We start from the raw sequence: 57,671 nt of genomic DNA, 5'->3' as shown, positions 1-57,671 counted from the left end.
TCCGTTACGCTTTCTGGGCCACCAGATAGGATGATACCGTCTGGATTGAATTCACGAATATCCGCTTCTTCAACATCCCAACTCCACAGTTCACAGTAAACACCGATTTCACGTACACGGCGCGCTACTAGCTGAGTGTACTGAGAACCGAAGTCTAAGATCAGAATACGTTGGTCATGAATATTTTTAGTCATTTTGGGCAGTCTTATAAGCTAGGTTATTAAAACGGAGGCGAGTTTACTCGCCTCTTATTAATGCTTCAAGGAAAAAGCAAACGTTTACGTCAAATGTATAAGTTTTATTTTTACGACAGTATTTCGCTTAGGGGCCATTGCCAAATGAACGGATAAAGCGCGAGGTTTATCACCGTTAATAAGCACTTTCGATGCTGCTGTTAAGCGAAATACCCAGTAAAAGATTAACCTCGACGGTAGTTTGGCGCTTCCTTAGTGATTTGAACGTCATGTACGTGCGACTCCGCCATGCCCGCTCCAGAGATACGAACGAATTCGGCTTTAGTACGCATGTCTTCAATCGTTGCTGAGCCAGTCAGACCCATGCTTGAACGTAGCCCCCCCATCTGCTGATGTACAATTTCTTTTAGGCGACCTTTGTATGCGATACGACCTTCAATACCTTCAGGTACTAGCTTGTCTGCTGCATTGTCAGACTGGAAGTAGCGGTCAGATGAACCTTGAGACATCGCGCCAAGAGAACCCATACCACGGTAAGACTTGTAAGAACGACCGTTGTAAAGAATCACTTCACCCGGAGCTTCTTCTGTACCCGCGAACATTGAACCAACCATCACACAAGATGCGCCAGCAACGATAGCTTTACAGATGTCACCAGAGAAACGGATACCACCGTCAGCAATAACGGGAATACCATATTGATTTGCCACTTCAGCAGCGTCTGCGATTGCCGTTACTTGAGGAACACCAACACCCGTAACGATACGAGTTGTACAGATAGAACCAGGGCCGATACCCACTTTTACTGCGCTTACACCAGCTTCAATCAGTGCTAGAGCACCTGCACCTGTTGCTACGTTGCCGCCGATGATATCGAGTTCTGGGTATGCAGTGCGCGTTTCGCGAATACGATTTAGCACGCCTTCCGAGTGACCGTGTGAAGAATCAATAAGCAGAACATCAACGCCCGCTTCAACCAATGCAGCAACACGCTCTTCGTTACCAGCGCCTGCACCAACAGCTGCGCCAACACGTAGGCGGCCACGACCATCTTTACAAGCGTTTGGTTTACGCTCAGCTTTGTGGAAATCTTTTGCAGTGATCATACCGGTTAGTTGGAACTCATCGTTCACTACCAGTACTTTCTCAACACGTGCTTCATGCATTTTCTCTTGCACTTCTTCACGAGTTGCCCCTTCTTTAACTGCTGCTAGGCTTTCTTTTGGCGTCATTACTGAAGAAACTTTCTTTGAAAGGTCAGTAACAAAGCGAACATCACGACCCGTGATAATCCCTACGAGCTCGTTGCTCTCTGTAACAACAGGGAAGCCAGCAAAGCCATGCTTGTCAGTCAGTGCAACCACATCTGCAATCGTTGCATCTGGATTAACCGTTACTGGATCAGTAACCACACCAGCTTCAAACTTCTTAACTTTACGAACTTCAGCAGCTTGATGCTCAATAGACATGTTTTTGTGGATAAAGCCAATGCCACCCTCTTGCGCTAGCGCAATAGCTAGACGAGCTTCAGTAACAGTGTCCATAGACGCTGAAATCATTGGGATGTTTAGGGTGATGTTCTTAGTCAACTGAGTGCGAAGATCAGCTGTGTTTGGGAGAACGGTGGAGTGAGCTGGCACGAGTAGTACGTCATCGAATGTCAGCGCTTCTTTGGCAATTCTTAGCATTTGCAATATCTCACAAGTAGAGGAGTAAAAAGAACAATCCAATCTCATCGTTTCGCATAATGAGGGTAACCCATTTTAGGTAGTTGGCTACATTTGGATTAGATATTGCGAAGGGATTATACGTCCAACGCAATCGCTTGGCCACAAATTTTTTAATTTTTTTCTTGCATTTACCCCCTTGCTATGTATTATATTGCCGCTAATTTCCATATTCACGTCTACGGAATTAGCTGTGCACTCCCAGACCAATCAAAACATCTTCACGGTTTCTCGTCTCAATGCCGAAGTGCGTCTGCTGCTCGAAAACGAAATGGGGATCGTCTGGCTTGTCGGAGAGATATCTAACTTCTCAGCTCCCGTCTCTGGTCACTGGTACCTCACTCTTAAAGATTCTCGCGCTCAAGTTAAATGTGCCATGTTCCGTGGTAACAATCGTCGCGTCACTTTCAAACCTGCTAATGGCAATCAAGTTCTAGTCAAAGCGCGCCTGTCTCTGTATGAGCCGCGGGGTGACTATCAATTGATCATCGAAAGCATGCAGCCAGAAGGTGATGGTCGCCTGCAACAAGAGTTCGAAGCGCTTAAGATGAAATTGGCGGCGGAAGGTTTGTTTGCGCAAACCAATAAACAACCATTACCAGAGCACCCAAAACGTGTCGGTGTGATCACCTCGAAAACAGGTGCCGCACTATATGATATCTTGGACGTGTTGAAACGCCGTGACCCTTCCCTACCTGTTGTCATTTACCCAACCATGGTTCAAGGTGAAGAAGCCGCAATTCAAATTGCTCAAGCAATTGGTCGTGCCAATAGCCGTGAAGAATGTGATGTGCTGATTGTTGGTCGTGGTGGCGGTTCGTTAGAAGATCTATGGTGTTTTAACAACGAGATCCTTGCTCGAACCATTGCTGCAAGCCAGATCCCGATCATCAGTGCGGTGGGACACGAAGTGGATGTGACGATCGCAGATTTTGTTGCTGATATGCGCGCGCCAACCCCATCAGCTGCTGCGGAGTTGGTAAGCCGCGACAACAGCCACAAAGATCAAGCTTTGGTGACTCGCCAGCATAAGCTCACGAGTGCGATACGTTATTACTTAGCTCAGCAAAAACAGCAATCAACGCAATTAATGCATCGTTTAGAGCGCCAGCATCCAAGCTACCAATTGCAGCGTCAGACGCAACAACTTGATGAGTTGGATATGCGATTGCAGCGTGCAATGCAGCGATTTATTGCTTCTCATCAGCAAGCGGTAGAACGTAAACAGTATCGCCTACAACTGAACTCTCCTATTAAGCGCCTTGCTGAGCAAAAATCCAAACTTGACCGAGTGGAGCAAAAGCTCATGGACGCGATGGATCGTAAACTGCTGACCATGCGCCATAAACTGGCTATTGCGGCGGAAAAACTTGATACCGTCAGCCCATTAGCAACACTAAAACGTGGTTATTCGATCACTCAAACCGAACAAGGTCAGGTGATTACTCAAGCCTCAGATGCAAAAACGGGCGACATACTGGTCACCCGTTTGGCTAATGGTGAACTTCGCTCCACCGTAAACTAGCGCTTTGCCCTAAATTTTCTGAAACTCAAATCGAACACGAGATTTCGATTTGAGTTCATTACAACTATTGCAGAAGTAGTTCGCCGCACCGCAAGCCTGCAGTTTCTCTAACTCAGCATCGCAATCTGGGCAAAACCCAACCTTCTTATAATCTGACTCACACTTGTTGCAGTGGTATTGTCCTATCCATTCCAATTCTACGTCACAATTTGGGCAGATATTTGCCTGCATGCTTTTCTCCGTCCTTCTATTCAACGACTTTTAGTATTGATGACTTTAGCTTCAATGGCCTTGATCCCGATCACACTCAATACTCAGTAAATCATCAACAAACCTAAAGATCATACTCTGATCTTCTGATATTAACCTTTTGATCAGCGATCACCCCTAAAAAGAATATTTATATGAGCACACACCGAAAGCATAAGTTACATATTCTGCATTTCAATTTTAAGCAGGCATAAACACCAAGAAATGCATGATAACAACAATAATTTGGAATTTAATAAAAGGATCGATTAATAGCGCTAACGAGTAACATTGGTGTGCATTTCAACTATTTGAGCATCGATTTCCAGTAGCTGTACCTGGATAGATCCAAACTCACTCAAATGGCTGGCATGCGTGCCACCACAAGGGATCACGGCTATTTTCCCTTCCCCTAAATCACACATCCAGTAACGTGAATCAGTTAGGTGTTCTCCATGGCAGTCCATGGTGATCACAACGTCTCGTTTCAGCCAATCACCTAGCAGAACATTCACCTGTTGCTCGATGCTTTTGAGATCTGACAGCATATCTGCGCTATTTAAGCCTCTTTTACGGAGTGTTTTACCTAAACGATAGGTATCCAGGCACTTATCCGGTGTGACAAAACTGGTTTCTTGAGCATAGCTGTTAAAATCGTAGTTCCCATGTGCGTCTTTGCGATCGGCATCTTTACGCCAATACCCTTCTGAAAGCACTTTGTTGAGCGCAAGGAATGCAAGGTGACCAGCACTATGACCGCGGCTAAGTGACAGCTGATATTCTTTGTCTACTTCTAATAAGATTGACTCTCCAACCTTAATAGCTTCGGTGGGTGACAATACATGCACAACAACAAATACCCAACCCTCTGCATCGCGTTTTACAGGGATTGCCGTTCCAACATATAGTTCTCCAGTCGAAAGTTCTATCGCACCCACTTGGCAGTCGATAACTTCAAACGTTGCTCCACTGGCTTTCAAACGCCCTTTATCGGCTGGATGATCAGGCCAAATGTGACTGACAGGGTGAAACGGTGTCATATCTGTTACCAGATACGTGGCTTCAGTGTTATGTTGAACGAGCTGTATTTGTGCTTCCAACTGCCATGTTTGATGACAGAAACGTGTTTTCGTTGCTGTGATTCTCATGTTTGCCATTACTTCTAATAAAAAGCTTCATATAAAAAAATACCCAAGCCGAAACTTGGGTATTCAAAAAGATCATGTCGATTATTTATTACGGTTTTTAACCATAGACATCATACGCTTGCGCTTACGCTCTTGAGACAAGGTCAGCTTATTTCCCTGGTTCTCGAATGGGTTCTCACTGTTCTGGAAATTAATGCGAATTGGCGTACCCATAATCTCCAGAGACTTGCGGAAGTAGTTCATCAAGTAACGTTTGTACGAATCTGGCAACTCACGAACCATGTTACCGTGAATCACCACGATAGGTGGGTTGTAACCACCCGCGTGCGCGTATTTCAGCTTGATGCGGCGGCCACGAACCATTGGTGGTTGGTGATCATCTGTCGCCATCTTCATAATACGGGTCAACACAGAAGTACCGACACGCGTCGTTGCTGACTTGTATGCTTCTTGGATAGATTCAAACAAGTGGCCAACGCCAGTACCGTGTAGCGCTGAGATAAAGTGAATACGAGCGAAGTCGACAAAACCTAAACGACGATCGAGTTCTTTTTTCACTCTCTCTTTAACATCGTTATCCAGACCATCCCATTTATTGACTGCTAAGACGATCGAGCGACCGGCATTAAGTGCAAAGCCCAGTAGGCTCAAGTCTTGATCTGAGATATTTTCTCGTGCATCAATCACCAGCAGAACCACGTTAGCGTCTTCTACTGCTTTCAATGTTTTCACCACAGAGAACTTCTCAACCGTTTCATTGATACGACCACGACGGCGTACACCAGCCGTATCAATGAGAACGTATTCACGACCATCACGTTCCATAGGAATGTAGATCGAGTCACGAGTCGTTCCAGGCATGTCGTATACCACAACACGCTCTTCACCCAGAATACGGTTAGTCAGCGTTGATTTACCAACGTTCGGACGACCAATGATCGCCAACTTAATCGGCTGATCTTGCAGACGTTGTAGTTCCGCTTCCGCTTCTTCTTCGGTGATCTCTTCAGGTTCAAAGTCAGCGTCTTCAAACTCGGTCAGATCTTCAATCTCACCATCTTGCGCTTCACTTGCTAGCAGATCATCAAAGAATGGCGCAAGCGCACGTTCTAGAAGTGCGGTAACACCACGACCGTGTGCTGCGGCGATTTGGTACATGTCATCCACACCAAGTTGCCAGAAATCAGCGCATGCAGCATCTGCATCGATACCGTCAATTTTGTTAACAACCAGCATGGCTGGTTTTTCAATTTTACGCAGGTGCGAAGCGATAGCCTCATCTGCTGGTGTTAGACCTGCACGGCCATCAACAAGGAATAGCACAACGTCAGCTTCATCAATTGCAGCCAATGACTGCTGTGCCATTTTGGTCTCTACACCTTCTTCCGTGCCATCAATACCACCGGTATCAATCACGATGAACTCATGTTCTTCGTCAAGGCGCGCTTGGCCATACTTACGGTCTCGCGTTAGGCCTGGGAAGTCCGCAACCAACGCGTCACGAGTACGAGTCAGTCGGTTAAATAGCGTAGACTTACCTACGTTAGGACGCCCTACAAGAGCAACAACAGGTACCATAATAACCTCTACAATAATCTTTCTTCTGTAGTTATAGGTAACGACTAGTCTAATGCCAAATCAAACCAGCTTTTTACCTATAACCACGTCAGGGTTAACTGTTAATAAATAAAAATTCCAAACAACAAAACGGCTCCTAACTGTTACCAGCCAGGAGCCGAATGTGAATTATATCACGATATTATTCGTTAATGGTCAGTTTCTTTACATCGCCGTTGCGAGTTGTAATCACATAACCATCGGACAACAAGGTTGGACCAACAGCAAAACCACTGTCATCCACATACTGTTGAGCAACGAACTCGCCCGTTGAACGATCCATCCAGTGTAAGTAACCTAATGTGTCACCAACAACCAGATAGTTATCTACGAGTACCGGCGCAGTCAATTGGCGATGTTCCAACTTGCTGTTTTCCCATAGCTCAGTACCACTACGTGCGTCTACCGCCACCACATGATCTTTTTCAGTGATCACGAACACACGACTGCCATCCGTCGCCATATCATTTGCTGATGAGTAGTTGCGCTTCCAAATTGGATTCGCCGAACGCAAATCAATCGCGATGAGCTGACCGTTGTAGCCTATAGTGAAAAGAGTGCCACCAAGTACGATAGGTGAAGCGTCTACGTCAACTAGACGATCAATCTCGGTTGCACCTTTTGGTGTGCCAACGGGTTGTTGCCAAATTAATTGACCGCGCTCAACGATTGCTGCCGCTAATCGACCGTTTGCCGTTCCCCAGAATACCCCACCACCAATCGCCGTTGGTGTACTATCACCACGCAAAGTTAGGTTTGGTACCTCTGTACTTAGAGCCCAGCGCTGTTCACCCGTACTCTCATCCAAAGCAACCAATGTGCCTCGACTCGTATTTACGATGATCAAGCCTGAGTCTGCTACAGGCTTCGCTAGTACCTCACCACCAACTTCAATACGCCAAATCACCTCTCCGGTTTCTTGGTCAAGTGCAATCACTTCACCATTTTCAGAGCCGATGTACAGGTGTTCGTAAGCCGCAGTGATCCCACCAGAAAGACGGGCCATCACATCTTCTTCTAAGTCGATTTGCCACTTCTGTTTACCATTTTTTGGATCCAGAGCTTTCACTAGACCATCACGGCTGGCAACAAACAGAGTGCCATTATCGAACACAGGTGACAACTTTGAAAAGTAATGACCAACGCCATCACCAATCGAAGTGCTCCATTCACTGTTTGGCGTGAACTGGCTGTCAACCTGAGGTAATGGAGCCATAACAATGGTATCTTCTTCACTAGCACAACCAGCTAGGATTCCCACTGTTAACGCCCCTAACAAGGCTTTCTTAAAGACTCTCTTCATCCAATACGGTCCTTATTTGGCCAAGTCATCCAATTTCATTTGTAGCGTTGGGCTTGCATCAGCGGCTTGTTGAGCTTCTGTGTACGCGGTGTAAGCCGCCTCTTTGTCACCTTGACGAAGCGCGATGTCACCTCGAAGCTCTGCAATACGACCCGTCCATGCTGCGTCAGTCACTTTGCCCAATTCAGCGTTTGCGGCGTCAAAGTTACCCATCTCAGCTTCAATGCGCGCGATACGGTAGCTGATAAGTGGGGATAGCGCTGCATCTTTAGTATTGCTTTGTGCCCACTTCAATTGCTCTAGTGCTGCAGAAAGTTCGTTTGCATCCACTTGCACTTTAGCCAATTGAAGGGCTGCCAGCACTGAGTACTCTTTCACTTTATTTGAGTCGATGAAAGCTTGAATGTCAGTTTGAGCATCAGTGCCCTTTGCTTGTAGCGCATTCATCGCTGTCGTGTAGCTTTGAGAAGCGGCTTCACTCGCCTGAACTACAGAATCTTGGTAGTAACGCCAACCAAATAGACCACCTAAACCAACAACTGCACCGATGATGACGGCTTTGCCGTTTTCCTTCCACCAGTCTTTAATGGCTTCAACTTGTTGCTCTTCAGTATCGTAAAGTTCCACTTCCTGTCCTCTTAAAACATGTAAATGGCAGCAAGGGCTGCCATTGTTTCTATTTCGTCGAAAGGCTCCTATCTTGGGAGCCTTATCATTGCGAATTAGATTTTAATCTTTAGCTTATTAAAAGACTTAAATCAGTGCTGCGATCTTCTCAGCAACTTCTGCTTGGTTGTAAGTTTCTTGCTCACCGCCCGCTAAGTCTTTAAGTACAACGGTATTATCCGCCACTTCGTTTTCGCCCAGTACCAATGCTACAACAGCACCAACTTTATCTGCACGTTTAAACTGTTTCTTGAAGTTACCACCACCGAAATGATTCATCACGCGAACACCTGGGATAGCTTCACGAAGCTGCTCTGCTAGCTTCATACCCGCCATCATCGTGCCTTCACCCGCGGTAACGACGTAAACATCAACGCTGCGACGTACATCTGTCAATTCTAGGGTTTCTAACATGAGTACTAGACGCTCTAGACCCATAGCAAAACCAACTGATGGTGTCGGTTTGCCGCCAAGTTGCTCAACAAGACCGTCATAACGACCGCCGCCACATACTGTGCCCTGTGAACCTAGGCTTTCAGTAATCCACTCAAATACGGTACGGTTGTAGTAATCCAGACCGCGAACCAGACGCTCGTTTACTGAGTATTCGATACCAGCAGCATCAAGAAGTTCACACAGACCTGCAAAATGTTGTTTAGATTCATCATCTAAGTAGCCAGAAAGACGAGGTGCATCACCTAAAATCGCTTGAACGTCAGGATTCTTAGTATCTAGAACACGTAGCGGGTTGGTATGCAAACGACGCTTACAATCTTCATCTAGAACATCCATATGCTGCTCTAGGAATGCGATCAGTGCCGTGCGGTAATTAGCACGCGCTTCAAGAGAGCCGATTGAGTTCAACTCTAAACGCACGTGTTTGTCGATGCCTAGCTCACGCCATAGACGCGCCGTCATCATAATCAGTTCTGCGTCAACATCGGGACCATTTAGGCCAAATACTTCCACACCACACTGGTGGAACTGACGGTAGCGACCTTTTTGTGGGCGCTCGTGACGGAACATAGGACCCATGTACCATAGACGCTGTTCTTGGTTGTACAGCAGACCGTTTTCGATACCAGCACGAACACAGCCGGCGGTACCTTCAGGACGAAGTGTTAGGCTATCGCCGTTACGATCTTCGAACGTGTACATTTCTTTCTCAACCACGTCGGTGACCTCACCGATTGCGCGGCTGAATAGATGCGTCATCTCAACGATTGGCATGCGCACTTCGTTGTAACCGTATGCGCTAACTACATTTTTCACTGTGTTTTCAAGTTTCTGCCACAGCGGAGATTGAGTTGGGAGGCAGTCGTTCATGCCTCGGATTGCTTGGATTGGTTTTGCCACAATACTTACCGTAATACTCGTTGAGATTAATCTTGAACTTTAACTTCGATGCGATTTTCTTCGTCCATTACAGACGCTTTCGCACGGATTTTAGCTTCCAGCTGATTAACAAGGTCATCATTGTCGAAGCGTTCTTTCTGGCGCTTGCCATCTTCATAGAACGCACTCTTCTTGTTACTTCCTGCTAGACCTAAATGTGAAACCTCAGCTTCACCAGGGCCATTTACCACACAGCCGATAATCGATACATCCATTGGTGTGATGATATCTTCTAAACGCTCTTCTAGTGCGTTCACCGTTCCAATAACGTCGAACTCCTGACGTGAACAGCTCGGACAAGCAATAAAGTTAATGCCACGAGAGCGTATACGCAATGATTTAAGGATATCAAAACCAACTTTGATCTCTTCTACAGGGTCTGCAGCCAAAGAGATGCGCAGAGTATCACCAATGCCCTCTGCCAACAGCATGCCAAGACCAACTGAAGATTTGACCGCCCCTGCTCGCGCACCACCAGCTTCAGTAATGCCGAGATGAAGCGGTTGATCAATTTTCTTCGCCAATAAACGGTATGAGTCTACGGCAAGGAAAACATCAGATGCCTTCACACTAACTTTGAATTGATCAAAGTTAAGGCGATCGAGATGATCGACATGACGCATCGCTGATTCTACCAAGGCTTCAGGCGTTGGCTCACCGTACTTAAGTTGCAGGTCTTTTTCTAAAGAACCACCGTTAACACCAATACGGATTGGGATATTTTTGTCACGGGCACAATCCACAACGGAGCGAATACGCTCTTCGCTGCCGATGTTGCCAGGGTTGATACGCAAACAGTCAACACCGTATTCCGCCACTTTTAGTGCGATACGGTAGTCAAAGTGAATGTCGGCAACCAATGGAACAGAGACTTGCTGCTTTATTAATTTAAAGGCTTCCGCGGCATCCATGGTAGGGACAGAAACACGGACAATGTCTGCGCCCACTTTTTCTAATGCTCGGATTTGAGCGACTGTGGCTTGTACATCAGTCGTGCGAGTGTTGGTCATTGACTGTACGGCAATCGGTGCACCATCACCAATTGGCACATCACCCACATAAATACGCGTCGATTTACGACGAACAATTGGAGATTCGTATTGCATAATTCTTTATAACGGTAGAGTGAATCGAGCTACTTTGCCTGAAGTATACCCAGAAAGGTCGACAGGTTCACTTGCAAATGTCATGGTTACGCCTTCAGGTGCGCCTAATATCACTTTAAAAGGCGCTTTTCCGGCAAGTTCTACATCTTGACCAGGCTTACGAGTACCACTGACGAGCGTTTTGCCATTCACGTCTTTTACTTGAATCCAGCAATCCGCTTTAAATTTCATCGTCAGTCGCGTCATTCCTTCTGGCACAACGAGCTTAGGCTCTTGCTCTTCATCTGCCGCTTCAATAATCGCCACTGGAGCATCAGGTATAATTTCAGAAACCTCGTCTTCATTCACTGCAAGTTCGGGGGTCGTTGTCTCTAGTGCATCGCCATCAGAAGCCGCTAGCGTTACGCCTTCAATCGCTGGCTTAATGTCTGTTGACGCTATCTCATCACGAGAGCTAGCCATTAACTTATCAGCGCTAAGTTGGTCTATCTCGGCAATCTCAGCAGGAGTGCTAGCAATTAACTCATCAGCGCTAAGTTGGTCTATATCGGCAATCTCAGCAGCACTCGGTTCTACATCTAAATTGGCCTCTGTAACGACTTGAGCCAAGCTATCCTCTTGTTGGTTTTGCCACCACCAAGCACCCGAAATGCCGATAATAACAATAGCAATCACCCAAGTAAGCAGCATGATACGGCTATTGTGTTTTTCGTGTTTCGTTTTACGCGAAAAGCTCTGCATCTCGGTTTCTTGTGGCTGAACATGGGCCTCAGATGTTTGCTCTAAAGCTGCCAAAACGGTCTTTTCATCAAGGCCAACGAGTTTCGCATACGAACGAAGATAGCCACGTGTAAAGGTCGCGACCTGCTGCGGTTCAAATCGATTGTTTTCAATATTTTGAATAACAGAAACGCGAAGCCTCAGGCGATTAGCAACATGCTTTTGCGTCATCCCCAATGATTCGCGTTTATTTTTTAGTAGTGTGCCTGCTTCTAGAGAAAGTGGCACTTCAGTGGTGTTTTCGTGTTCTGTCATAATTATGGTATTTAATCTGTTGGGTGGCTAACACATTATCTATTTTCGTTTTTGTTCTTCAGACTCACTTAAAGATAGCTAGCCTAAACGCGTTAACCAAAATAATCTTTTAGAAACTTACAGCACTTGTTGTTTGAATGCTCGCGTTGCAAGAAGCTGCAAAGCGTTTTAAGAAAATACTGCAAATTGTCAGTGTCATAGTTATATTTTACTCACCATGATAAGCGAATGTATAACAAAGACAAAAACTCTTTACTCTCAAATTAACAGATAGCTCAAGTTTTTGTCCAAAAATTGACATGGCTACCCTCAATTGATCGCAATAACAAGCCATTACTCCGGTTGCCGTTTCGAGATGCCAAACAAAATAGCCAGAGCATAAGCTCTGGCTATTTCTTTATTCTGGCAATTTATACCGCTTTCACTTCGATGGTATCTGCACCACGGGTTGCTTTGAGCATTGCGGTACGCTTCGTGCGGTCGATAACATCACCAACAAGTTGGCCACAGGCCGCATCGATGTCATCACCACGGGTCTTACGGATCGTCACCGTGTGCTCATACTGCATCAACGTTTTCTGGAAGCGATCGATACGTGAATTACTTGGTTTCTTGTATGGTGAACCTGGGTACGGGTTAAATGGGATCAGGTTAATCTTACATGGCGTACCTTTCATCAGCTCAGCCAGCTCACGAGCGTGATCCATGTCATCGTTCACATGGTCTAGCAGTACGTACTCAACGGTTACTTTACCGCGGTTCGCGTTTGAAGATGCTAGGTAACGACGAACCGATGCCAAGAATTCTTGGATATCCCAACGGTCGTTGATTGGCATGATTTCGCTGCGCAACTTATCGTTTGGTGCGTGCAGTGAGATCGCCAGTGCCACGTCGATTTTACCTGTCATCTGATCAAGACCAGATACAACACCCGATGTTGATACAGTTACGCGACGCTTAGACAAGCCAAAACCAAGATCATCCAGCATGATTTCTAGTGCTGGGATCAAATTCTTCATGTTAAGCAGCGGCTCACCCATTCCCATCATTACCACGTTGGTAATTGGGCGACGACCAGTTTCTTTCTGTAGGCCCACTTCACGAGCAGCACGCCATACTTGACCGATGATTTCAGAAACTTTCAAGTTACGGTTAAAGCCTTGCTGAGCGGTTGAGCAGAACTTACATTCCAGTGCGCAGCCAACTTGAGAAGAAACACACAAAGTCGCACGATCATCCTCTGGGATGTACACCGTTTCGACATCTTGATCGCCAACACGCATTGCCCACTTGATCGTACCATCCGATGAGTGCTGCGCTTCAGAAACGACAGGAGCTTTAATCTCACACTTGTGCTGAAGCTTTTCACGCAGTTTCTTGTTGATGTTCGTCATATTGTCGAAGTCATCAACACCGAAATGGTAGATCCACTTCATAACCTGATCGGCGCGGAACGCTTTTTCGCCTAGTTCTTCCGCGAAAAATTGACGCATGCCTTTGCGATCAAAGTCGAGTAGATTGATTTTTTCAGTGGTCATGTTGCCTCTCAATGACTGAAACAAGAATAAGGGCGCGAATTGTACAGCCTTTATGCAGCTACAACAAGGGCTGTAAGACCTTGTGTTTGTTAAGGCATTAAAATCATAGTGATTAAATTTTAAACAGCGCTACTCACCCATTCTTCCTCATCTACAGATAATAAAAAGCCCCAGAAAAATCCGAGGCCTAAAATTCAAACGAGGACAAGATTAGCGAGGACAAATCTCTGATTCTGGGAAGAAGAACTCGATTTCACGCGCCGCCGACTCTGGGCTGTCTGAACCGTGAACGGAGTTATGGCGCATGCTCAGTGCGTAATCCGCACGGATCGTACCGCATGCCGCTTCTTCTGGGTTGGTTTTACCCATCAGTTCACGGTAACGCGCGATAGCGCCTTCGCCTTCAAGTACCTGAACCATGATAGGGCCAGATGTCATGAACTCTTTCAGTGCAGGGAAAAAAGGTTTGCCTTCATGTTCTGCGTAAAAACCGCTCGCCTGCTCTTCTGTCAGGTGAACCATTTTCGCAGCAACGATACGTAGTCCTGCGTTTTCGATACGGTGGTAAATTTCACCAATCAAATTGCGTTCTACAGCGTCGGGCTTAACAATTGAAAACGTTCTTTCTAGAGCCATAAAGTTTCCTTTTTGTACTTGTAATAATAGTTTTATATAAGTGACTTGCGTCTCTCTTAGTTATACCAGCACAGACGTGATGTCTGCACTGGTAAAAGTCTTATTTTGCGGCTTGTTCGTTCAGGAAACGAGCAAGTGTACGAACGCCCATACCTGTTGCCCCTGCAGACCACTTATCCGATGCCGACTTGCGATATGTGCCCGCACAGTCAAAATGCAACCAACCTTTCTTGTAATCTTCTACAAAGTAGGACAAGAAAGCCGCTGCAGTGCTCGCACCTGGAGAGTAATCACCAGAGCTGATATTGGACAGATCCGCAAAGTTTGAAGGCAACATCTCACGGTGGAAATCAGCAAGAGGGAGTGGCCATAAACCTTCTTTCTCTTGGTTCGCCGCCGTTAGAGCGTGGTGAGAAAGCTCATCATCAAAACTCATCAGTGCATGGTAATCATTACCGAGCGCATTCTTCGCCGCGCCTGTGAGTGTTGCACAATCAATAATTAGCTCTGGGTTTTGCTCACTTGCGTAGATAAGACCATCAGCAAGCACCAAGCGCCCTTCAGCATCGGTATTCATGATCTCAACGGTTTTGCCATTTTTGTAGGTGATGATGTCGCCAAGCTTAAGTGCACGACCTGACACCATATTCTCAGCACAGCAAAGGATCAGCTTCACGCGCTTGTTCAAACCACGCTGAATCGCTAAACCAAGGCCACCGGTGATGGTGCCAGAACCGCCCATGTCCGCTTTCATTGCTGTCATAAAGTTTGATGGCTTCAAGCTGTAACCGCCAGAGTCAAAGGTAATACCTTTACCCACTAGGCACGCAAATACTGGTGCGTTTTCATCACCGGTTGGGTTGTAATCTAGCTGTAACATTGCAGATGTGCGCTCTGATCCCCGGCCTACAGCGTAGATACCTTCCCAGCCTTCTGAAAGCAGGTCTTTGTCTTTTACGATGCGAGTCGTCACGGTACCTTGAGGCGCAACTGACTTGATAAATTCTGCCGCCATCGTCGCCAATTGACGCGGTGCGACTTCTTCTGCGGTTTTATTGATGATATCGCGGGTAAAGTCAGTCGCGGTAATACGAGCATGAAGCTCTGCTTGATCCGCTTCTGGCAGTGCAACCCACTCTAGTGCGCCGTGTTTCTTAGGGTTACGGTATCCTTGGTGGAAAGCCCAAATGCTCTCTAAGTCCCAGTTGTCACCCGCAAGTAGAACAAAACGAATTCCTTGGCCATCGAGTTGACGCGCTGCACGTTGAATCGCACCAAGATCGTGACCTTCATCTAGGTGAATGGTTGCGCTATTCTCAGCGAAAGAAAGCTGTGCTTTGTCGCCCCAATGTGGTGCCGCTGGTTCTTGGCTTAGAAATACAGACATCTGTGTAGACATGGTTTCTCCTTGTCTTATAACGGCGTTACCTACGCCTCTTCTTTTTTAAACTAACGGATGTTAGCACTATGTAGGGAAAAAATGTCAATTGGATAAAAAAACGGACCGAGAGGTCCGCTTTTTTTAGTAAGAATTGTTAACTCGGCTGCGTTTTGCCGCCGATTTGAGCGTTAGTCTGCTTCATCCATCCAGCATAAGATCACCGCTTCGAGGATCTTTTCGTTACAATGGTTTGGTTCATCATCGAACTCATCTAACTCCATGATCCATTGATGGAGATCGGTAAAACGTACCGTCTTAGGATCCACACCCGGAAACTTGTCACAAAGCTCTATCGCGATGTCGCGAGAATCTGTCCATTTCATTGCTCATCTTCCTTTTCGTTTTCCCTATCACAGGGAGATCGTATTAGTGATCTTCTGACGCGTGATTCAACGTGTATTTTGGGATCTCAACAACCAAGTCTTCATCTGCCACTTTTGCTTGGCAACCAAGACGAGATTCAGGCTCTAGCCCCCACGCTTTATCTAGCATGTCGTCTTCAAGCTCTTCACTTTCTTCTAGTGAATCAAAACCTTCACGAATGATCACGTGACATGTGGTGCATGCACATGATTTTTCACAGGCATGCTCAATACCGATACCGTTTTTCAGTGCCACGTCCAGAACGGTTTCACCAGTTTTTGCTTCCAACACTGCACCTTCTGGGCATAAATCTTCGTGCGGTAATACAATAATCTTAGGCATAACAACTTATCTCTTATATATCATCTACTGATTGACCTGACAGTGCAGCTCGAATCGATTTATCCATACGGCGCGATGCAAAATCTTGGCTTGCTTTGTCGGTGTCTTTAATGCCTTGCTCAATCGCATCCGCATCTTCACCATTGCGAAGCTCAATCAGTGCTTCAATCACATTTAACAACGCTTGTTTCTCTTGCTCTGATAGTAGCTCATCACCATCCGCTTGCATCGCTGCAATCAAACCTTCAATCACACGGTCTGCTTCAACACGTTGTTCCGCAAGTGCGCGAGCTTGCATGTCTTCTTTCGCATAAGTCATTGAGTCACGTAGCATATTCGTAACTTCATTATCACTCAGACCGTAAGACGGCTTCACTTGGATCTCTGACTGAATGCCAGTACTCTTCTCCATTGCCGTCACAGACAGTAGGCCATCGGCATCCACTTGGTAAGTCACACGAATGTGCGCTGCACCTGCCGCCATTGGCGGAATACCTTTCAGCGAGAAACGTGCCAGTGAACGACAGTCATCGACCATCTCACGCTCACCTTGTACCACGTGTACGCTCATCGCCGTTTGACCATCTTTGAACGTGGTAAATTCTTGCGCACGAGCAACAGGAATGGTGGTGTTACGAGGAATGATCTTCTCTACCAAGCCGCCCATGGTTTCAATGCCAAGTGATAATGGGATAACATCAAGCAGCAGCATTTCTGAATCAGGTTTGTTACCCGCTAGAATGTCCGCTTGGATGCCAGCACCAATCGCAACCACTTCATCTGGGTTAATGCTTGTTAGTGGTGTGCGACCAAAGAACTCACCCACCATTTCACGTACCAGTAGAGTACGAGTAGAGCCACCAACCATCACGGCTTCAAGCACGTCTTCGGTATCAACGTCAGCATCTTTAAGCGCGCGACGGCAAGACATCAAGGTTTTCTTCACCAATGGGCGAATCAACTCTTCGAACTGTTCGCGAGTGACTGAGCCTTTCCAGCCAAAAACATCAACATCCACGCTGTCATGCTCAGAGAAAGCAATCTTCGTTGCAGTGGCAATGTTTAACAGTACACGGTTTTTCTCTGCAGAAAGTGGCGCTTCTAGCCCCGCTTGCTCCATCAGATAGTCAGCAAGAAGATGGTCAAAGTCATCGCCACCTAACGCTGAATCACCACCCGTCGCCAAGACTTCAAATACGCCTTTTGACAGACGTAAGATAGAGATATCAAAAGTACCGCCACCTAAATCGTAAACCGCAATCACACCTTCTTGACCAGAATCCAAACCGTAAGCGATAGCTGCTGCAGTTGGCTCGTTAAGCAGACGTAGTACATGAAGACCTGCCAATTTTGCCGCATCTTTAGTACCGGCACGTTGAGCGTCATCGAAGTAAGCTGGAACGGTAATCACGACACCAGCAAGTTCACCGCCAAGCGTCTCTTCTGCACGTTTTCCGAGTGCTTTTAGAATGTCTGCAGAAACTTCAATCGGGTTCTTATCACCTTGAGCCGTTTTCAGAATAGGAAGACCATTATCGCTCTCTTTAAACTGGTAAGGCAAAGATGGGTAACGAGATTGAATGTCTTTCAATGAGCGGCCAATCAAACGCTTTACCGAAATAATGGTATTTTCAGGCTCTAGCTCTGCTTTTGCTTTCGCGTCATAACCAACCATCGCCGATTCTTGCGCATAGTTTACAACCGACGGCAGAATACTACGTCCCTGCTCATCCGTTAAAGTCGTGGCATTGCCACTGCGTACAGAAGCAACCAAAGAGTTCGTGGTACCTAAGTCGATACCCGCTGCTAACTTATGCTGATGAGGTGCCGAGCTTTGGCCCGGTTCTGCGATTTGAAGTAGTGCCATGATGAGTCCTTGTCACGCTAACTAGCCGAGGAGCTTGTCTTCGACCAGTTCAATTTCGTTCTTTAGTTTGGCTATGAATTTAAGTTTACGAACGCGGTCTGCAGCTTCTGCCCAAAGACCATTATCAAGTTCTTGTTCTACATTCGCCAAATGCTGTTTGTACATTTTGCTGACCTTAGCATCAAAGTCAAAAAGCGCTGATTCAGGATCAGAGCTGTCAGCAATTTCTTCTAATTCTTCACGCAGCTCCATCTGTTCCATTAGGAACATTGGGTCTTGCATGGTTTGCTGTTCACCGTGGATTTCAATGCCATTTTCTGCCAAGATGTATTCTGCACGTGAGATTGGCTGTTTCAAAACTTGGTAAGCATCATTAATTTGCGCTGCTTTTTGAACAGCCATTAAACGGTCGCGCTCAGACGCTGTGGCAAAATTATCTGGATGAAAGCGTTTTTGCAGTTCTAAGAACTGAGAAGAAAGAAGGCTACCATCCAGCGTAAACTGACTTGGTAGCCCAAATAATTCAAAGTGATTCATTAAGTTCGGGTCCTAGTAAAGCCCTCTGGACTCGGTTGCCCAAAAGGCCAATCAATTAGACGTTGAAGCTTTCACCACAACCACATTCACTTTTCGCATTCGGGTTGTTGAATTCAAAGCCTTCGTTCAAGCCTTCCTTCACGTAATCCAGTTCAGTGCCGTCTAAGTACACCAAGCTTTTTTTGTCGATGATGATCTTGACACCCGAGTGGTCGAATACTTCATCTTCGTCTTCATTAAGCTCATCAACAAACTCAAGCACATAAGCCATACCGGAACAGCCTGTCGTCTTCACTCCAAGACGCAAACCGATACCTTTGCCTCGGTTATCTAGGAATGCTTTTACGCGACTCGCCGCTGTTTCTGTCATTGTGATGGCCATACTGCACCTTACGTCTGTCTAAATTACGATTGAAATGGGAGCGTTACAGGCTCCCATTATATACGGAATACTTATTCTTGGTGTTTTTTCTTGTAGTCAGCAACCGCTGCTTTAATTGCATCTTCCGCTAGGATTGAGCAGTGCACTTTCACGGGAGGAAGCTCCAACTCTTCTGCAATCTCAGAGTTTTTGATAGCAGCCGCTTCATCGATCGACTTACCTTTCACCCACTCTGTCACTAGTGAACTTGATGCGATTGCGCTACCACAACCGTAAGTTTTAAATTTCGCGTCTTCAATGATGCCTTCTGGTGTCACTTTAATTTGAAGCTTCATTACGTCACCACAAGCTGGTGCGCCAACCATGCCGCTACCTACTGATGGATCTTCTTTATCGAATGAACCTACGTTACGTGGGTTCTCATAGTGATCAATTACTTTTTCGCTGTATGCCATGATAAATTACCTCGAATCCTCTATTCAGTCCGTGAGATTAATGATGAGCCCATTCAACCGTGCTCAGATCAACCCCTTCCTTGTACATATCCCATAGAGGAGACATGTCGCGTAGCTTAGTCACTGCAACGCGGATTTGTTCAATTGCGTAATCAATTTCTTCTTCAGTCGTGAAACGGCCAAATGAGAAACGTACAGAGCTGTGAGCCAGTTCGTCGTCAAGACCTAGCGCACGAAGCACATAAGATGGCTCTAGACTCGCTGAAGTACATGCACTACCTGATGATACTGCGAGATCTTTCAGTGACATCAGGAGTGATTCGCCTTCAACAAATGCAAAGCTCACGTTTAAGTTGTGTGGTACACGCTGTTCTAAATCACCATTCACCGTTACCGCTTCAAGATCTTTCACACCATCTAGAAGACGGTTACGAAGTGCTAATGCGTGATCGTAATCTTTCTGCATGTCTTCTTTGGCGATGCGGAACGCTTCACCCATACCTACGATCTGGTGAGTCGGTAGCGTACCAGAGCGGAAACCACGTTCGTGACCACCACCATGCATTTGCGCTTCTAGGCGAATACGAGGTTTACGACGTACGTAAAGTGCGCCAATACCTTTAGGGCCATAGATTTTGTGTGCTGACAGTGAAATTAGGTCTACTTTCAACTCTTGAACATCGATTGGCAGTTTGCCCGCAGATTGTGCAGCATCTACGTGGAACACTATCTTACGTTCACGACATAACTCGCCGATTGCTGCGATGTCTTGAATAACACCAATCTCATTGTTTACGTGCATGATTGATACGAGAACAGTATCTTCACGCATTGCTGCTTGAAGTTTGTTTAGGTCAATCAGGCCGTTTGATTCTGGCTCTAAGTAAGTCACTTCAAAGCCTTCGCGCTCTAGTTGACGACATGGGTCAAGAACCGCTTTATGCTCTGTTTTACAAGTGATGATATGTTTACCCTTTTTAGAGTAAAAATGAGCGGCACCTTTGATTGCAAGGTTGTCAGATTCAGTCGCACCAGAGGTGAAGACAATTTCGCGTGGATCTGCATTTAGAAGGTCAGCAATTTGCTCACGGGCAGTATCTACAGCTTCTTCTGCCTGCCAGCCATAACGGTGCGAACGTGAAGCTGGGTTGCCAAATGTCCCATCCATTGTCATGTACTGAACCATTTTTTCAGCAACACGTGGATCAACTGGACACGTAGCGGAATAATCTAGATAAATCGGCAGTTTCATTCTCTACTCCAATGTAAAAAGCTGACCGCTAAGAGCGGACGTTTACACCGATGGGCGCGGCGGTTGTATTTTTGTTTGATAGCCCATGAGTCACCGCCAGATCAATGTCCTGACGATCAGAAATTTCTATTACTTCGTTGTCTGTCATCAGCTCACCGAGCGTGATGTTATTCAGGAAGTCGCTGATACGAGAGCTTAAGTCACGCCATAGTGTGTGAGTTAGGCAACGAGTCCCACCTTGACAACCTCCCTTGCCTTGGCATTTGGTTGCATCGACTGACTCATCAACAGCAGCAATTACGGTACCGATAGCGATACTGTGTGCATCGGCACCCAGTCGGTAACCACCACCAGGACCACGAACGCTAGTGACTAAGCCTGCTTTACGCAATTTCGAAAACAGCTGCTCTAAATAAGAGAGCGAGATCCCCTGGCGCTCGGAGATGTCTGCAAGAGGTACCGGGGTTTGTTGCGAGTGCAGTGCCACATCCAGCATGGCTGTCACCGCATATCTTCCTTTAGATGTAAGTTTCATACCACACCGTATCCACATGGTTTGTAATGATTATGATTCTTCCATACCCGACTAAAATGGTCAAGTATTTATTTGACTATTTTAGTCAGGTATTCACCCTTACATCTAAAGTGGTTATTGTTTATTCAGAGTTTCTTTTCGATCGCTGTCAAAACACCACGCAGAATATTCAATTCTTGAGCCTCTGGTCGTGCACGTGAGTACAAGCGACGAAGTTTGTTCATCACCTGACCTGGCTGTTCTTTGTTGATAAATTGGGTATCAACCATCACCTTTTCAAGGTGCTCAAAGAACATTTCTAGCTCTTTATGGCGTGGGTACTCTTCAGGCTCACTTGGCACGTATTGGCTTTGCTCTAGGTTGAGGTGTGCAACGCGAACTTCATAGCTCAGCGTTTGTACCGCCATCGCTAAGTTAAGTGAACTGTATTCAGGATTAGCTGGAATGCAAACGTGGTAATGACACTTCTGCAATTCGTCATTAGTTAGGCCAGTTCTCTCACGGCCAAAGACCAATGCAACAGGGTGCTTTTGGCCTTCAACGGCAAATTTCTCACCACATTCGCGTGGCTCAAGCATTGGCCATTCAAGTGTGCGTGAACGAGCACTAGAGCCGACGACAAGACCACAATCTTCAATGGCTTCCTCTAGCGTACTTACGACTGTTGCGTTTTGAGCAATATCACCAGCACCAGCGGCAAGAGCAAGAGTTTGGTCATCCACTTCACATTGCGGATCAACCAATACAAGTTGGCTTAAACCCATGACTTTCATTGCGCGTGCAGCCGAGCCAATGTTGCCTGAATGAGAAGTTCCGACGAGTACGATTTTTACTTGATCCAACATCTGTGTTTGCTACCTAGTTTAAAACCGCAGAATGTTACCATATTTTTTTAACACGCCCTATAGAGAAGCCGCTTTCTACTGGCATTCTCATCAATTGGTGCACTTCATCACGATACATGGACCACTACGCACTAGAACGGAGGACAAAAAATAACCACTTCCTTTTTGTTTTAACTCTGGTATACTCGCGGCCGCTTTCATTTGTTCTTTAACATCCGTTGGGAAATTCGTATGCATCCAATGCTAAACATTGCTATTCGCGCTGCGCGAAAGGCAGGCAATCACATTGCTAAATCATTAGAAAACACAGATAAAATTGAATCTACGCTAAAAGGCACTAATGACTTTGTTACTAATGTAGACAAAGAAGCAGAAGCTATCATCATCGATACTATCAAGCACTCTTACCCAGAGCACTGTATCGTTGCTGAAGAAGCTGGTCTTATCGAAGGTAAAGATAAAGACGTACAATGGATCATCGACCCACTGGATGGCACTAATAACTTTGTAAAAGGTTACCCAACTTTCGCAGTATCTATCGCAGTTCGCTTCAAAGGTAAAACTGAAGTGGCTTGTGTATACGATCCAATGCAAAACGAGCTATTCACTGCACAACGCGGTGCTGGCGCTCAACTAAACAACGCTCGTATCCGTGTTACTCCGCTTAAAGACCTACACGGTACTGTTCTTGCGACTGGTTTCCCATTCAAACAGAAGCAACACTCTGAATCTTACATCAAGATCATTGGCTCTCTATTTACTGAATGTGCCGATTTCCGTCGTTCTGGCTCTTCAGCTCTTGATCTATGTTATGTCGCTGCTGGTCGCGTAGATGGTTACTTCGAGCTAGGTCTGAAGCCATGGGATATGGCGGCTGGTGAGCTGATTGCTCGTGAAGCTGGTGCTATCCTAACTGACTTTGCTGGCGGAACTGATTACATGAAGTCTGGCAACATCGTTGCTTCAAGTGCTCGTGGCGTAAAATCTATCCTTAAGCACATTCGTGAAAACGGTAACAGCGCGATCCTTAAGTAAGATGATGGCGGCATACTAAGCCCGCCACGCTGATGACTTTCAAAAAGCCTCGCTCTCTGAGCGGGGCTTTTTTACATCTGTCAGTCTCGTTCTAAAATGTGTCTACACATTGAGGACGAATGATGTGCGAGGCTCTTCAGCGACACAACTCAGATACAAAAAAACCGCCGATTACTCAGCGGTTTTTGCTTTCGGTTTCGGTTCTCAATCTGCCTTATGGCATCTCGTCGAACTCTGCACCTTCTTTTTCTACTTGAGGTGGCATCAAGTGCTCCTTCTGGATACCCAGTTTTAGCGCTAGTGCTGATGCTACGTAGATAGAAGAGTACGTACCTACTGTGATACCTAGTAGAAGTGCGGTCGCGAAACCGTGAATCATCGCACCACCTTGAGTGAACAGTGCAATTACTACGAACAACGTCGTACCAGACGTAATCAAAGTACGGCTCAATGTTTGAGTAATTGAAGCGTCCATGATGTCTGAAGGCTCACCCTTACGCATCTTACGGAAGTTTTCACGAATCCGGTCGAATACAACAATGGTATCGTTGAGCGAGTAACCAACTACCGTTAGTAGTGCCGCTACGATGGTTAGGTCAACTTCGATTTGTAGGAACGAGAAGACACCCAGCGTGATGATGATATCGTGTGCCAGTGCCATTACCGCACCTGCTGCTAGACGCCATTCGAATCGGATCGATACGTAGATCAGGATACAGATTAGCGACACAAGAATCGCTAGGCCGCCTGCTTCCGTTAGTTCATCACCAACGTTTGGACCTACGAATTCGATACGCCGCATTTCTACGCTTTCACCCGTGCCTTCTTTAATAGCACCAATGATTTGGTTACCTAGCGTTTCACCAGACATATCGTCACGTGGACGAAGACGAACCATTACATCACGAGCGCTACCGAAGTTTTGTACCGTCGCATCGCCGAAGCCTTGTGAATCTAGAGCTGCACGAATTTCTTCAAGGTTTGCTGGTTGTTCAAAACCTACCTCGATGAGCGTACCACCAGTAAAGTCTAGACCCCAGTTCAACCACTTGGTTGATAGCGTGAAGATAGAAGCAGCGATCATAAAGATAGAGAATACGAACGCGACTTTCGACCAACGCATAAAGCCGATCGTGTTTTCTGCTTTTAGAATTTGAAACATAATAATTCCCAGCCTTAGATCGACAATTTCTTAACGCGCTTGCCACCGTACACCAAGTTCACGATACAACGTGTACCTATGATTGCGGTGAACATAGAGGTCAAGATACCGATAGATAGCGTTACCGCGAAGCCTTTCACTGCACCTGTACCAACAGCAAACAGAATGATTGCTGTGATAAGGGTGGTGATGTTCGCATCGGCAATGGTGCTAAATGCATTAGCGTAACCTTGGTGAATCGCTTGTTGTGGACTGCGGCCATCGCGAAGCTCTTCACGGATACGTTCGAATATCAGTACGTTCGCATCGACTGCCATACCCACTGTCAAAACGATACCAGCGATACCCGGAAGCGTCATGGTTGCACCTGGAATCATCGACATAATACCGATGATAAGCACTAAGTTTGCCATCAGTGCAACGTTCGCGATCAGACCAAAACCACGGTAGTAAAGCAGAGTAAAGATCATTACTGCTACCATACCCCAGATACATGCTTGAATACCCATATCGATGTTTTGCTGACCCATTGATGGACCAATGGTACGCTCTTCAACGATAGAGATAGGGGCGATAAGTGCACCAGCACGTAGTAGAAGTGCTAGGTTGTGCGCTTCTGCCGCAGAGTCGATACCTGTGATACGGAAGTTACGGCCAAGAGCCGATTGAATCGTTGCTTGGTTAATGACTTCTTCGTGTTTATCAAGGATCACTTTGCCTTCTGGCGTACGACGACCACTGTCTTTGTATTCTGCAAACACGGTTGCCATTAGCTTGCCGATGTTCTTTTTAGAGAACGCTGACATCTTGTTACCACCCTCGCTGTCTAGCGAGATGTTCACTTGCGGACGACCGTATTCATCAACACTTGAGCTTGCATCCGTGATACTTTGACCACCAAGAATAACGCGCTTCTTCAATACAACAGGGCGACCATCACGATCCATCTTGATTTCGCTACCTGCTGGCGCACGACCACTTGCCGCGGCTGATAGGTCAGCTTTATCATCGACTTCGCGGAACTCTAGCGTTGCCGTTGCACCTAGGATTTCCTTCGCACGAGCGGTATCTTGAACACCGGGAAGCTCAACGACGATGCGACTAGCACCTTGACGTTGCACCAATGGTTCAGCAACACCCAGCTCGTTTACACGGTTACGTAGAATCGTGATGTTTTGTTCTACAGCGTAGTTACGGATCTCTTGTAAACGTTGCTCAGTAAAGGTGGCAATCAAAGCGTAACGGCCATTCGAATCAGAGTCGACAAAGTTCATGTCAGGGTGATTCTTCTCTAGCGTCGCCTTCGCTTCCGCCAGTTGTTCTTCATTACGTAGCAATACTTCGACTCCCTCTTTACCAGAAGGACGAATTGCACGGTAGCGAACTTTGGCTTCACGAAGCTCACTACGGAACGCTTCTTCTTGTTGACCAACTAGCTTTTCCATTGCCGCGTCCATATCCACTTCCATCAAGAAGTGAACACCACCACGCAGGTCAAGACCCAGTTTAAGTGGTGACGCACCAATGGCTTCTAGCCAGTCTGGCGTAGATGGCGCTAGGTTGAGAGCGACAATTTTATCTTTGCCAAGCGCTTCGCTGATAATATCGCGCGCACTGATCTGAGTATCAGTGTCATTGAAACGAACAAGGATTGAACCATTTTCGAGAGCAATGGTTTTATAAGAAAGGTGCTCTTTATCAAGAGCGTTAGTGACAGCATCCAGCGTTGACATATCAACAGAGGCGCCACGCGCCCCTGTAATTTGAACAGCCGGATCTTCACCGTAGATATTTGGAAGTGCGTACAACGCAGCGGTGATGATGGCGAAGAATACCATCAAATACTTCCATAACGGATAACGGTTTAGCACAGCGAGGATCCTTTAGCTGTTTTATAGAGACTTAAGCGTACCTTTTGGTAGCACTGCCGTTACGAAGTCTTTCTTGATCACAACTTCATTGTTTGCATTTAGCTCAATTGAAATGTAGTCGTTCTCTTCACTGATCTTAGTGATTTTACCTACTAAACCACCGCTTGTTAGTACTTCGTCACCTTTGCCCATCGAAGACATCAGGCTCTTGTGTTCTTTTACACGCTTTGCTTGTGGGCGATAGATCATGAAGTAGAAGATCACTGCGAACATGCCTAGCATGATTAGCATTTCAAAACCGCCACCTGCTGGTGCGCCTTCTGCTGCTGCGTGAGCTTGAGAAATAAACATTAAAACATCCTCATTATATTTTATTAATAATCCAAAAAGTTGGGCTTTCGCAATTTAGATTCAAGTCTGAATGTGACTAATAGAGATCACTCTCTCAAAAATAATATGCTTTTGCCTACTTTATTAGCAAAAGCCTCTGGCGACATGCCAAAGGCTTTAATTTTTTATGCTTTACCTAGTGGTGGCACTTCGCGGTCACGACGAGCGTAAAACTCTTGAACAAACTCATCGAAACGATCTTCATCAATCGCCTTACGAATGCTTTCCATCAAACGTTGGTAGTAACGTAGGTTATGGATAGTATTCAGGCGCGCACCTAGGATTTCGTTACAACGCTCTAGGTGGTGAAGGTACGACTTGCTGTAGTTCTGACAAGTGTAACAGTCACAGTGCGGATCTAACGGTGTTGTATCCGTTTTGTGTTTCGCATTACGGATCTTGATCACACCACCAGTCACAAATAGGTGGCCGTTACGCGCGTTACGGGTTGGCATTACACAGTCAAACATGTCGATACCACGGCGAACACCTTCGACCAAGTCTTCTGGCTTGCCAACACCCATCAAGTAACGTGGTTTATCTTCTGGAAGTTGTGGGCACGTGTGCTCAAGAATGCGATGCATGTCTTCTTTCGGTTCACCGACGGCAAGACCACCCACCGCATAACCGTCAAAGCCAATGTCAGTTAGACCTTTTACCGATACATCTCGTAGGTCTTCGTATACACCACCTTGAACGATACCAAATAGGTTGTTCGGGTTTTCTAGTTTATCGAAGTGATCACGCGAGCGCTGCGCCCAACGTAGTGACATTTCCATCGATTTTTTCGCTTCATCGTGTGTCGCTGGGTATGGCGTACACTCGTCGAAAATCATAACGATGTCAGAGCCTAAATCTTTTTGGATTTCCATCGACTTCTCTGCGTCCATGAAAATTTTGTCACCGTTTACTGGGTTGCGGAAATGTACACCTTGCTCTGTAATAGTACGCATTTTACCCAGGCTGAATACTTGGAAACCGCCTGAATCGGTAAGAATCGGACCATGCCAGTTCATGAAGTCGTGCAGGTCACCGTGCATTTTCATCACTTCTTGGCCTGGACGCAGCCATAGGTGGAAAGTGTTACCGAGCAGGATTTCTGCGCCCGTGCCTTTTACTTCTTCTGGTGTCATGCCTTTAACGGTACCGTAAGTACCTACCGGCATGAACGCTGGCGTTTGAACAGTGCCACGTTCGAAGGTCAATTGACCACGACGCGCATTGCCGTTTTTCTTCTTAAGATCGAATGATAATTTCACGATGCCTCCGAGTGTCAGAGAAACAGTCTGACAATGTTTTTTAGGGGTAACCCCCACTTTAAGGAGTGGTCGCTTTCCGTGCGAGAGACAAAGCAGTGGTTCTGCTCTGTTTCCTAGCTTACTGCTAGCACTCGTAAATCGTTGCCCCCTCCTAGCCTCTCCCTTAGAAAGGGGGGAGAAACCCACGCCTCAGCGCTTTTATTCCCTCACCTTTTTAAGAGGAGGGTTAGGGAGGGGTTTATGCCGTTTTCTTCTTGATGAACATTGAATCACCATAAGAGAAAAAACGGTAGTTGTTCTCAACCGCATGCTGGTATGCATTCATGGTGTTCTCATAACCTGCAAACGCACTCACCAACATAATCAGTGTTGATTCTGGCAAGTGGAAGTTGGTGATCAAGCAGTCCACCAACTGGTACTCGTAACCAGGGTAGATAAAGATTTCGGTATCGCCAAAGAATGGAACCAATTCTGTGCCTTTCTTCAACGCGTCTTGCGCTGCACTTTCCAGTGAACGAACCGATGTTGTACCAACGGCAATGATTCTACCGCCACGGGCCTTGGTGGCATGAATAGCGTCAACCACGTCTTGTGGCACTTCAACGTATTCCGCGTGCATGTGGTGATCGTTAATATCATCCACTTTTACCGGTTGAAATGTACCCGCACCGACGTGCAGCGTCACATAAGCAAATTCGGCGCCTTTCGCTTTGATTTTCTCTAGCAGAACATCATCAAAATGTAAGCCTGCGGTTGGCGCGGCTACCGCACCCGGTTTTTGGCTGTAAACCGTTTGGTAACGCTCTTTATCTGCGTCTTCATCTGGGCGGTCAATATAGGGTGGAAGTGGCATATGACCGATCTGTTCCAGAATTTCTAGCACCGTCTTATCAGAATTAAATTTCAGCTCAAACAATGCATCATGACGAGCCACCATCTCTGCTGAGTATTCATCATTTTCGCCAACAATAACGGTGGAGCCTGGTTTTGGCGATTTTGAGCAGCGTACGTGAGCCAAAATGCTCTTGTCGTCGAGCATGCGCTCCACTAGTACTTCTAACTTACCGCCTGATTCTTTACGACCAAACATACGGGCAGGGATAACGCGGGTATTATTGAAAACCACGAGGTCACCGGCTTGAACATGGTCCAACACATCGGTAAATGTGCCATCCACTAGCTCGCCAGTATTACCGTCCATTTGCAGTAGTCGGCTAGCGGTACGCTCTGGCTGAGGGTAACGAGCGATGAGTTCATCTGGAAGGTCGAAATGGAAATCTGATACTTGCATGTTACTTGTCTTATATATTGGTCAAATCACGTCAAAGACGACGATAAAATTGCGACGAGTTTTTCGCAGCAGACTAGTATATGTTTACATGCTGCAATAGCAAGCAAATCCCTTTCGATTGATGGCAAAAGCGTCCACTAAGAATGTAATAAGACATGAAGAGCGTATTGTTCCACGACGTATAGATATACATCGGCATGCTTCTTTATTATCAAATCACTCAATAAGTTCACTTTTAGACTATATTGACAATGAGCAACTTGCTCTATGTTCGAACTTTTGAGGTAAGTATGAAGATGTTAATTACGCTATTCAGCGCCGCCATTATTTCTTTTTCTGCTAATACGTTAGCAAGCTCTGAACAAGAGACGTTAAAAACGTTACAAGATGCATGTAAGCTGAAGCAAGTACCGCACTTGTGCGCAGTTAATCTGCCTAATAAAAGTTACATTGGTAGCTGTGTTGATGCCAAAGCATATGGTCTGATCTGTGTCCATTATAGACAAAGTTAAGAGTAACCAAAGCTAAGGCTATACTGCCTTAGCTTTGGTCATTCATGATAGCGCTTACATGTTTCACTCCCATCTTACAATGCAGGATCACCTTCTCTTTTAGTAGACGGCTTTATGTAAATGACCAACCTATTCCCTCCTCTGATTGATCTTCATCTAATTGCATTAATTTATTAGTGAAAAACGAGTTAGCTCCCAGATAAAGGGCAAAATATTCTCTATATTTAGGAAAAGGACAACGCCTTTGGAGGTCTCTATGATCAAAGTTGAAGACATGATGACTCGCAATCCTCATACCCTTTTTAGTAGCAACACATTGCGTGAGGCTCGAGACATGATGGAAGCGCTCGATATTAGACATATTCCGGTTGTAGATGCCAATGACCATCTACAAGGTTTAGTGACACATCGAGATATTCTTGCTGCTCAAGAATCCAGTTTGCACCCTGATGAGACTGAACAATCTTTCACTTTCGATACGCCACTTCATAAAATGATGCACACTAACATCATGACGGCGGAACCAAGGGCTGGATTAAAAGAAAGTGCTATCTATATGCAGAAGCATAAAGTAGGTTGCTTGCCAGTGGTGAACCACGGTCATTTAGTCGGCATTATCACTGATTCAGATTTTGTCACGATCGCAATTAACTTACTGGAACTGCAAGAAGAGGTTGAGCCCGAGGAAATAGAGTCAGAAGACTAAACCTTTCTGGATATGTGGTCATTTTGCTCAACCAATGGCACAAACAAAAAAAGAGCGGCCCAATCGCCGCTCAAAGATGTCATGACTCTCGTCGTAATTGTGGACTCTACGTTTGTTAGAATTGATCTTCTTCGGTAGAACCAGTCAGTGCTGTCACTGATGAGTTACCACCTTGAATGGTATTGGTCATTCTATCAAAGTAGCCCGTACCAACTTCTTGTTGATGCGCCACAAAAGTGTAACCTTTTTCTGCCGCTTCAAACTCAGGACGCTGTACTTTCTCAACGTAATGGCGCATACCTTCGCCTTGTGCGTAAGCATGTGCCAGTTCGAACATATTGAACCACATGTTGTGGATACCCGCTAGCGTGATGAACTGATATTTGTAGCCCATATCAGCCAGCTCTTGTTGAAACTTAGCAATGGTTTCAGCGTCTAGGTTCTTCTCCCAGTTGAATGAAGGCGAACAGTTATATGCCAACAGTTGGTCTGGGTACTCTGCGTGAATCGCTTCTGCAAACTTACGCGCTTCTTCTAGACATGGCGTTGCCGTCTCACACCAGATCAAATCCGCGTATGGTGCGTAAGCTAGACCACGAGAGATTGCTTGGTCGATACCTGCACGAACACGGTAGAAACCTTCTGGTGTGCGCTCTCCTTGAATAAAGTCCTTGTCATATGGGTCGCAATCAGACGTTAGCAGGTCTGCTGCGTTTGCATCGGTACGTGCGATTACGAGTGTTGTAGTGCCTGCAACGTCTGCTGCTAGACGAGCTGCGACCAGTTTCTGTACTGCTTCTTGAGTTGGAACCAATACTTTACCGCCCATGTGACCACACTTCTTCACTGATGCCAGCTGGTCTTCAAAGTGAACACCCGCCGCACCTGCGTCGATCATTGATTTCATTAGCTCGTACGCATTAAGAACGCCACCAAAACCTGCTTCTGCATCCGCTACGATTGGTAGGAAGTAATCAATACCACCTTCGTCTTCTGGCGACTTACCTGCTGACCACTGGATTTGGTCTGCGCGACGGAATGAGTTATTGATGCGTTTTACTACTGACGGTACAGAGTCTACTGGGTAAAGGGATTGGTCTGGGTACATAGTCGAAGCGGTGTTGTTGTCCGCCGCTACCTGCCAGCCCGAGAGGTAAATAGCTTCAATACCCGCTTTTGCTTGCTGTACGGCTTGACCTCCCGTCAGTGCACCAAGACAGTTTACGTAGCCTTTCTTTGAGCTACCGTTAACCAGTGACCAAAGTTTGTCAGCACCACGTTGTGCGATTGTGTTCGCAGGCACCATAGAACCGCGTAGTTCTACCACTTCTTCCGCTGTGTAAGTACGCTTTACGTTTTTCCAGCGTGGGTTGGTTGCCCAATCTTTTTCCAGTGCATCAATTTGTTGGCGGCGAGTTAAGTTAGTCATTGATCTATCCCTCTAATAATGTGCACTTGTGCATGTGCGTTGAGTTTTCCGTTCTCAGGCAGTACATCCTTATCTGCCTCGAATCCTTCACGTATTGGTTAAATAAAGTTGGTTATTGAAATTATTGGGTTAATCCAAGTAGTCGTAACCTGGAATGGTTAAAAAGTTGGTCAGTTCATCGCTCGTAGTGAGCCTTGCCATCAAGTCAGCCGCTTCCTCAAATCGACCTGCTTGGTAGCGCTGTTCACCAATTTCTTGCTTCACGACTTCAATCTCTTCTTTCAGATACAACTCGAGCAGCTCCTTAGTGACTATCAAACCGTTATCGAGCGACTTACCGTGTTGAATCCACTGCCAAATAGAAGCACGGGAAATTTCTGCGGTTGCTGCGTCTTCCATCAGTCCGTAAATCGGCACACATCCATTGCCAGAGATCCAAGCTTCAATGTATTGCAACGCGACGCGGATGTTGTGGCGCATGCCTTCTTCTGAGCGTTCACCTTCGCATGGTTCAAGCAACTCTTCGGCGGTGATTAGCGCATCTTCCGAGCGGCTCACATCCAGTTGGTTGGTGCGCTGACCGAGTGTTGCGCTAAACACTTCCATTGCAGTGTCCGCCAGACCAGGGTGTGCAACCCAAGTGCCGTCGTGTCCGTTGTTCGCTTCCAGTGATTTATCCTTGTGAATCTTATCCAGCACTTTTTGGTTTTCTTGTGGGTCTTTGGCTGGAATAAAGGCTGCCATGCCGCCCATCGCAAATGCACCGCGCTTATGACAAGTACGCACCAACAATCTTGAGTAAGCGTTGAGGAATGGCTTATCCATAGTCACCACTTGGCGATCAGGTAGAACGCGATCTGGATGATTTTTCAGTGTTTTGATGTAGCTAAAGATGTAATCCCAACGACCGCAGTTGAGACCGACAATGTGCTCTTTGAGTGAGAACAGAATCTCGTCCATTTCAAATACCGCAGGCAACGTTTCAATCAGTACGGTGGCTTTAATGGTTCCGGTATCCAAACCGAAATACTCTTCAGTGAAATGGAACACTTCACTCCACCACTTCGCTTCATGATGCGATTGCAGCTTTGGAATGTAGAAGTAAGGACCGCTTCCCTTTTTCAATAGCGCTTTGTAGTTATTGTAGAAGTACAGAGCAAAGTCGAATAGCGCACCTGGAATGATCTGACCGTGCCACGTGACGTGTTTTTCCTTTAGATGCAGCCCGCGAACGCGGCAGATCAACACCGCTGGGTCTTCTGTCAGCTGATAGTGTTTGCCATTGCTAGGATGGGTGTAACTGATGGTGCCATTGACGGCATCACGCAGGTTAATTTGTCCATCCAGAACTTTACTCCACGCCGGAGACATTGAGTCTTCGAAGTCTGCCATGAACACTTTAACATTCGCATTCAGTGCGTTAATCACCATCTTGCGATCGGTTGGTCCAGTAATCTCCACTCGGCGATCTTGCAGATCTTGCGGGATTCCAAGGATCTTCCAACTTCCCTCGCGAATGTCTTGTGTCTCCGGTAGAAAATCTGGCAGCTCACCAGCATCGATGCGTGCTTGCTTCTCTTCTCGCGCTTCTAGCAACTGTTCAACACGTCCGGCAAATTTTTCACACAGTAGAGATAAAAAGGTTTGGGCTTCAACAGGGAAAATTGCTTGATGTTCAGGAGCAACGATTCCAATCACCTCAAGCATGCCTTGGGTTTGCATTAGTTGTTGTGTTTTTTGTTCTGTCTGAGCAAGCATAATCATTCATCCTTAACGTGCTTTATCCATCTTGGCAGTCAAGCCTAAAGCTACATTTGTAAGTTATGAACAACAAATTACATCCATTGATTTGGTGTTCACTTCGCTTCATTGTGTCTATATCTTGCGCAACCTGAATTGCTTTTTCAATCTAGACATAAGTCTTACAAGCCTTTAATTAAGCTAACTCAACAAAGAGTTAAGCGAAACCCCTTAAGTAAACAAAACATTAAATTCAAAGTTTTATCCGGTATCAAACAAGCGTTTGATTTTTCAACTTAATTTGTAAGTTATTACGTAATTTAATTACATTAATTTTACAGGTTATTTTTGAATTCAAACAAGCGTATGAATAGTAAGGTGAGAGAAAAATCCTTGTATTCACAAGGGCTAGAAGGAGGAAGTGAAACGCAACTTAAACGCGCTATACAAGCAGTTGTGTAAAATGAACATTGTAAAATTTCACTATTTTATGAAAGCTTCATGAAAGTTCGTCTGTGAAATTTTACAAGTCAAAGTTTGCATGCAGAATAAAATGCTAAAAAACGCACTATTTATAGTGCGCTTTTAGATGTTGAATCGGATATTGTAGGCTAATACTAATAGCTAAAGCAGTTCAGAGACGACTTCTGCCAATTGCTTGAAAGTGTTTGTTCGTGACGAGCTTGGACGCCACACCAAACCAATATCGCGATACGCTTGCTGACCTGGGGGATCAATCACCACCAAATTTTGGTTATGAAGCAAACCGTGATCGATGGCCATTTGCGGGATAAACGTTGTACCCAGACCATTTGCCACCATTTGTACCAAAGTATGAAGGCTAGTTGCCGTAAACGGATTAATTTTGTCTTTTTCAGTCAACTTACACGCAGAAACCGCGTGTTCCGTTAAGCAGTGCTCTTTCTCTAAAAGAAACACCGATTCATTGGGCAAGTCCGCATAGCTAATCGGCACAGGAACCGAATCCACATGATTCGCACTGATCACCATACGAAATGGGTCTTGACCTACCACTCGACTTTCCATGCCCTCAATTTCGACAGGAAGCGCAAGAATCAACACATCCAATTCACCATGACGTAGAGCTTTTAATAAGTTTGTCGTCGTATCTTCTCTTAATAGAAGGTTCAGTTGTGGGAAACGGTAGTTCACCTCTTGAACGAGATCGCACAATAAGAAAGGTGCGATAGTCGGAATACAGCCCACCTTAAGTTGCCCCTCCATATCGCCACCTTGACATAAAAGCCCCAGTTCAACCAAATCTTGACCTTTTGCCAATAACTCTCGACCTTGCTGAACCACCATTTCTCCAGCTTGCGTAAAAACCAGTGGGCTTTTTTTGTCTTTTTTTTCATATAGCGGGCAACCAATCAACTCTTCAAGGTTTTGAATCCCTTTACTCAACGTAGATTGACTGACAAAACAACGCTCAGCGGCATCGCTAAAATGACGTGTTTCATGCAAAGTGACCAAGTAGTGTAACTGCTTCAAGCTAGGCCATTTATTCATAATTCTATTTGTATCTAATGCTGTTTCAGTGATCGAGGTAATAGTTTTGTTATTATCGCTTTTTTCGATTAACTTAATCTATTTATTTCGCTTTTTTCAATAGTACAATCTGTACTATAGTTTGTCCCGTACAAACACGGACTAAACCTAAATAACTGAATTAGGTTTGAAGCTAACCAAAAATTTTTAGGAGCAAAAAATGGTACTAGTAGGTCGTCAAGCCCCTGACTTTACTGCTGCAGCTGTTCTAGGTAACGGCGAAATCGTTGATAACTTCAACTTTGCAGAATTCACTAAAGGTAAGAAAGCAGTAGTATTCTTCTACCCACTAGATTTCACGTTCGTTTGCCCATCTGAGCTAATCGCATTCGACAACCGTCTAGCTGATTTCCAAGCTAAAGGTGTTGAAGTAATCGGTATTTCTATCGATTCTCAGTTCTCTCACAACGCATGGCGTAACACTGCTATCGAAGATGGCGGTATCGGTCAAGTTCAATACCCTCTAGTTGCTGACGTTAAGCACGAAATCTGTAAAGCATACGATGTTGAGCACCCAGAAGCAGGCGTTGCTTTCCGTGGTTCTTTCCTAATCGACGAAGATGGTCTTGTGCGTCATCAAGTCGTAAACGACCTACCACTAGGCCGTAACATCGATGAAATGCTACGCATGGTTGATGCACTAAACTTCCACCAGAAGCACGGCGAAGTATGCCCAGCACAATGGGAAGAAGGTAAAGCTGGTATGAACGCATCTCCAGAAGGTGTTGCAGCGTTCCTATCTGAGTACGCAAGCGACCTAAGTAAGTAATAGACTACACAGCCCAAGCTCAACGGGCGTGTTGGTTGGATGTATATAAAGCAAAAGCTATCGCGGAAAAATCGCAAACGCCAATCAGTCTAAGTAAAGTCATAAAAAAGCCCAGAGTCGCTCTGGGCTTTCTTTTTATCTGCGTTTTTTAACAGCAAAAGAGGCAAGCCTCACGCAAAAATTTTACCTCTATTTCCCTCTGTCTCAGTGCAGATTCCCCCTTTACGTCCTGCTAGTATTTGCTGTAATTACAACAATTCAGGACAGCCTCGTGAACACTCAACTTGAAGTCTGTATTGATAACATTGAATCTCTTCACAATGCGATTACTGGCGGTGCAACCCGCATCGAACTCTGCTCTTCTCTCGCTTTAGGTGGCTTAACCCCAAGCTACGGCTTTATGCAGCAAGCTGCTAGACGCTCTACCATTCCGGTTTACGCGATGATTCGCCCACGCCAAGGCGACTTCTTCTACAGTGAGGAAGAAGTCGAAATGATGCGTTGGGATATTGAAGCCGTCAAACAAGCAGGCTTGAACGGTGTCGTACTCGGTGTGTTGACTCAAGACGGTGATATCCATATGCCTTATGCCACAGCGCTGTGTGAATTTGCTCAAGCGCTTGGTTTAGGCGTGACCTTCCATCGTGCCTTTGACCAGTGTCGTGACGCTGAAAAAGCTTTAGAAAAAGTGATTAGCTTAGGCTGTGAACGCATTCTGACTTCTGGTTTAGCACCTTCTGCGCCGCAGGGTGTTAAGATTATCCAAGCGCTGGTTACACAAGCACAAGGGCGCATTGCGATCATGGCCGGTGCGGGTGTCAATGCCAATAATGTTACTTCATTAATTAAGCAAACTGGCGTGGGTGAAATCCATCTTTCCGGAAAAACAACACGACCAAGCCACATGATCTTTATCGCCGAACAAAGCAAGATGGGCGCTGCTGATATGGATGACTTTACGATTCCAATTACCAGCACTGAAGCTATCGCAAAAACGGTAACCGCTCTCAATTAAAGGCGTTCAAATCCCGTTTTTAGTTATCGAATGCTAACATATTGATAACTAAGGACGGGAGGGACTATGCCAAAGCTAAAGAAAAAGGAATACGAAGAAGAACTCGAAGCGCTGCAAATTGAACTGGTGAAACTGCAAGAGTGGGTCAAACACAAAGGACTCAAAGTCGTGGTTCTATTCGAAGGGCGAGATGCTGCAGGCAAAGGTGGTGTCATTAAACGCATTACTGAGAAACTTAACCCTCGTGTTTGCCGCATTGCTGCACTGCCCGCCCCCACAGAAAAAGAAAAAACACAGTGGTACTTTCAGCGCTATGTCGCCCATTTGCCTGCGGCAGGTGAAATCGTGCTATTTGACCGCAGTTGGTACAACCGTGCTGGAGTAGAGAAAGTCATGGGTTTTTGTACTCACGATCAATACGAAGAATTTCTCCGCTCTTGTCCTGAGTTTGAGCGCATGTTGTTACGCTCTGGCATCATCCTCATAAAATATTGGTTCTCAGTATCAGATGAAGAGCAGGAAAAACGCTTCTTAGAACGCATTCATACCCCGATCAAGCGCTGGAAGTTCAGCCCAATGGACTTAGAATCTCGTAACCGCTGGGCGGAATACTCCGAAGCCAAAGACAGAATGTTTGCTTACACAGACACCAAAAACAGCCCTTGGTGGGTCGTTCCCTCTGACGATAAAAAGAAAGCTCGATTAAACTGCATCAGTCATTTACTCAGTCAAATTGATTACCAAGAAATCAAATACTCTCAGATAGAGTTACCAGAATTAAATAAAGAAGGTTACATTAGAGCACCTATCGGGGATCAGATGCTTGTTCCGGATAAATATTAGAGATTAACCATGGCAAAAGACCTGTTTATTAACCTTGACCTAAATCTACTCAAAACCTTTTTGGTATTAATGCAAGAACGAAATATGCGTAAAGCTTCGCAGCGTCTGTTCGTCTCTCAACCCGCGATCAGTCAAGCATTACAAAAACTGCGTAATCACTTCGATGACGAGCTGTTTGTGAAAGTAAAAACAGGTCTTGAGCCAACCTCTTTTGCAGAATCTCTTGCGAATACTATTACCCCTCATATTGATGGTTTAGCGGCGGCGGTTAACCGTTCTCATCAGTTTGAACCAGCAGAAGTCGATAATAAAATCCGTATCGCACTAGCCCCTATTACGATGACTTGCCTGCCCGGCTTTCTCTTCGAACAGATGCGAACCCTCGCCCCAAATGCCCAACTTGAACTGGTCGGCTGGTCAAACAGCACTGTGGATGAAATCTTAAAGGGGGAAACCCTCATGGGAGTAAACTACGAGTTACTCCTTACTAACAAAGAAATTTATGCGCCTAAAATACTCGATTTGAAAGGACGAATTTTTGTTCGTGAAGGTCACCCAATCACCAAGTCACACGTCGAACCTAAAGACTTAACTGGCTATCCCATCGCGTCGTTAATTTCTCCAGGATGGAACGACAAGTTCAGCTATGCTTCTCACCTACTCACTCAAATGGATATAGAGCATACGGTTGGTTTTCGCTCAGAGTTCGTTATGGCAATCATTGATGTAATCAAACATACCGACATGTATTTGCCCCACTCCAACTTATTTCCAATCGATCAATTTCCTGGTTTAAGAGCGTTAGACGTAATTATCGATGATCAATTACAAACGAAGTCTGTGCATTGCCACATGCACGTTCGAAACCGCAACAATCCTCTTGTAAAGTGGTTAGCAGAGCTTATTCAGCAAGGTCTACAACTACAAACTGATAAGATTTAATTATCACCAAGATAACAATTGCCACTTAGCCATAAATCAAACTTTTCAATAAGATAGCCCTACTTCAAAAGGGAGATAGAAAAGCGATTGCTTACAGTATGGATGCTGTTCCTCGTTTACTTATTGAGAGATCAGACATGACAAACAAGATTGCTAAGTTAACCGCGGCTTGCACCCTACTTGCTTCATTTGGTTCGTTTTCTGCGGTTATTCCTGACCGCCCGAATCCAGGTATCCCAACAAATCCTATTCAAGGGGTACCTGAACAACCTGTTCTTCCTGAGGTTGACAACGGTGTTCCTGGAGTGCCTGATCGTCCACGTCCAGACATGCCACCAACGCCACCAGTCGAAGCGGCCCCAGAGCAACCAACACTGCCGGAAAAAGATAACGGTATTCCGAGTATTCCGGATCGCCCAACCCCTCAGTTGCCATCAAACCCAATTGAGAACAATCCTACGGACGATCGCTTACACAATCTTGAAAATCTAGCAGTGGAGTACGATTACCGTTTGAATCAACAAGCCGAGCAAATGGATGGGATTCGTGCAAGTTTGCATGCGGTTACCAATGCTCGCCCGTATGCGACAAATGGTGAACTCGCTATTGGCGCTGGCATTGGTTTCGCAGGCAGTAAAGAAGCGGTAGCTTTAGGTGGTGCGTATGGCTTAACCGATCAAGTGAGCTTATCTGGCACGTTCCATTACGAGTCTTCTGGTAAATATTCATCGTCTGAAATGGCTGGCGGTGTCGGTGTACAATTCACATTCAAATAAGAGTCTAATAAAGAAGTCCACTGCCAAGGATGGCGTAATCTAGGTAGATATATGAAACACACTCTCTCTTTACTCACGCTTATTCTCGCGCCCATTTCCGCTCACTCTGCTGGATTATTTATATCGCCAGAAGTCAAAATTGGCTCATTTCGTGGGGCAGGTATCCAACTCGGAACCAATGATATCGCGGGTTTTGATGCCTTGTACTTTGACTACTCACAAGTCACTTATAAAAGCGGTAACTTTGATGAAACCATTGATGCATACCGCGTCGGCTTTCAACATTGGTTTGATCATCGACCTCTGATGGGGTTTCAAGCCAGTATAGGCACTGCGGTTTATGATGGAAAATACAGGGAGGAACAAAGAGATACGACAGGATTGAGTATTGGTGGCGCGTATGTGTATCAAGTCAATTCGATTCTCTCGGTAAGAGCTGGTGCAGATCTCGATATCTTTAAAGACGATAAAACCCACACCTTTACCGACACTGCCGTACAGTTCTCTGTGGGTTTTGGTCTTCGTCTGTAATACTAAAATGTCAAACGCTGTGTTTAATACTATTTTAATGCATCATCAATGCTTTGATCGCCAAGATGGCGCACATCTTTACCTTTCACAAAGTAAATAATGTACTCACAAATATTCTGGCATCGATCGCCAACACGTTCGATAGCGCGTGCAGACCACATAACTTGCAGAATGTGTGGAATATTTTTCGGGTCTTCCATCATATAAGTCATCAATTGACGAACTACCGCTTCATATTCGGCATCCAGCTTGTCATCCAATTTATGCACTTCCGCAGCCGCTTCCACATCCATACGTGCAAACGCATCGAGCACTTGGTGTAGCATCTGAATCGCTTGACGGCATAATGGTTCTAGTGATACTTGAAATTGGCGTTCTTTTGAGGCGGGGCTCTCAATCGCCACTCTGGCAATACGAGTCGCCACATCACCAATGCGTTCTAAGTCAGTAATGGTCTTAATGATTGCCATAATCAAACGTAAATCTTTCGCCGTCGGTTGTCGCTTAGCAATGATACGCGTGCAGGCATCATCAATGGACACTTCCATAGCATTCACTTTGTGATCATCACGCACCACTTTACGCGCCAGTTCGACATCTTCCCTATTCAAAGCTTGAATGGCATACGATAGTTGCTGCTCAACCAAGCCCCCCATGGTTAATACATGGGTACGAATCGACTCTAGTTCTACGTTAAATTGCCCAGAAATATGGCGTCCAAAATGCATGTTTGTCCTTTATTTTGCGCAAGGTCGAGACTTAACCATAACGACCGGTAATGTAATCTTCGGTTTGTTTCTTCATTGGTGACGTAAAGATCGAATCCGCATCGGAATATTCAATCAATTTTCCCATATGAATAAAAGCGGTATGGTCACTAACTCTTGCTGCCTGTTGCATGTTATGGGTAACGATCACGACAGTATATTGGGTCTTGAGCTCATTGATAAGCTCCTCAATGGTCAAAGTTGATATCGGATCCAAAGCCGATGTCGGCTCATCTAACAATAACACTTCTGGCTCGATCGCAATTGCTCGTGCAATCACCAAACGTTGCTGTTGACCCCCTGATAAGCCAAAGGCATTTTCATGTAGACGATCTTTTACCTCATCCCAAAGTGCCGCTGCGCGTAACGAACGTTCTACTGCATCGTCTAAGGTTCGCCTATTTTTTACGCCTTGTAAGCGTAAACCATACACGACATTTTCATAGATAGACTTAGGAAAAGGATTGGGTCTCTGGAATACCATTCCAACGCGGCGCCTTAGGGTTGCCACATCGACACTTGGATCGTAAACGTTCTGGCCATGCAAACGCACCTTCCCCGTAACTTTACACCCCTCCACTAAGTCGTTCATACGATTTATGCAGCGTAGCAATGTCGATTTACCACAACCCGACGGACCGATAAATGCAGTCACCCTGCCTTTAGGAATACGCATGGAAATATCGAACAATGCCTGTGTCTGACCATAGAAAAGATTAAGATTCTCAATCGAGATCGCCGTTTGTTCATTCGTTAGGTTGTGCACATCTAATGGCGGCTCGTAACCCAATGTATTATCAAAGTTAAACATGCTTAATCTTGTCCTAATGTTCTGTATTTCTCGCGCAGATTATTTCGAATACTGATTGCTGTTAAGTTTAGTCCGACAATGACGGTCACGAGTAAGAAAGACGTTGCGTAAACCAAGGGTCTCGCGGCCTCGATATTCGATGTCTGAAAGCCGACATCATAAATATGAAAGCCTAAATGCATAAACTTTCTGTCTAAATGCACGTAAGGAAATTGTCCGTCAACCGGCAAACTTGACGCCAATTTTACCACGCCTACCAGCATCAATGGCGCAACCTCTCCTGCAGCACGCGCTATCGCCAAAATTAAACCGGTAATGATGGCTGGGGTTGCCATCGGCAATATCACCCGCCAGAGGGTTTCAAACTGTGTCGCTCCCAACGCCAAAGAGCCATGTCGCACGGAGCTTGGAATACGAGTTAAGCCTTCCTCTGTCGTCACAATCACAACAGGTAATGTTAATACCGCAAGCGTTAATGCTGACCACAATAAACCTGGCGTACCAAATGTCGGCGCAGGTAAGCGTTCCGCATAGAAAACATTGTCGATTGACGCACCGATCGTGTAAACAAAAAAGCCCAAACCAAATACGCCATAAACAATTGACGGCACCCCCGCAAGGTTTATCACTGCAATGCGGATGATTCGAGTCAATGCGTTATTTTTCGCGTATTCGTGTAGATAAATGGCCGCAATCACACCCAACGGCATCACAATAATCGACATGATAATGACTAAGAATACCGTGCCAAATATCGCAGGGAAAACCCCACCTTCGGAGTTAGACTCACGCGGGTCTTGCGACAAAAACTTCCATACTTGTTTGCCCCAATGTCCGACCTTCTCCGGCAACGACATTTGGTTTGGATACCAGTAATCCAAAATATCTTCTAGGGGAATGGCGACTTGTGTGCCTGTCATGTCCTCAACGATCAATGCATAGTCAGAAAACCCGAGGCGTAAGCCATCAATCTGAGCGTCAAGCTGAGTCAACTCTTTTTCAATATTGGCTTTTTGGATACTGTTCTTCACAAGGAATTCGTTGGTAATGGTGTCATTGAGCTCATGTTTGCGTTTATCTAAACGCAATTGCTCTAACTGCCAACCTAACCCTTTCACTTGGTCATCCACCAGCATATCGATTTCATGACGTAGGGTCTCTGCATCTTCCAGCTTTTTATTGAGCCGTGTCCGAATGTCATTCTCGTAACGGATGTCGCCATCTTTAAACGCAATGAACTTCCCGAAAAAGTATCCACCACTGCTGCGCTCAATCACCGCCCACTCATCCGGCGTGGTTGGCTCATCAAGCTGCATCTTCAATACCGAGATAAAATCCGCGGGATAAAGCTCACGGTTAGCAATTTTGATGTTAAGGCGAGTGGCAAACTCTTCATCATGAGCCAGTTTTTTCGCAGCATCTTCTGGTAGGTAACTCCTTGGTACGAAGTTGTGCTCGTAAACCTGACCAACCAGAATCGAGTTTTCCTGCAGCACTTCGTCCTGCACCGGTGTCAGTGCAGCAACATTCCATTGATAAAGAGGCGCTGGCCAGAAGTAGGTCAACCCCTTCCAACCAATCAATAGCAACAAGCCTAAAACGGAGAGTAAGCTGATACTCACCGCCCCTCCCGTTAACCATATCCAAGGTGCGCCAGAACGAATCCAATTTAACACACGACTACTCGCTCTTTTTTTAGTCCACTACAACGCACGATATTTGTCTCTCAATCTCTGACGGACCAACTCAGCTAGCGCGTTCACGGCAAAGGTAAAGACGAACAAAATTAATGCAGAAAGAAACAGCAAGCGATAGTGCGAACTGCCCACTTCTGACTCTGGGAGCTCCACAGCAATCGTTGCCGACAAGCTACGTAACCCTTCCAAAACATTCCAATCCATTAATGGCGTATTCCCCGTCGCCATAAGAACGATCATCGTTTCTCCAACCGCTCTGCCTAACCCCATCATGACCGCAGAAAATATACCTGGGCTGGCCGTTAGAAGAACCACATAAATCAACGTTTGCCATGGGGTCGCACCAAGCGCTAACGAACCATCAGATAAATGCTTTGGCACGGAGAAAATCGCGTCTTCTGCGATAGTAAAAATTGTTGGAATCACAGCAAAGCCCATCGCCAAACCGACGACCAGTGCATTGCGCTGATCAAACCCGATCCCGTGCTCAGTAAGGAATAAACGAATGTCCCCTGCAAAAAATATTTGTTCTATGCTTGGTGATAGCCACACGCCTAGACCAATCAGCAACAGAATAACAGGCATCAGCACTAGAGCGTGCCAACCGTTAGGAAGCCGATTACGCAGGCGCTGTGGAATCAATGCCCACACCCCACCCATCACCATGGTACTCAGCGGTAGGATAAACAACAAAACCATTACGGTGATCAAATGGTCTTCAACAATAGGAGCAAACCAAAGACCAGCCAGAAAGCCGATAATAACCGTGGGCAAGGCTTCCATAAGCTCAATTGAAGGCTTCACAACTCTGCGCATACGCGGCGACATAAAATAGGCGGTGTATATCGCCCCTAACACCGCTAAAGGCACGGAAAATAGCATCGCAAACATCGCCGCTTTGATGGTACCAAACGCAATGGGCACTAAACTGAACTTTGCCTCAAAATTGTCACTCGCGGAGGTCGACTGCCAAACAAACTTCGGCTCAGGATAACCTTCATACCAAACTTTTTGCCATAAAGAGGAAAGAGACACTTCTGGATATGGGTTATCGACAGCCGTCACACTAAGCTCATCGTCCTGCCAGGTGATCAAGTAGCGCTCATTATTCGACATCGCCGCGAAGGTAGGAGCCTGTTGATAGGCACGCTCGAACAACACCAATTTCTCACTCGTGGTGTAGTGGCTTTGTAATGTACCGTTCGTGTAAAAGCTGTAAAAACCTTTACGGTGTGAATCCGGCAACAAATACTTCAGCTCAGATGCCAGCTTAAAGTCACGGATATGAGTAAGTGTACGTCGTTCTCCCTGTAGAGTGTCAAACCACTGAGAAACTCGACCGTCATTATGGGTCACCAGCAGTGAGTACGCACCAGCGAGAAGATCGAGGGTTCTAACGGAATGGTTCTTATCACCCTGAGTTAAATCGATCACTTCACGAACCGTAAATTTATCGTGCTGCTTAATCAGTACAATAAGCTCTGAACCATTGCGTAAATACAGTATTTGACCGTCTGGGGTCAGCAGCATCTGCTCTGGCGTATCGAAAGCGGATGAAAAGGTGTAATCCACTGTTACAGGCGGCGAGCCTAATAATTTGGGTTCTTGCCAACGAGCTTTAAGCAAACCACTTTGTGTTTGCCATACTAGAGTATGAGCATTTGGTGAAGTGCTAAAAGCAAATGATGCTACGGGATCAGAACTATCCGTAAGCTGCATGTCCATTTGGGGATGCAACTCAATCACTTCTGGTGGGCGTGTATTCTCTCTCAGTGTGGCATTAAATTCAGGTTTAAAGAGATGCGCTTCCCCCTTCTCATCGACCAGACCATACCAGCCTAACCCCGGGGATGATTTCGCAAAAGCGACTGGGCTATTGGCTATTTGTTGGGTGTATAAAACGGGCTTCGTAGGATCGTCTAATGAGAGAAAGCGCACTTCACCGGATTGAGTGAGTACCAAACCGATTTGAGAGTAATCATCGACAGCAATGGCGAGAGGCTTCCCACTTTGGGTCGTACGAGAGGCGTAATTGGTTTCGATCTCTGCATCAGAAAACAGAGGAATGGTCACCATCGCAAGATAAACAAAAATCAACACAAGAGCGGCAAGAACGCCAACACCACCGGATGTCACTGCAAGTCGAACTAAACGATCTTTTATCCGTCGTTTTTTATCTTTTTGCTGCAATGAAAATTCGGCCTGTGCCATTTGTCTCTCTACCTTTTTTGACTTAGTACTAGATTATGTCATTAAGATGACAATTGTATTACAGATCGCATTAAACAACTGAAAAGAATGCAACTATTGCACAGACGCAATATGAAACAAAAGTGCAACAAAAAATCAATAGTGTCTTACTCATCTTTTGTCCTTCGATGATTACGGATTACATCTTTTTAAGCTAGGTAAGGTTATGAGTGCAGAAAAGCTGTATATCGAAAAAGAGCTTAGTTGGTTATCCTTCAATGAGCGAGTGTTACAAGAAGCTGCCGATAAAACCGTCCCTTTGGTTGAACGGATTCGTTTCCTCGGCATCTTTTCCAACAATTTAGATGAATTTTACAAAGTACGATTTGCCGATGTTAAACGCCGGATCTTGATCAATCAAGAACGCGGTATCAGTGACAACTCTAAGCACCTCTTAAGCAAGATGCAAACTAAAGCATTGAGGCTTAATGATCTATTTGATGACTTATACAACGAGCTGATCCGAGAAATGGCTCGTCGTCGTATCTTTTTGGTTAATGAAAACCAACTTGATGAAGCTCAACAATGTTGGGTTACCAAGTATTTTCGTAACGAGGTCATGCCACACATCACTCCTCTGTTAATGAAAGAGGAAATCGATGTACTGCAATTCCTAAAAGATGAATATGCTTACATCGCCATTGACCTGCGTAAAAACGAGCAATCCCAATACGCACTGATTGAAATCCCTACCGACCATCTACCGCGCTTTGTCATGGTGCCAGAACAAAAAGGGAAACGTCGCAAAACCATCATCTTGCTCGATAATATTATTCGTTACTGCTTGGACGATCTGTTTAAAGGCTTCTTCGACTACGACAAACTCAACGGCTATGCCATGAAAATGACACGCGATGCGGATTACGATTTACGCTTGGAGATCGAATACAGCCTGCTCGAACAGATGTCTGAAGGGGTGAGTCAACGTCTGACAGCAATGCCGGTTCGATTTGTCTATGAGCGTGGGATGCCGACAGAAATGCTCGATTTTTTGTGCGAAAAGCTGCAAATCTCTAACTATGACAGTTTGATACCTGGCAGTCGTTATCACAACTTTAAAGATTTCATTGGTTTTCCAAACGTTGGGCGAGAGTATTTGGAGAATAAACCGTTACCACCAATGAAGTGTGCTGACTTTGAGGGGTACGCGAATAGCTTTGAAGCCATCAAAGCCAAAGATATTCTCCTATATTATCCCTACCACACCTTTGATCATATTACTGAGCTCGTTCGTCAGGCCTCTTTCGATCCCAAGGTGCTCGGCATAAAAATCAACATCTACCGAGTAGCAAAAGACTCTCGCTTAATGCACTCTTTGATTGACGCCGTGCACAACGGAAAAAACATTACCGTTGTGGTTGAACTGCAAGCGCGATTTGATGAAGAAGCCAACATTGAGTGGTCGAAGGTCCTTACTGACGCAGGGGTACATGTCGTTTTTGGTACACCAGGACTGAAGATTCACTCTAAGCTATTGTTGATCAGTCGCCGAGAAGAAGATGAGATCATCCGCTACGCTCATATCGGAACGGGCAACTTTCACGAAAATACAGCACGTATATATACCGACTATTCGTTACTCACTGCAGACCAAGAAATTACCAACGAAGTCCGCAACGTTTTTGGCTATATTGAAAATCCCTACCGCCCTGTTCGGTTTGATCATCTGATTGTTTCACCGCGTAATTCGCGCAAACAGCTATACCGGCTGATTGATGGTGAAATTACCAATGCTAAAGCAGGAAAAAAAGCGGCACTGACGATTAAAGTTAATAACTTGGTTGATAAAGGGCTTATTAACAAACTTTACGGTGCGAGCAATGCTGGCGTGAAGATCAACATGATTATTCGTGGTATGTGCTCTTTAGTTCCCGGCGTGGAAGGGGTCAGTGAGAACATACGTATCATCAGTATTGTCGATCGCTTCTTAGAGCATCCGAGAGTGGTGATTACTCATAATGATGACGATCCACAGGTTTACATCTCTTCTGCCGACTGGATGACGCGAAATATCGATCACCGCATTGAAGTGGCGGTCCCCATTCGTAATCCACGCTTGAAGCAGCGAATCATTGACATCACCAACATCCATTTTACCGATACGGTAAAAGCACGCTTGATAGATAAAGAGATGACAAACTCATACGTACCGCGTGGTAATCGTAAAAAAGTTCGCTCACAAGTTGCCATCTACGACTATCTTAAAAATATAGAGAAGCAAACTAGAAAACAAAAATCCAATGCCTCAGATACTTGAAAAAGATGTGCGCCATATTGCAGCTATTGACCTCGGTTCAAACAGTTTCCATATGGTTGTGGCAAAAGTGGTTGGAAGCGATTTGCAACTGGTGAGTCGGCACAAACAGCGAGTTCGTTTAGCCGCAGGGCTCGATGACGAACTCAACCTTAGCCATGCTGCAATGGAGCGAGGGCTAGAATGCCTCGCTATGTTTGCCGAGCGACTGCAAGGTTTCGAAACATCCAATGTAAGAATTGCCGCTACCCATACGCTACGCAGAGCCAACAACGCGCACTTATTTATCCAGCGAGCGAAAGCAGCCTTACCTTTTCCTATCGAAATCATTTCTGGAGAAGAAGAAGCTCGTTTGATTTACCTTGGTGTCGCGCACACTCAAGTTGAATCCAATTCTAAACTCGTGGTCGACATTGGTGGTGGCAGTACCGAGATAATTATCGGACACGAATTTGAGCCTAGCTTGCTAAACAGCAAACAGATGGGCTGCATCAGTTTTACTGAACAATTTTTCAGTAATAAAAAACTGTCACGAAAAAACCTCAGTAAAGCAATGCTGGCTGCCGAGCAAAAACTGGAAACCATTGCCAGTAAGTACCGAAAGAAAGGCTGGGACATCGCTCTAGGTTCTTCTGGCTCGATCAAAGCAATAAGTGAAGTATTGATCGGTTTGGGGTATGAGGATGGTTTAATTACCAGTAAACGGCTTGGAAAACTGATCGATAACCTATCTGAATATGATTCGATAGACGACATCGACCTCATAGGGCTTACCGACGATCGCAAACCCGTATTTTCCGCAGGCGTCGCCATTCTTTGCGCCATCTTCCAATCGCTAAAAATCACTCAAATGTCTTTCTCTGACGGTGCATTAAGAGAAGGCTTATTGTATGAGATGGAAGAGCGCTTTGCCCGCTCTGACATTCGCATGCGCACCACCGAGAACTTAGCGAAGAAACATCTGGTTGATATCGAGCATGCAGTTCGAGTCAAAGGTCACGCGAAAGAGTGGTTGTCAGACATACACTCAGAGCTAGGAATCAAAAAGAAAAGTGAATTGTTCGATTTGCTTGAATGGGCCGCATTGCTCCATGAAGTAGGCTTAAGCATCAGCTTAAGAGGTTTCCACCGCCATTCCTTCTACATCTTGCAACACTCTACACTACCGGGTTTTAACCGAGAACAGCAGCTCGTACTGGCAACATTGGCACGTTTTCAGCGCAAGTCTCTTAAACTCAATGAGTTACCAGAGTTCAACCTTTACAAACAGAGTGACATAATAAATCTAATTAAAATATTACGACTAGCGATAGTCATAAATGGACAGCGCAACGATGATCCATTACCAGAGCTTAAGCTATCGATTAAAGGCGATGAATGGCGCCTCACTTGCCGTAACGACGATTGGCTAGAAGAAAATAAGTTGTTGGATGCCGATTTACAAGAAGAGCAGTTGCGCTGGGAGAGCGCTGGATGGAAGCTCATCCTTTAAAGCTATATGCTCACCAAAAGTCGGTTTATAAGCCGACTTTTTTTAACTCTTGCGCCGCCAACTCCGCAGAAATTGGCACATAGCCATCCTTTGCGACCAATGTTTGCCCCTGCTCTGAAAAAATAAAGCGAATAAACTCAGATTCAATTGGACTCAATGGGTAATCTGGGTGCTTATTTATGTATACGTAAAGGTAACGTGATAGTGGGTACTTACCTGATACGATATTTTTTCGAGTTGGATTGACGTAATCGGTGCCACTTTTGGCAACGGGTACCAGTCTTACCCCCGCAACACGATAGCCAACACCAGAATAACCAACACCACTGATGGTTGAAGCCACTGATTGAACAACCGACGCGGAACCTGGCTGCTCATTGACTCGAGTTTTAAAATCCCCACCGCACAGCGCATTACTCTTAAAATAGCCATAGGTACCAGAAACCGAGTTACGCCCAAACAGCTGTAAGTTGCGCTTTGCCCACTCCGTTTTAATCCCTAACTCACGCCAATTGGTAATAAACTCACTTTCACCACAGCGTAATGTTGCTGAGAACATTGCATCGAGTTGGTTGAAATTGAGCCCTTTGATGGGATTATCTTGATGAACAAAAATACCAATAGCATCAATCGCCACCCGCAGAGCGGTAGGCTTATAACCATGCACACGTTCAAAAGCTTCTATTTCACGTAATCGCATTGGACGGCTCATCGGGCCAAACTGTGCCGTTTGCTCGGTTAATGCGGGTGGCGCAGTCGAAGATCCTGACGCTTGAACCTGAGCATTAATATTTGGGTAGATCGATTTAAACTCTTCCACCCAAAGAGTCGTCATGCCTGCAAGCGTATCGGAGCCAACTGACAGTAGGTTACCTGCTATTCCGGTTGTTTTTTGATAATTAGGTAGTGGCTTATCCTGTGCAAAGAGCACACTACTGAGCATTAGCGTTACAAGGCTTATCCCTTTCAATGCTTGTTGACCCCACCCCATCACTTCACCACCAAACGACTTGGAAGTACAAATGAGAATTTACTGCCCACGCCAACTTCACTAAGAATATCTAAATGAGAGTCGTGATGACTCAATGCATGTTTTACGATCGCCAATCCAAGCCCACTCCCACCAGTGTCGCGAGAACGCGCTTTATCGACCCGATAGAAACGTTCCGTCAACCGATGAATGTGTTGCGGCTCTATACCATCCCCACTATCTACCACTTCTAAACAAGCACCTTGAGGTGTTTGGTACCAACGCACATGAATACTTGCGCCAGGGGGAGTGTATTTCACGGCATTGTAAACCAAGTTTGAAATCGCACTGCGCAGTTGGTCATCATCGCCAAGCACACGCAACTTGTCATCAACGTCAAATTTCAACTTATGTTGTTTATCGCCACTCAAGCTCACAGCCTCTTTTTCTAGGACTTCGAGCATTCCTGGAACGTTAACAACGTCTTCTAGCTCATGCATTGGCGCCGCTTCGATCTTCGATAACGTAAGAAGTTGGCTAACCAAACTGTTCATACGATTCAATTGCTCGGTCATCACTCCATGAGCTTTGGTCCACATCGGGCCAACGATCATGTCCGGGTCTTCGGTCATCTCTAGATAACCTTGTAATACAGTCATTGGTGTCCGAAGTTCGTGAGAAACGTTAGCAAAGAAGTTACGACGCATACCTTCAAGCTGTTTTAACTGACTGACATCTCGCACCACCATTAGGTGTTCACCTTCAGTATACGGCACAATACGTAGTTCCAGCATGCGTTCAACATTCAATGGTGACCGCATTTCCAATGGTTCAGAGAAATCTTGCTTGCTAATATATTTAATAAAATCTGGGGTACGAATAAGGTTAGAGATAGGTTGCCCAGAATCTTCAGGCCAGTGAAAACCTAACAGGTGTTGTGCAAGCTTGTTACACCAAACAATATTACCTTCGGCACGAAAAACTACTACCGCATCCGGCAAAGATTCAGCGCCGTTGCGGAAACGACGGATTAAATTAGTAAGTTCTTTACGCTTGCGACGTTGGCGTTGTTGTAATCGGTACAAACCATTAAACAAAGACTCCCAATTCCCACTACCCGAAGGTGGTGTAAGTCGTTTCTCATCCCATAACCAAGCCGACAGGCGTACCTGATTATGCAAATGCCACACAAGCTGCAATGCCGTAGCGGCCAAAAGCAACCACGGCATATAACCAAACATCCAACCAATAATCACCCACGGGGTGTAAAAAAAAGCCAGCTCCCAGGCCAGCTTTTTCCAATTTAATCTTTCAACCACTCATTACTCCCGAAATGGTATTGATAAGCCGTGTATAATGTTATGCCTTAGTTGAGAAACGGTAACCAGCACCACGAACAGTTTGAATCAGTTTATCATGACCGGCGGCTTCTAAAGCTTTGCGCAGACGTCGAATATGAACATCAACCGTACGATCTTCAACATAGACATTGGTGCCCCATACGTTGTTTAGTAGCTGTTCGCGGCTGTAAACACGCTCTTGGTGAGTCATGAAGAAGTGCAGCATTTTGAATTCTGTTGGTCCCATATCTACCGGCTCATCCCCTGCGGTTACACGGTGAGAGACCGGGTCAAGCTTCAGGCCCTGTACATCAATCACATCTTCTAGGGCCGTCGGTGTCACTCGGCGGATAACCGCTTTCAGGCGAGCGACCAACTCTTTCGGCGAGAAAGGCTTGGTGATGTAATCGTCAGCGCCAACTTCGAGACCTCGAACTTTGTCTTCTTCTTCGCCGCGCGCGGTTAGCATCACAACCGGAATGTTGCGGGTTAACTCCTCACGCTTCATGTGTTTGATGAAGTTAATGCCGCTACCACCCGGTAGCATCCAATCTAACAGAACTAAATCTGGGAAGGGTTCAGCTAGTTTAGTTACCGCAGTATCGTAATCTTCTGCTTCTACTGCTTGATAACCTTTCTGTTCAAGTACAAAGCATAGCATTTCACGAATTGGAGCTTCGTCTTCAACAACCAGAATCCTTCTCGACATAATTGAATAACCTTATGTTAGTTGAGCTAATGAATTTAAGGACAAAGCGCCCCTCAGTGCATAAGCATTATTACCACCAATTATGACACTTTTGTGACCTTTGAAAACAAATTTTCATATAAGTTTCTTTTGAGATTCATTCTGATATTTTTCATTTCTATTGGGACATCAGCAGGAAAATTCCCTATTATTAGCACCTCGTCATCAAGCCTAGAGAAGATTTATGTGGTTTAAAAACTTGCTGGTATACCGTGTTAACCGCGAGGTTAACTTCAACGCCGAACAACTGGAAACTCAACTAGCGGAGTTCCGATTCACCCCTTGTGGCAGCCAAGATAAACAAAAATTTGGCTGGGTTAGCGCAATGGGCAGACATGGCGACATGATGACGCACGTTTCTGAAAACCGCATTCTGATATGTGCGAAAAAAGAAGAGAAAATGCTACCCGCATCCGTGATCAAAGATTCTCTGAACGCAAAAGTCGATGCAATGGAAGCACAAGAAGGTCGCCCTCTTAAAAAGAAAGAGAAAGACAACTTAAAAGATGACATCGTAATGGATCTACTGCCCCGTGCATTTAGCCGCAGCAGCCACACTTACGTTCTGATCATGCCAAAAGAAGGTTTTATCCTTGTCGATGCGAGCAGCTACAAAAAAGCAGAAGACGTATTGGCACTATTACGCAAGACGATGGGTAGCCTACCTGTTGTACCTGCTATTCCAGAAGTAGCCATTGAAACCACACTGACTCAGTGGGTGAAGACCGGCGACACGCCGCAAGGGATCGCTATGATGGATGAAGCAGAGCTGAAATCAGTATTGGAAGAAGGTGGTGTGATCCGTTGTAAGAAACAAGAGCTGACAACGGATGAAATCCGTAACCATATCGCAGCAGATAAAGTGGTCACTAAGCTAGCGCTAAACTGGCAAGACCGTATTGAGTTCATCATGGCGGAAGATTCTGCCATCAAACGCTTAAAGTTCTCTGACGAGCTAAAAGATCAAAACGATGATATCCCACGTGAAGATCAAGCAGCACGCTTCGATGCAGACTTCTCATTGATGTGCGGTGAATTCAGTGCTTTCCTGCCAAACCTATACGAAGCACTAGGCGGCCTGCCAAACCCAAACGCGTAACATAGCGCCATCTGTAACTATTACGCCCTCACCATCAGCGAGGGCGTTTGTTTATCTAAACTACAATTCTCCTAGTCATAGGTCACATTTTGACGTAAAATTTTCGCCCCATTTCCATAAGGTGGAATTGGCCTGACTTGTGATCAGATATAAGAGAATTGAACAATGACAACAGAGAAAACATTCGTACCTGAACTACTATCTCCTGCAGGTAGCCTTAAAAACATGCGTTACGCATTCGCCTACGGCGCAGATGCGGTATACGCAGGCCAACCTCGCTACAGCCTTCGTGTACGTAATAACGAGTTCAATCACGAAAACCTAAAAATTGGTATCGATGAAGCGCATGCCCTAGGCAAAAAGCTTTATGTGGTATGCAACATTCAACCACACAACTCAAAGCTGAAAACTTTCATCCGCGATCTAAAACCAGTGGTAGAGATGGGCCCAGACGCACTGATTATGTCTGACCCAGGTCTGATCATGATGGTTCGCGAAGCATTCCCAGAAATGCCGATTCACTTGTCTGTTCAGGCGAACGCGGTTAACTGGGCGACAGTCAAGTTCTGGGCTGCAAATGGCGTTGAGCGTGTTATCGTTTCTCGAGAGCTTTCTCTAGAAGAGATCGAAGAAATTCGTGAGCACTGTCCTGAAACTGAACTAGAAGTTTTCGTACATGGTGCTCTTTGCATGGCTTACTCAGGCCGTTGCCTACTATCTGGTTACATTAACAAACGTGATCCTAACCAAGGTACTTGCACTAATGCATGTCGTTGGGAATATAAAGTCGAACAAGGCAAAGAAAACGACTCTGGCCAAATAGTGGAAGCCTTCGATCCAAACGAAGCTCAAGCGGTAGAAGTTCAAGACGAACGCCCAGAGACAACCATTGGCCGTGGCAAACCAACTGATGAAGTTGTATTGCTCTCCGAAAGCCACCGCCCAGAAGAAAAAATGGCAGCGTTTGAAGACGAACACGGCACTTACATCATGAACTCGAAAGACCTACGTGCGATCCAACACGTTGAGCGTCTAACTAAGATGGGTGTTCACTCACTAAAAATCGAAGGCCGTACTAAGTCATTTTACTACTGCGCACGTACCGCTCAAGTTTACCGTAAAGCAATCGATGACGCAGTTGCTGGTCGTCCATTCGATGAGAGCCTTATGAGCACGCTAGAAAGCCTAGCTCACCGCGGTTACACAGAAGGCTTCCTACGTCGTCATACACACGATAACTACCAGAACTACGACTACGGCTACTCTGTATCTGATGCTCAACAATTCGTTGGTGAGTTCACAGGCAAACGTCGTGGCGATATGGCGGAAGTCGAAGTGAAGAACAAATTCGTTGTAGGTGATAGCCTTGAGCTAATGACACCAAAAGGCAACGTGGTCTTTACACTAGAAGCGATGGAAAATCGTAAGTCAGAATCAATTGAAGACGCAAAAGGTAACGGTCACTTCGTATTCATTCCCGTACCGCAAGACATGGACCTAGAATATGGCCTGTTAATGCGTAATTTAAATGCAGGTCAGGACACCCGTAACCCAACTGGTAAGTAATCATGGCACTACTTATTACTGATAAGTGCATTAACTGCGACATGTGTGATCCTGAGTGCCCAAACGGCGCAATCACCATGGGTGATAGTATCTTCGAGATTGATCCCGCGCTATGTACAGAGTGTAAGGGGCATTACGAAAAGCCAACCTGCCAGTCGGTTTGCCCTATAACAAAATGCATTATCACAGACCCAAATCATGTAGAAACAGAAGAGCAACTGCTTGAGAAGTTCGTGATTATTCAAGGGTTAGCGTAAATTCGAAAGGTTCAACTTTGCATTCAAAGTTGAACCTTTTTTTAACCCGACTTTTCAATAGGGTAGATATTACAGAATAGCTCTTTTTCGAACTGATACTCTAGCCTCTCCCGCCAGTTTTCAGCCTGTGAAACAGGCACTAGATAAAAATTTTCTCGACTCGTATCCGTCACGAAAGCCATTCCATATTGCATCAGCTCGTAATGCACATCATTAACAAACCCAGGGGCAAGGCGCTGACGTCCCGTCAGGTGATTAACATCTTCACGAGTCAATAAGACCCCTTTGGTATCACTGCTAAATCTGTGTCTTAACCACTCTGCAAATTCTTTTGCACAAATCATAGTCATGGTTTTTTCCTTGATTAACTTCTAGATAGGCACTACCGTCACACCGTCTAAATACACTTATCCATGTTATCACTCATCCTTTATCACAGACATATTGTGAGAAACCAGATCAAAGTAATGAAAAGTTCTTAAAGCAGAGCTGCCACTACTTAACAATACAACCAACCCTCTGTTTATTTGAGATTTCTATAATATACATCGGAACCAATTAGCTGTTTTTTGTACTGGTATATTCACTGTAGCTAAAAGTATGATGTTTCTCCAGTTTTATAACAGAGATAGAAAGGAGCGATAACAGAAAAAGAGGCCAACGCCACAGATTATTTAAGGGGAACAAGTGTTCGACAAGCTGAAGGAATTAACTTTTTACTTGGTTTAATAGAGGCTGTTGACTTCGCTTTGCTCTGAGGCTGAGCTTTAAGTTTCCAGCTTGATAGCTCTTGTCCGCAGCCATCACCTAATGGAATAGACTCTTGATTAATACAACTCTTACTTGAATCAGGACAAGATAATCTGACATGAAAATGGTAATGATGTCCCCACCAAGGGCGGACTTTACGTAGCCAGCCGCGACCGTTAGCTCCTTCCTGAATACACAGTTGCTCCTTAATAACTGGGTGGACAAAAATTCGTGCTACATCAGCATGCCGGGCAGCATTGCGAATTAATTCAAAGTGCCTATCTTCCCAGTTATGATCCAAAATCTTATATTTCTTAAGATCGACCACACTCATCGGCTTAGGGAGTTGTAATTCATTGTAAGAAAGCGGCGTATCAGCTAACCGCAACCAAATATCAATATCTAACCCAGTTTGATGGCTGGAATGACCTGAAGAGAAACGCCCACCTCGGGGCAGAGATAAATCACCAATTAGCAGAGTGGTATTGAGATCTTGACTGGCCATGAGTGCTAACTTTTCAATAAATCCAATCGCATTAGGGTGCCCATAGTAACGTTTCGTTCTACTACGTAGCACTTGATAGCCCTTACCTTCTAGTGGTAATGGCAAGGCTCCCTCTAAGCAGCCATTTGCATAACTTCCGATGGCAGAGGAAGGGTTATTGCTAGGCGTCAACACTTTCTCCCACGGACTCGAACTCGCAGAGGCTGAGAATATCATGCTCAAATACAAACAAAAACTCAGCCTCATCTGTTTTACCTCTTAATAATGTTCACCATTATCATAGTAAGCATTCGGAGAAAGTGCGGAAAAAATAACAGCTACGTCAACATCTTCACCAACAATTCCACGAACTTGCTGAGTGATTCCTTTTGCCACTTTATTCTGAGTATCTTGGCCGCGGTCGAACCAGAGCACTTCGATGAAAGGATAAGAAGTAGTAACTTCTCCTTCACTGAAAAAAGTCGTGTAGATATACTCAAACGTGAAGTCCTCTCTTGGGCACTTCATAAGCGGTTGCAGTTCATCTGTTAGGGTTTTTGATAGGGCTTGCACAGCTTGGGGCTCTACCGCTCGAAATCGAAAATGTGGCATAGCTTGCTTCCTAATGATTAAAATTAAGCAACGATAATAACAGGAAGTACTCGGCTAATCACGCTAAGTGGCTATCACCATATATCAGTACTGCGCGTAAATGCGATTCGAGAGGTATTGTTTAGAGACTTTCCATAGCCTCAGTAGGGAGTTCTAGAGCTATACTCTTTAGCTTCTGAAATAAAAAAGGCTCTAGTCTTTCGACTAGAGCCTTAAATATGGCAGGGGTGGAGAGATTCGAACTCCCAACACGCGGATTTGGAATCCGCTGCTCTGCCAATTGGAGCTACACCCCTGAAGTTCGTGTTTAGTGAGACGACTCTCGAAATAAATGGCGGAGCGGACGGGACTCGAACCCGCGACCCCCGGCGTGACAGGCCGGTATTCTAACCAACTGAACTACCGCTCCACACGGAGATAAAACTTTTGTTTTATCCGATACTTGTCGTTCAGAACAAGTACCTTAAATTAAAAGCCTGGCGATGTCCTACTCTCACATGGGGAAGCCCCACACTACCATCGGCGCTATTTCGTTTCACTTCTGAGTTCGGCATGGAAATCAGGTGGGTCCAAAAT

At 45.5% G+C, this 57,671-nt stretch carries 54 protein-coding genes, 2 tRNA genes, 1 rRNA gene and 1 pseudogene (1 of these 58 running past the window's edge); 15 read left to right on the top strand and 43 right to left on the bottom strand.

Features of this window, described 5'->3' with window-relative positions; genetic code table 11:
* Together guaA and guaB are read right to left on the bottom strand one after the other, a co-directional pair.
* On the bottom strand, positions 1–194 hold the 5' end (the start) of the coding sequence (gene guaA / locus AK966_RS17080; RefSeq protein WP_099080602.1) for a glutamine-hydrolyzing GMP synthase. 1,360 nt of this gene lie to the left of the window's left edge; only the first 194 of its 1,554 coding nucleotides appear in the window; its start codon is at positions 192–194; its stop codon lies off the left edge, out of view.
* Positions 195–418: 224 nt separating this feature from the next.
* A complete protein-coding gene (gene guaB / locus AK966_RS17075) occupies positions 419–1,882 on the bottom strand; it encodes an IMP dehydrogenase (protein WP_099080603.1) in 1,464 nt (487 codons plus the stop codon).
* Between the two features lie 232 nt (positions 1,883–2,114).
* Between guaB and xseA the strand changes: the two genes are divergently transcribed.
* The gene (gene xseA, locus AK966_RS17070; RefSeq protein WP_099080604.1) at positions 2,115–3,446 is read left to right on the top strand and encodes an exodeoxyribonuclease VII large subunit; all 1,332 of its coding nucleotides are present in this window, start codon (positions 2,115–2,117) and stop codon (positions 3,444–3,446) included.
* 9 nt (positions 3,447–3,455) lie between these two features.
* Here the strand turns inward: xseA and AK966_RS17065 are convergent, their stop codons facing one another.
* The 20 genes from AK966_RS17065 to trmJ all read right to left on the bottom strand — a co-directional run bounded on the left by AK966_RS17065 (position 3,456) and on the right by trmJ (position 22,158).
* On the bottom strand, positions 3,456–3,677 hold the full coding sequence (locus tag AK966_RS17065) for a zinc ribbon domain-containing protein (RefSeq protein WP_099080605.1): 222 nt from the start codon (positions 3,675–3,677) through the stop codon (positions 3,456–3,458).
* Between the two features lie 296 nt (positions 3,678–3,973).
* The gene (locus tag AK966_RS17060) at positions 3,974–4,843 is read right to left on the bottom strand and encodes a metal-dependent hydrolase (RefSeq protein ID WP_099080652.1); all 870 of its coding nucleotides are present in this window, start codon (positions 4,841–4,843) and stop codon (positions 3,974–3,976) included.
* A gap of 81 nt (positions 4,844–4,924) precedes the next feature.
* A complete protein-coding gene (der, locus tag AK966_RS17055; RefSeq protein WP_099080606.1) occupies positions 4,925–6,421 on the bottom strand; it encodes a ribosome biogenesis GTPase Der in 1,497 nt (498 codons plus the stop codon).
* Positions 6,422–6,602: 181 nt separating this feature from the next.
* Positions 6,603–7,763, bottom strand: coding sequence for an outer membrane protein assembly factor BamB (gene bamB, locus AK966_RS17050; RefSeq protein ID WP_099080607.1), 1,161 nt, complete (start codon positions 7,761–7,763; stop codon positions 6,603–6,605).
* 12 nt (positions 7,764–7,775) lie between these two features.
* Positions 7,776–8,390: a YfgM family protein gene (locus AK966_RS17045; RefSeq protein ID WP_119464584.1), complete on the bottom strand. Its 615-nt coding sequence runs from the start codon at positions 8,388–8,390 to the stop codon at positions 7,776–7,778.
* Positions 8,391–8,516: 126 nt separating this feature from the next.
* Positions 8,517–9,785 (bottom strand): histidine--tRNA ligase, encoded by a 1,269-nt coding sequence (hisS, locus tag AK966_RS17040; RefSeq protein WP_099080609.1) that lies wholly within the window; start codon positions 9,783–9,785, stop codon positions 8,517–8,519.
* Between the two features lie 26 nt (positions 9,786–9,811).
* Entirely contained in the window at positions 9,812–10,930 is a 1,119-nt protein-coding gene (gene ispG / locus AK966_RS17035) for a flavodoxin-dependent (E)-4-hydroxy-3-methylbut-2-enyl-diphosphate synthase (protein WP_099080610.1), read from the bottom strand.
* A gap of 6 nt (positions 10,931–10,936) precedes the next feature.
* The gene (gene rodZ, locus AK966_RS17030; protein ID WP_099080611.1) at positions 10,937–11,965 is read right to left on the bottom strand and encodes a cytoskeleton protein RodZ; all 1,029 of its coding nucleotides are present in this window, start codon (positions 11,963–11,965) and stop codon (positions 10,937–10,939) included.
* Between the two features lie 410 nt (positions 11,966–12,375).
* Positions 12,376–13,503 (bottom strand): bifunctional tRNA (adenosine(37)-C2)-methyltransferase TrmG/ribosomal RNA large subunit methyltransferase RlmN, encoded by a 1,128-nt coding sequence (locus tag AK966_RS17025; RefSeq protein ID WP_099080612.1) that lies wholly within the window; start codon positions 13,501–13,503, stop codon positions 12,376–12,378.
* Between the two features lie 210 nt (positions 13,504–13,713).
* A complete protein-coding gene (gene ndk / locus AK966_RS17020) occupies positions 13,714–14,139 on the bottom strand; it encodes a nucleoside-diphosphate kinase (protein WP_099080613.1) in 426 nt (141 codons plus the stop codon).
* Between the two features lie 100 nt (positions 14,140–14,239).
* Positions 14,240–15,538 (bottom strand): aminopeptidase PepB, encoded by a 1,299-nt coding sequence (gene pepB / locus AK966_RS17015; RefSeq protein ID WP_099080614.1) that lies wholly within the window; start codon positions 15,536–15,538, stop codon positions 14,240–14,242.
* Positions 15,539–15,708: 170 nt separating this feature from the next.
* Positions 15,709–15,903, bottom strand: a complete 195-nt coding sequence (iscX, locus tag AK966_RS17010; RefSeq protein ID WP_099080615.1) for a Fe-S cluster assembly protein IscX — start codon at positions 15,901–15,903, stop codon at positions 15,709–15,711.
* Positions 15,904–15,946: 43 nt separating this feature from the next.
* Entirely contained in the window at positions 15,947–16,285 is a 339-nt protein-coding gene (gene fdx / locus AK966_RS17005) for an ISC system 2Fe-2S type ferredoxin (RefSeq protein ID WP_005460237.1), read from the bottom strand.
* 13 nt (positions 16,286–16,298) lie between these two features.
* Positions 16,299–18,152 carry a Fe-S protein assembly chaperone HscA gene (hscA, locus tag AK966_RS17000; protein ID WP_099080616.1) on the bottom strand — a complete coding sequence of 618 codons (1,854 nt, stop codon included), beginning with the start codon at positions 18,150–18,152 and terminating at the stop codon, positions 16,299–16,301.
* A gap of 21 nt (positions 18,153–18,173) precedes the next feature.
* Positions 18,174–18,689 (bottom strand): co-chaperone HscB, encoded by a 516-nt coding sequence (gene hscB / locus AK966_RS16995; RefSeq protein ID WP_099080617.1) that lies wholly within the window; start codon positions 18,687–18,689, stop codon positions 18,174–18,176.
* Positions 18,690–18,744: 55 nt separating this feature from the next.
* Positions 18,745–19,071 (bottom strand): iron-sulfur cluster assembly protein IscA, encoded by a 327-nt coding sequence (gene iscA / locus AK966_RS16990; protein WP_099080618.1) that lies wholly within the window; start codon positions 19,069–19,071, stop codon positions 18,745–18,747.
* A 71-nt stretch (positions 19,072–19,142) separates the two neighbouring features.
* Positions 19,143–19,526: a Fe-S cluster assembly scaffold IscU gene (iscU, locus tag AK966_RS16985; RefSeq protein WP_005483070.1), complete on the bottom strand. Its 384-nt coding sequence runs from the start codon at positions 19,524–19,526 to the stop codon at positions 19,143–19,145.
* Positions 19,527–19,563: 37 nt separating this feature from the next.
* On the bottom strand, positions 19,564–20,778 hold the full coding sequence (locus AK966_RS16980; RefSeq protein ID WP_099080619.1) for an IscS subfamily cysteine desulfurase: 1,215 nt from the start codon (positions 20,776–20,778) through the stop codon (positions 19,564–19,566).
* Between the two features lie 28 nt (positions 20,779–20,806).
* Entirely contained in the window at positions 20,807–21,313 is a 507-nt protein-coding gene (iscR, locus tag AK966_RS16975; protein WP_099080620.1) for a Fe-S cluster assembly transcriptional regulator IscR, read from the bottom strand.
* A 125-nt stretch (positions 21,314–21,438) separates the two neighbouring features.
* A complete protein-coding gene (gene trmJ, locus AK966_RS16970) occupies positions 21,439–22,158 on the bottom strand; it encodes a tRNA (cytosine(32)/uridine(32)-2'-O)-methyltransferase TrmJ (RefSeq protein ID WP_099080621.1) in 720 nt (239 codons plus the stop codon).
* Positions 22,159–22,389: 231 nt separating this feature from the next.
* Between trmJ and suhB the strand changes: the two genes are divergently transcribed.
* Entirely contained in the window at positions 22,390–23,193 is an 804-nt protein-coding gene (gene suhB / locus AK966_RS16965; RefSeq protein WP_099080622.1) for an inositol-1-monophosphatase, read from the top strand.
* Between the two features lie 214 nt (positions 23,194–23,407).
* Here the strand turns inward: suhB and secF are convergent, their stop codons facing one another.
* The 5 genes from secF to queA form a co-directional block, all read right to left on the bottom strand.
* Entirely contained in the window at positions 23,408–24,355 is a 948-nt protein-coding gene (gene secF / locus AK966_RS16960; RefSeq protein ID WP_099080623.1) for a protein translocase subunit SecF, read from the bottom strand.
* 14 nt (positions 24,356–24,369) lie between these two features.
* Complete coding sequence (gene secD, locus AK966_RS16955; RefSeq protein WP_099080624.1) at positions 24,370–26,226, bottom strand: protein translocase subunit SecD; 1,857 nt, start codon at positions 26,224–26,226, stop codon at positions 24,370–24,372.
* Positions 26,227–26,247: 21 nt separating this feature from the next.
* Positions 26,248–26,577 carry a preprotein translocase subunit YajC gene (yajC, locus tag AK966_RS16950; protein WP_099080625.1) on the bottom strand — a complete coding sequence of 110 codons (330 nt, stop codon included), beginning with the start codon at positions 26,575–26,577 and terminating at the stop codon, positions 26,248–26,250.
* A 164-nt stretch (positions 26,578–26,741) separates the two neighbouring features.
* A complete protein-coding gene (gene tgt, locus AK966_RS16945; RefSeq protein ID WP_099080626.1) occupies positions 26,742–27,875 on the bottom strand; it encodes a tRNA guanosine(34) transglycosylase Tgt in 1,134 nt (377 codons plus the stop codon).
* 238 nt (positions 27,876–28,113) lie between these two features.
* On the bottom strand, positions 28,114–29,166 hold the full coding sequence (queA, locus tag AK966_RS16940) for a tRNA preQ1(34) S-adenosylmethionine ribosyltransferase-isomerase QueA (RefSeq protein ID WP_099080627.1): 1,053 nt from the start codon (positions 29,164–29,166) through the stop codon (positions 28,114–28,116).
* A 290-nt stretch (positions 29,167–29,456) separates the two neighbouring features.
* Here queA and AK966_RS16935 point away from each other — a divergent pair, with 290 nt between their 5' ends.
* Positions 29,457–29,678 (top strand): hypothetical protein, encoded by a 222-nt coding sequence (locus tag AK966_RS16935; protein ID WP_099080628.1) that lies wholly within the window; start codon positions 29,457–29,459, stop codon positions 29,676–29,678.
* Between the two features lie 256 nt (positions 29,679–29,934).
* Positions 29,935–30,384, top strand: a complete 450-nt coding sequence (locus AK966_RS16930) for a CBS domain-containing protein (protein ID WP_099080629.1) — start codon at positions 29,935–29,937, stop codon at positions 30,382–30,384.
* Positions 30,385–30,499: 115 nt separating this feature from the next.
* Here the strand turns inward: AK966_RS16930 and aceA are convergent, their stop codons facing one another.
* The 3 genes from aceA to AK966_RS16915 all read right to left on the bottom strand — a co-directional run bounded on the left by aceA (position 30,500) and on the right by AK966_RS16915 (position 35,083).
* Positions 30,500–31,813 (bottom strand): isocitrate lyase, encoded by a 1,314-nt coding sequence (aceA, locus tag AK966_RS16925; protein ID WP_099080630.1) that lies wholly within the window; start codon positions 31,811–31,813, stop codon positions 30,500–30,502.
* 129 nt (positions 31,814–31,942) lie between these two features.
* A complete protein-coding gene (aceB, locus tag AK966_RS16920) occupies positions 31,943–33,571 on the bottom strand; it encodes a malate synthase A (RefSeq protein WP_172438176.1) in 1,629 nt (542 codons plus the stop codon).
* 606 nt (positions 33,572–34,177) lie between these two features.
* Positions 34,178–35,083: a hydrogen peroxide-inducible genes activator gene (locus tag AK966_RS16915; protein ID WP_099080632.1), complete on the bottom strand. Its 906-nt coding sequence runs from the start codon at positions 35,081–35,083 to the stop codon at positions 34,178–34,180.
* A 199-nt stretch (positions 35,084–35,282) separates the two neighbouring features.
* Between AK966_RS16915 and AK966_RS16910 the strand changes: the two genes are divergently transcribed.
* The 6 genes from AK966_RS16910 (at position 35,283) to AK966_RS16885 (ending at position 39,998) form a co-directional block, all read left to right on the top strand.
* Positions 35,283–35,891 (top strand): peroxiredoxin C, encoded by a 609-nt coding sequence (locus AK966_RS16910; protein WP_099080633.1) that lies wholly within the window; start codon positions 35,283–35,285, stop codon positions 35,889–35,891.
* A 271-nt stretch (positions 35,892–36,162) separates the two neighbouring features.
* On the top strand, positions 36,163–36,906 hold the full coding sequence (locus AK966_RS16905; RefSeq protein ID WP_119464583.1) for a copper homeostasis protein CutC: 744 nt from the start codon (positions 36,163–36,165) through the stop codon (positions 36,904–36,906).
* Positions 36,907–36,972: 66 nt separating this feature from the next.
* Positions 36,973–37,749: a polyphosphate kinase 2 gene (gene ppk2, locus AK966_RS16900; RefSeq protein WP_119464582.1), complete on the top strand. Its 777-nt coding sequence runs from the start codon at positions 36,973–36,975 to the stop codon at positions 37,747–37,749.
* Positions 37,750–37,758: 9 nt separating this feature from the next.
* Entirely contained in the window at positions 37,759–38,691 is a 933-nt protein-coding gene (locus AK966_RS16895; protein WP_099080636.1) for a LysR family transcriptional regulator, read from the top strand.
* 137 nt (positions 38,692–38,828) lie between these two features.
* Positions 38,829–39,467, top strand: coding sequence for a YadA C-terminal domain-containing protein (locus AK966_RS16890; protein ID WP_099080653.1), 639 nt, complete (start codon positions 38,829–38,831; stop codon positions 39,465–39,467).
* A 51-nt stretch (positions 39,468–39,518) separates the two neighbouring features.
* Positions 39,519–39,998: a hypothetical protein gene (locus tag AK966_RS16885; RefSeq protein WP_099080637.1), complete on the top strand. Its 480-nt coding sequence runs from the start codon at positions 39,519–39,521 to the stop codon at positions 39,996–39,998.
* A 29-nt stretch (positions 39,999–40,027) separates the two neighbouring features.
* Here AK966_RS16885 and phoU read toward each other — a convergent pair whose 3' ends face one another.
* The 4 genes and pseudogenes from phoU to AK966_RS16865 form a co-directional block, all read right to left on the bottom strand.
* Positions 40,028–40,726, bottom strand: a complete 699-nt coding sequence (gene phoU, locus AK966_RS16880) for a phosphate signaling complex protein PhoU (RefSeq protein WP_099080638.1) — start codon at positions 40,724–40,726, stop codon at positions 40,028–40,030.
* Between the two features lie 31 nt (positions 40,727–40,757).
* Entirely contained in the window at positions 40,758–41,576 is an 819-nt protein-coding gene (gene pstB / locus AK966_RS16875; RefSeq protein WP_099080639.1) for a phosphate ABC transporter ATP-binding protein PstB, read from the bottom strand.
* Between the two features lie 2 nt (positions 41,577–41,578).
* Positions 41,579–42,955 (bottom strand): annotated as a pseudogene (pstA, locus tag AK966_RS16870) (phosphate ABC transporter permease PstA); the annotation flags it as partial.
* A gap of 324 nt (positions 42,956–43,279) precedes the next feature.
* Positions 43,280–45,484: an ABC transporter permease subunit gene (locus tag AK966_RS16865; protein WP_099080641.1), complete on the bottom strand. Its 2,205-nt coding sequence runs from the start codon at positions 45,482–45,484 to the stop codon at positions 43,280–43,282.
* A 205-nt stretch (positions 45,485–45,689) separates the two neighbouring features.
* On the opposite strand from AK966_RS16865, the gene ppk1 reads away from it, so the two are divergent.
* Together ppk1 and ppx are read left to right on the top strand one after the other, a co-directional pair.
* Positions 45,690–47,780, top strand: a complete 2,091-nt coding sequence (gene ppk1, locus AK966_RS16860) for a polyphosphate kinase 1 (protein ID WP_099080642.1) — start codon at positions 45,690–45,692, stop codon at positions 47,778–47,780.
* Positions 47,764–49,269: an exopolyphosphatase gene (ppx, locus tag AK966_RS16855; protein WP_099080643.1), complete on the top strand. Its 1,506-nt coding sequence runs from the start codon at positions 47,764–47,766 to the stop codon at positions 49,267–49,269. The genes ppk1 and ppx overlap by 17 nt, the downstream gene beginning before the upstream one ends.
* A gap of 25 nt (positions 49,270–49,294) precedes the next feature.
* Here the strand turns inward: ppx and AK966_RS16850 are convergent, their stop codons facing one another.
* The 3 genes from AK966_RS16850 to phoB are packed head-to-tail and all read right to left on the bottom strand — an operon-like array spanning position 49,295 to position 52,288.
* Positions 49,295–50,260: a PstS family phosphate ABC transporter substrate-binding protein gene (locus AK966_RS16850; protein ID WP_099080644.1), complete on the bottom strand. Its 966-nt coding sequence runs from the start codon at positions 50,258–50,260 to the stop codon at positions 49,295–49,297.
* Positions 50,260–51,558, bottom strand: a complete 1,299-nt coding sequence (phoR, locus tag AK966_RS16845; RefSeq protein WP_099080645.1) for a phosphate regulon sensor histidine kinase PhoR — start codon at positions 51,556–51,558, stop codon at positions 50,260–50,262. The genes AK966_RS16850 and phoR overlap by 1 nt, the downstream gene beginning before the upstream one ends.
* A 40-nt stretch (positions 51,559–51,598) precedes the next feature.
* Positions 51,599–52,288 carry a phosphate regulon transcriptional regulator PhoB gene (gene phoB / locus AK966_RS16840; RefSeq protein WP_099080646.1) on the bottom strand — a complete coding sequence of 230 codons (690 nt, stop codon included), beginning with the start codon at positions 52,286–52,288 and terminating at the stop codon, positions 51,599–51,601.
* A gap of 223 nt (positions 52,289–52,511) precedes the next feature.
* Here phoB and rdgC point away from each other — a divergent pair, with 223 nt between their 5' ends.
* The 3 genes from rdgC to AK966_RS16820 all read left to right on the top strand — a co-directional run bounded on the left by rdgC (position 52,512) and on the right by AK966_RS16820 (position 55,249).
* The gene (gene rdgC / locus AK966_RS16830) at positions 52,512–53,426 is read left to right on the top strand and encodes a recombination-associated protein RdgC (RefSeq protein ID WP_099080647.1); all 915 of its coding nucleotides are present in this window, start codon (positions 52,512–52,514) and stop codon (positions 53,424–53,426) included.
* 165 nt (positions 53,427–53,591) lie between these two features.
* Positions 53,592–54,992, top strand: a complete 1,401-nt coding sequence (gene yegQ / locus AK966_RS16825) for a tRNA 5-hydroxyuridine modification protein YegQ (RefSeq protein ID WP_099080648.1) — start codon at positions 53,592–53,594, stop codon at positions 54,990–54,992.
* 2 nt (positions 54,993–54,994) lie between these two features.
* Positions 54,995–55,249: a YfhL family 4Fe-4S dicluster ferredoxin gene (locus tag AK966_RS16820; protein WP_005445273.1), complete on the top strand. Its 255-nt coding sequence runs from the start codon at positions 54,995–54,997 to the stop codon at positions 55,247–55,249.
* 41 nt (positions 55,250–55,290) lie between these two features.
* Here the strand turns inward: AK966_RS16820 and AK966_RS16815 are convergent, their stop codons facing one another.
* The 6 genes from AK966_RS16815 to rrf all read right to left on the bottom strand — a co-directional run.
* On the bottom strand, positions 55,291–55,599 hold the full coding sequence (locus tag AK966_RS16815; RefSeq protein ID WP_099080649.1) for a hypothetical protein: 309 nt from the start codon (positions 55,597–55,599) through the stop codon (positions 55,291–55,293).
* 320 nt (positions 55,600–55,919) lie between these two features.
* A complete protein-coding gene (gene mepA / locus AK966_RS16810) occupies positions 55,920–56,750 on the bottom strand; it encodes a penicillin-insensitive murein endopeptidase (RefSeq protein WP_119464580.1) in 831 nt (276 codons plus the stop codon).
* A 12-nt stretch (positions 56,751–56,762) separates the two neighbouring features.
* Complete coding sequence (locus tag AK966_RS16805) at positions 56,763–57,095, bottom strand: DUF1904 domain-containing protein (RefSeq protein ID WP_119464579.1); 333 nt, start codon at positions 57,093–57,095, stop codon at positions 56,763–56,765.
* A 219-nt stretch (positions 57,096–57,314) separates the two neighbouring features.
* Positions 57,315–57,391, bottom strand: a tRNA-Trp gene (locus AK966_RS16800).
* 36 nt (positions 57,392–57,427) lie between these two features.
* Positions 57,428–57,504: transfer RNA gene (locus AK966_RS16795), tRNA-Asp, on the bottom strand.
* A 65-nt stretch (positions 57,505–57,569) separates the two neighbouring features.
* Positions 57,570–57,671: ribosomal RNA gene (gene rrf, locus AK966_RS16790) — 5S ribosomal RNA — on the bottom strand; the annotation flags it as partial.

This window comes from Vibrio sp. PID23_8 (assembly GCF_003584965.1).
GTDB lineage: Bacteria > Pseudomonadota > Gammaproteobacteria > Enterobacterales > Vibrionaceae > Vibrio.
This window is presented reverse-complemented; position numbering and strand designations above follow the sequence as displayed.

What these genes read in the sequence shown, in the direction of transcription:
- guaB (WP_099080603.1), bottom strand. Translation starts at nt 1,882, where the DNA reads ATGCTAAGAATTGCCAAAGAAGCGCTGACATTCGATGACGTACTACTC.
- AK966_RS17065 (WP_099080605.1), bottom strand. Translation starts at nt 3,677, where the DNA reads ATGCAGGCAAATATCTGCCCAAATTGTGACGTAGAATTGGAATGGATA.
- AK966_RS17060 (WP_099080652.1), bottom strand. Translation starts at nt 4,843, where the DNA reads ATGAGAATCACAGCAACGAAAACACGTTTCTGTCATCAAACATGGCAG.
- der (WP_099080606.1), bottom strand. Translation starts at nt 6,421, where the DNA reads ATGGTACCTGTTGTTGCTCTTGTAGGGCGTCCTAACGTAGGTAAGTCT.
- bamB (WP_099080607.1), bottom strand. Translation starts at nt 7,763, where the DNA reads ATGAAGAGAGTCTTTAAGAAAGCCTTGTTAGGGGCGTTAACAGTGGGA.
- ispG (WP_099080610.1), bottom strand. Translation starts at nt 10,930, where the DNA reads ATGCAATACGAATCTCCAATTGTTCGTCGTAAATCGACGCGTATTTAT.
- rodZ (WP_099080611.1), bottom strand. Translation starts at nt 11,965, where the DNA reads ATGACAGAACACGAAAACACCACTGAAGTGCCACTTTCTCTAGAAGCA.
- AK966_RS17025 (WP_099080612.1), bottom strand. Translation starts at nt 13,503, where the DNA reads ATGACCACTGAAAAAATCAATCTACTCGACTTTGATCGCAAAGGCATG.
- ndk (WP_099080613.1), bottom strand. Translation starts at nt 14,139, where the DNA reads ATGGCTCTAGAAAGAACGTTTTCAATTGTTAAGCCCGACGCTGTAGAA.
- pepB (WP_099080614.1), bottom strand. Translation starts at nt 15,538, where the DNA reads ATGTCTACACAGATGTCTGTATTTCTAAGCCAAGAACCAGCGGCACCA.
- iscX (WP_099080615.1), bottom strand. Translation starts at nt 15,903, where the DNA reads ATGAAATGGACAGATTCTCGCGACATCGCGATAGAGCTTTGTGACAAG.
- fdx (WP_005460237.1), bottom strand. Translation starts at nt 16,285, where the DNA reads ATGCCTAAGATTATTGTATTACCGCACGAAGATTTATGCCCAGAAGGT.
- hscA (WP_099080616.1), bottom strand. Translation starts at nt 18,152, where the DNA reads ATGGCACTACTTCAAATCGCAGAACCGGGCCAAAGCTCGGCACCTCAT.
- hscB (WP_099080617.1), bottom strand. Translation starts at nt 18,689, where the DNA reads ATGAATCACTTTGAATTATTTGGGCTACCAAGTCAGTTTACGCTGGAT.
- iscA (WP_099080618.1), bottom strand. Translation starts at nt 19,071, where the DNA reads ATGGCCATCACAATGACAGAAACAGCGGCGAGTCGCGTAAAAGCATTC.
- iscU (WP_005483070.1), bottom strand. Translation starts at nt 19,526, where the DNA reads ATGGCATACAGCGAAAAAGTAATTGATCACTATGAGAACCCACGTAAC.
- AK966_RS16980 (WP_099080619.1), bottom strand. Translation starts at nt 20,778, where the DNA reads ATGAAACTGCCGATTTATCTAGATTATTCCGCTACGTGTCCAGTTGAT.
- iscR (WP_099080620.1), bottom strand. Translation starts at nt 21,313, where the DNA reads ATGAAACTTACATCTAAAGGAAGATATGCGGTGACAGCCATGCTGGAT.
- trmJ (WP_099080621.1), bottom strand. Translation starts at nt 22,158, where the DNA reads ATGTTGGATCAAGTAAAAATCGTACTCGTCGGAACTTCTCATTCAGGC.
- suhB (WP_099080622.1), top strand. Translation starts at nt 22,390, where the DNA reads ATGCATCCAATGCTAAACATTGCTATTCGCGCTGCGCGAAAGGCAGGC.
- secF (WP_099080623.1), bottom strand. Translation starts at nt 24,355, where the DNA reads ATGTTTCAAATTCTAAAAGCAGAAAACACGATCGGCTTTATGCGTTGG.
- yajC (WP_099080625.1), bottom strand. Translation starts at nt 26,577, where the DNA reads ATGTTTATTTCTCAAGCTCACGCAGCAGCAGAAGGCGCACCAGCAGGT.
- queA (WP_099080627.1), bottom strand. Translation starts at nt 29,166, where the DNA reads ATGCAAGTATCAGATTTCCATTTCGACCTTCCAGATGAACTCATCGCT.
- AK966_RS16935 (WP_099080628.1), top strand. Translation starts at nt 29,457, where the DNA reads ATGAAGATGTTAATTACGCTATTCAGCGCCGCCATTATTTCTTTTTCT.
- AK966_RS16930 (WP_099080629.1), top strand. Translation starts at nt 29,935, where the DNA reads ATGATCAAAGTTGAAGACATGATGACTCGCAATCCTCATACCCTTTTT.
- aceA (WP_099080630.1), bottom strand. Translation starts at nt 31,813, where the DNA reads ATGACTAACTTAACTCGCCGCCAACAAATTGATGCACTGGAAAAAGAT.
- aceB (WP_172438176.1), bottom strand. Translation starts at nt 33,571, where the DNA reads ATGCTTGCTCAGACAGAACAAAAAACACAACAACTAATGCAAACCCAA.
- AK966_RS16915 (WP_099080632.1), bottom strand. Translation starts at nt 35,083, where the DNA reads ATGAATAAATGGCCTAGCTTGAAGCAGTTACACTACTTGGTCACTTTG.
- AK966_RS16910 (WP_099080633.1), top strand. Translation starts at nt 35,283, where the DNA reads ATGGTACTAGTAGGTCGTCAAGCCCCTGACTTTACTGCTGCAGCTGTT.
- ppk2 (WP_119464582.1), top strand. Translation starts at nt 36,973, where the DNA reads ATGCCAAAGCTAAAGAAAAAGGAATACGAAGAAGAACTCGAAGCGCTG.
- AK966_RS16895 (WP_099080636.1), top strand. Translation starts at nt 37,759, where the DNA reads ATGGCAAAAGACCTGTTTATTAACCTTGACCTAAATCTACTCAAAACC.
- AK966_RS16890 (WP_099080653.1), top strand. Translation starts at nt 38,829, where the DNA reads ATGACAAACAAGATTGCTAAGTTAACCGCGGCTTGCACCCTACTTGCT.
- AK966_RS16885 (WP_099080637.1), top strand. Translation starts at nt 39,519, where the DNA reads ATGAAACACACTCTCTCTTTACTCACGCTTATTCTCGCGCCCATTTCC.
- phoU (WP_099080638.1), bottom strand. Translation starts at nt 40,726, where the DNA reads ATGCATTTTGGACGCCATATTTCTGGGCAATTTAACGTAGAACTAGAG.
- pstB (WP_099080639.1), bottom strand. Translation starts at nt 41,576, where the DNA reads ATGTTTAACTTTGATAATACATTGGGTTACGAGCCGCCATTAGATGTG.
- AK966_RS16865 (WP_099080641.1), bottom strand. Translation starts at nt 45,484, where the DNA reads ATGGCACAGGCCGAATTTTCATTGCAGCAAAAAGATAAAAAACGACGG.
- ppk1 (WP_099080642.1), top strand. Translation starts at nt 45,690, where the DNA reads ATGAGTGCAGAAAAGCTGTATATCGAAAAAGAGCTTAGTTGGTTATCC.
- ppx (WP_099080643.1), top strand. Translation starts at nt 47,764, where the DNA reads ATGCCTCAGATACTTGAAAAAGATGTGCGCCATATTGCAGCTATTGAC.
- AK966_RS16850 (WP_099080644.1), bottom strand. Translation starts at nt 50,260, where the DNA reads ATGGGGTGGGGTCAACAAGCATTGAAAGGGATAAGCCTTGTAACGCTA.
- phoB (WP_099080646.1), bottom strand. Translation starts at nt 52,288, where the DNA reads ATGTCGAGAAGGATTCTGGTTGTTGAAGACGAAGCTCCAATTCGTGAA.
- rdgC (WP_099080647.1), top strand. Translation starts at nt 52,512, where the DNA reads ATGTGGTTTAAAAACTTGCTGGTATACCGTGTTAACCGCGAGGTTAAC.
- yegQ (WP_099080648.1), top strand. Translation starts at nt 53,592, where the DNA reads ATGACAACAGAGAAAACATTCGTACCTGAACTACTATCTCCTGCAGGT.
- AK966_RS16820 (WP_005445273.1), top strand. Translation starts at nt 54,995, where the DNA reads ATGGCACTACTTATTACTGATAAGTGCATTAACTGCGACATGTGTGAT.
- AK966_RS16815 (WP_099080649.1), bottom strand. Translation starts at nt 55,599, where the DNA reads ATGACTATGATTTGTGCAAAAGAATTTGCAGAGTGGTTAAGACACAGA.
- mepA (WP_119464580.1), bottom strand. Translation starts at nt 56,750, where the DNA reads ATGAGGCTGAGTTTTTGTTTGTATTTGAGCATGATATTCTCAGCCTCT.
- AK966_RS16805 (WP_119464579.1), bottom strand. Translation starts at nt 57,095, where the DNA reads ATGCCACATTTTCGATTTCGAGCGGTAGAGCCCCAAGCTGTGCAAGCC.